The organism is Embleya sp. NPDC001921 (genome assembly GCF_053594475.1).
On the sequence record NZ_JBSFEO010000001.1, the window covers coordinates 173,015 to 229,841 of the forward strand.

The window sequence follows — 56,827 nt, forward strand, 5'->3', positions numbered from 1 at the left end:
CAAGCAGAAGCCTACGAGAGTCCGGCGTGGGCGGCGCCAGGGTCCACCGCTTGATCGATCACAGAACGAAATCAGGCCGCGGCGGGGGAGTCCAGTGCGTCCCCGCCACGGCCGGTACAGAGGTCAACGACCGTACGCGGCAAAGGACACGAGCGATGGGCGCGGGGTGGCAAGGCGGGGCGACACGGAGCGGGAGAGCGGGGCGACACAGGGCGCTCCCCACCCGTCGCGGCACGTGCGTTGGCTGTGGCGCGCGTTGGCTGCGGCAGGTCGGCCGCGGCAGGTCCTCGGGGTGCTACAGCCATCCGCTCTTGCGGAACATCCGGTGCAGTACGAGGCATGAGGCCACCATCAGGGTGAGCGCGCCCGGATAGCCCCACACCGACTTGAGTTCCGGCATGTGATCGAAGTTCATGCCGTACACGCCGGCGATCATCGTCGGTACGGCGAAGATCGCCGCCCACGCGGAGATCTTGCGCATGTCCTCGTTCTGCCGGACGCCCACCTGCGCGAGGTGCGCGCCGAGTACGTCGGACAACAGGCGGTCGAAGGACTCGATCTGTTCGGTGACCCTGGTCACATGGTCGGCCACGTCCCGGAAGAACGGCCGGGTCTCGGGGGGTACGAAGGCGACCTCCACCGTGGCCAGTTTCCGTATCGGCTCGATCAACGGCAGCGCGGCGCGGCGGCACTCCAGGACCTCGCGCTTGAGCAGGTAGATGCGCTCGGCGTCGTTCTCGCGGCTGGGCGAGAAGACCCGCGCCTCCAGTTCCTCGAGGTCGGTCTCGAGTTCGCCGGCGATGGCGAGGTACGCGTCCACGACGGCGTCGGCAACCGCGTACATCACCGCACCCGGGCCGTGCTTGAGCAGTTCGGGCTGCTTCTCGACCCGGCGACGAACCGACTTCAGCTCGGCACCCGGCCCATGACGCACCGTCACCACGAACGAGTCGCCGACGAACATCATCAGTTCGCCGGTCTCCACCGAGGAGGTCTCGTCGTAGTAGTGCAGGGTCTTGAGCACGAGGAAGATCGAATCGTCGTACGTCTCCAGCTTGGGCCGCTGATGCGCGTGCAGCGCGTCCTCGACGGCGAGCGGGTGCAGCCCGAACTCGCTGGTCACCAGATCGAACTCGCTCGGCGTCGGCTCGTGCAACCCGATCCACAAGAACGAGTCACCGACCCGCCGAGCCTCGTCCAAGGCATCCGAGAAGTCGGCGGGGCCTTCGGTCCGGCGGCCGTTGGTGTAAATGGCGCAGTCGACGATCACTGGTGCATTTTAGTTGTGGCGGCCCCGGTGTCGGCTCACGAGGCCGGATTTTGTGGGGAGGGCTGGGTCGCGGGGGGTGGCGTGCCGAGAGGACGGGGTCGCGGGGGCGGCGTGCCGAGAGGGCCGGGTCGCGGAGAGCGGCCTCCCGCGAGAACCGGGTCGCGGAGAGAGCGGGCCGACGCGCCGGAGTCGTGTTCGGCGGCGTTGCTGCTTGTTGGGCGACTTCGTCGCCGGCTCGCGAGGGACCACCTTTTTTCTCTCCCCCGCAAGCTCCTCCGAGAAAAAAGGCGGCCCCTCGCTCGGGGCTTCGTGTCCCTCCGCTTCGCTCCGGGCCACGAAGCCCAAACCTGCGGCTCCGCCGCTCTCCGCGCTTCGCGCGTCGATCACGAGGTCTCGCCGGTGTCGTGGGCGCTGACGCGCCGAACCGCAGCCGGATTCGGCGGCCCGGGGGCGGCCCGCGGCGTGCTCGAAGCCGGTGTGCCCGGCGTCGGCCGGGCGTATCGGGGTGCTGTGTGGGCCTGCGGCGGCACGCGTCCCTCCTCCCCACTCGGTACACCCCACGCCCCCTCCGCACCTCGGGCCGCCCCGGACTCCGCCTCGCCGCTTCGACCCGACGCCCGGCCACGCCCGATCCGCCGCGTCGCGCATGAGCCCGCTCGCCCAACTCCGCCCCGCCGCTTCGACCCGACGCCGGCCATGCCCGCCCCCGCCTCGATCCATCCCGCCCTGCACCCGCGCCTCGGGCCGGCTCCCGCCACCCCGCCTCCCGCACCGGGCGCCCCCGCCCCCGATCCGCTCCTCGGCCCCGCTCCCGCGCCTCGGGGCCGTCGCCCCACTCCCGCGCCTCGGGGCCGCCGCCCCCGCACTCCCCGCCCCGCGCTCCCCGCCCGCGCGCCCGCCCCGAGCCCTCGCCACGCCCCCGGCCGGCGAAAGGGTGGGATTACGGGGGCGCATAGGGTTGGGGGTATGACGACGGTGCTCTTTGTTCGGCACGGGCGGACCACGGCGAACTCCTCTGGGGTGTTGGCCGGTTGGACGCCGGGGGTGTTCCTGGACGATCGGGGCGAGGAACAGGCCGCGGCGCTGGGGCTGCGGATTGCCGAGGTGCCGCTCGCGGCGGTGGTGACCAGTCCGTTGGAGCGGTGTCGGCAGACGTCCGAGGCGGTGTTGTCCGCCCGGGCCGGCACCAAGTTCGCGTTGGACGCCGGTGCGCAGGTGGACGAGCGGGTCGGCGAGTGTCGATACGGCGACTGGACCGGGCGGGAGCTGAGGAAGCTCGCCGAGGAACCGCTGTGGAAGACCGTGCAGATGCATCCGAGCGCGGTCACCTTCCCCGGCCCGGGCGGCGAGGCCCTGCGTACCACGCAGGCCCGGGCCGTGGACGCGGTCCGGGAGTGGAACGAGCGGGTCGCCGCCGAGCACGGGCCGGACGCGATGTACCTGGTCTGCTCGCACGGCGACGTGATCAAGGCCCTGGTCGCGGACGCGCTCGGGATGCACCTGGACCTGTTCCAGCGGATCCAGGTCGACCCGTGCTCGCTCACGGTGATCACGTACGGCGCACATCGACCGAGCGTCGGCCGGCTCAACGACACCGGCGGCTCGGTGGCCGGGCTGCTGCCGGCGCCCGACGGTCGGCACGCGCCCGCGTCGGGTGACGCGGTGGTGGGCGGCGGAGCCGGCGCGCCGTAGGGTGCTTGGGAGGGCGCACTCCCCCCGCGCGCCCTCGCCGACCCGGCCCCACCCCGCCGGGACGGGATCACCCGGGCAGGATCGAACCTGTGGGAACGGGCAAGATCATCCGGGAATACCACTTCGGATCCGACGGATATAACCGTGCGGGAGCCGGATCGGCCGGATGAACGGATACGACCGTGACGGATACGACCGTGTAGGGCCCCAGCCCGCGCCACACCGGCTCCACCGCTCGTCCCATCGACAGACCGCTATCGAGACAGAACACCACCGAGACAGACCGACCCCGAGACAGACCGCCCCCGAGACCGCCACCCACCCCGTCCCGCTCTCGACAGAAACACGGAGCAGCTCGTGCCCCGCCAGGTCTTCCTGTACGACCCCCCGGAGCGGTTCGTCGCCGGCACCGTAGGTGAGCCCGGCCAGCGAACCTTCTTCCTTCAGGCCTCCGCCGCCGGCCGCGTGACCAGCGTCGCCCTGGAGAAGACCCAGGTGTCCGTACTGGCCGAACGCGTCGACGAATTGCTCGACGAGCTGGTTCGCCGCACCGGCGGCGAGACCGCCGTGCCGGCCGTGACGCCGACCGAACTCGAGGACTCCGGACCGCTGTTGCCGCCGATCCTGGAGGAGTTCCGGGTCGGCACGATGGCGCTCGCGTGGGATGCCGACGACGAGCGTCTCGTGGTCGAGGCGCAGGCCCAGGTCCCCGACGACGACGCCCCCGAGGACACCCTGCTCGGCGATGACGACGACGAGGACGGCCCGCCGTTGTTGCGGGTCCGGCTCACCGGCGGTCAGGCCCGGGCGTTCGCCAAGCGCGCGCTGCTCGTGGTCGCGGCGGGCCGCCCGTCGTGCCCGTTCTGCGGGCTGCCGATGGATCCCGAAGGCCACATCTGCCCGCGCGCCAACGGATACCGGCGTTGACCACGGTCCTCGACGCCGCCGCCGTCCCGGAGTTGTTGCGCCGGGGCGAGTTGACGGTGCAGGCGCGCCTGGAGGACGCCTCCAACGCGACGCTGTACTGCGTGGCCACGCTCGAAGGAGTGTCGCTGCCCTGCGTGTGGAAGCCGGTCGCGGGCGAGCGGCCGCTGTGGGACTTCCCCGACGGCACGTTGGCGGGGCGCGAGATGGCCGCGTACGAGGTGTCCGAGGCGCTCGGCTGGAACATCGTGCCGACCACCGTGTTGCGCGAGGGTCCGTACGGCACGGGCATGTGCCAGATATGGATCGACCACAAGCCCGCCGACGACGAGCCGGAACCGGTGGCGATCCTGCCCGCGGTGGACCCGGGCCCGGCCTGGAAGCCGATCGCGCACGTGGTCGTCCCGGACGAACACGGCAAGGAGCAGCCCGCGCTGCTCGTGCACGCCGCCGCCGACGCGCTGCGCCGGATCGCCGTCTTCGACGCGGTGATCAACAACGCCGACCGCAAGGGCGGCCACCTGCTGCCCGGCCCCGACGGGCACGTGTACGGGATCGACCACGGCATCTGTTTCCACGTCGAGGACAAGCTGCGCACGCTGCTGTGGGGCTGGGCCGGCGAACCGCTGGCGGCCGACGCGCGCGCGGCGCTGACCTCGTTGTCGGCCGAGTTGGCGGGTCCGCTCGGTGCGCGCCTGGGTGAGTTGATTACGCCGGACGAGGTGGCCGCGACCCGCGAACGGGTGAGAGTTCTGCTCGCCGACGACCGCCTTCCGAAACCGGACGGTCGCCGGCACGTGATCCCGTGGCCGCCGATCTGAGCGTGATCGCCGATCCGACCGCAACCGGCTCAGGACTCGGTCTCGGACTCGGACTCGGCCCAGGCCCAGGCCCAGGCCCAGGCCTAGGCCTCGGACTCGGCTCCGGACTCGGACTCGGCCCAGGCCCCGGACTCGGATCCCGGTTCGGCGAAGACGTCCGAGGGGGCGACGGTCTCCGGGACGGCAACGAGGTCGCGGGGGCCGACAAGGTCCGAGGGCGCGGCGAGACGGCGTCCTCGACCCGAGCGTCGGCCGACGACGCGGTCCCCCGACCGATGCGTTGGGCGAAGACGCGGAAATTGGTCCGCCAACCCTGGAAGATCTTCCACCCCTACGGACGTTAGTCTCATACGTATGTATGCCTGGCCTGCACCCGAGCTCCCCGTTCTCCCTGGTCAGGGTGCGTCCCTGCGCGTGTACGACAGCTCCGTGCGCGATCATGTGACGATCACCCCGGGACCGGTCGCGCGGCTGTACGTGTGCGGCATCACCCCGTACGACGCGACCCACATGGGGCACGCCGCGACCTATGTCGCGTTCGACCTGCTCCAGCGCGTCTGGCGGGACGCCGGCCACGAGGTCGACTACGTGCAGAACGTCACCGACGTCGACGATCCGCTCCTGGAGCGGGCCGAGCGGGACGGGATCGACTGGGTCGAGCTGGCGCAGCGCGAGACCGCGCTGTTCCGTGAGGACATGACGTCGCTGCGGGTGCTCCCGCCCGCCAACTACATCGGCGTGGTCGAGGCGATCCCGCTGATCGTGCCGCTGATCGAGGATCTGGTCGCGAAGGACGCGGCCTACTCGGTGGACGGCGACATCTACTTCTCGATCGTGTCCGACCAACGCTTCGGCGGAGTGTCCGGCTACACCGCCGCCCGAATGCTGGAGATCTTCGGCGAGCGCGGCGGCGACCCGGAGCGGGCGGGCAAGAAGGACCCGCTCGACCCGCTGCTGTGGCGCGCCGCCCGGCCCGGCGAGCCGTCCTGGGACGCGTCGTTCGGCGCGGGCCGGCCCGGTTGGCACATCGAGTGTGTGGCGATCGCGCTCAAGTACCTCGGCATGGGCTTCGACGTGCAGGGGGGCGGCAGCGATTTGATCTTCCCGCACCACGAGATGGGCGCGTCGCACGCGCACGTGGTCACCGGCGAAGTGCCGTACGCGAAGGCCTACGTACACGCCGGCATGGTCGCGCTCGACGGCGAGAAGATGTCCAAGTCGCGCGGCAACCTGGTGTTCGTCTCCAAGCTGCGCCGCGAGGGCGTGGACCCGATGGCGATCCGCCTGGTCCTGCTGGCCCACCACTACCGCAGCGACTGGGAGTGGACCGACGAGGTCCTGGCGGACGCCACCACCCGGCTCGCCACGTGGCGCGCGGCGGTCGGCCGTCCGGACGGGCCGGACACCACCGAACTGCTCGCCGGCATCCGCGAACGCATGGCCGACGACCTGGACGCGCCCGGCGCGCTGGCCGCGATGGACGCGTGGGCGGCCCGGCAACTCGCCGAGGGCGGCGACGACATGTCCGCCCCGGGTGTGGCCGCCCGCGCCTTGGACGCGATCCTCGGCGTGGCCCTCTGACCTTCGGGCCACCGACCCTCGGGTCACCCGCCCGAAGGCGACACGATCGCCGGACCCCGACGCTCGACCCCGAGGCCACGCCTCGGCCGACCATCGCCACGATCGCCCGCCGCCGTCCCCGGGCCGGCCGCTCCCGGCCCGACCACCGCACAACCGAAGGCCCGACCACGACACCAGGAAGGCCCCGACCGGCAGTGCCCGGTCGGGGCCTTCGTGTGCGGCGAGCCGGGTGATCCCGGCCTCGTCGCGGCGGACGTCGAACAGGTACCGCTCCGGCCGGCCACACCCCCGCGACGGCCGACCGGAACGGCTCCTCGTCCACGACCCCAGCAGATCACGCGGGCCGGTCCCGGCACTTCAGGGGAAGCCCTCACATTCCGGGGAGCGGGTGAGGGGTACCCGAGGGAGTCCGGGGCGTCGGCCGCGGGCCGGGGTCGAACCGGCGGCGCCCGATCGGGCTTGGTGACGCCGTCGACGACAGACGACAGACGACAGAGACGGACAACGGACGGAGGACAGCGCACAACGCACCGATGACGGATGGCGGATGACGGACGGATGTGAGAGACGACAGGTGTTCACGCCTCCATCAGCAGGTATTGCCGCACGTCCAGGTACCCGGACCGGAAACCGGCCTCGGACCAGGACAGATACAGGTTCCACATGCGCCGGAACACGTGGTCGAAGCCCAACGAATCGACCTCGTCCGCGCGCCGGTTGAAGCGCTCGCGCCACAGCCGCAACGTCTCGGCGTAGTGCGGCCCGTACGACCTGCTGTCGGCGACCCGCAGCCGGGTGGCCGAAGTCGCCTTGCGGACCGCGTCGTCGGAGGGGATCAGGCCGCCGGGGAAGATGTACTTGTGGATCCAGGTGTACGTGTCGCGGCTGGCCACCATCCGGTCGTGCGGCATCGTGATCGACTGGAGCGCGACCCGTCCGCCCGGGGCCAGCCGTCGGTCGAGCACGCCGAAGTAGATCGGCCAGTACTCCTCCCCCACCGCCTCGATCATCTCCACGCTGACGATCGCGTCGTAGCTGCCGCTCACCTGACGGTAGTCGCACAGTTCCACCTCCACCCGGTCCGCGAAACCGGCCCGGGCGATCCGTTCGATCGCCAGGTCGCGCTGCTCGGCCGAGATCGTGATGGTGTGCACGTACGCGCCGCGTTCGGCCGCGCGCAGGGCCAACTCGCCCCAACCGGTACCGATTTCCAGGACTCGGGTGCCTTGGCCCACGTTCGCGAGGTCGAGCAGGCGGTCGATCTTGCGGTGCTGGGCCGCGGTCAGCGCGTCCTCCTCGGCCCTGGGTCCGCCGTCCGCGCCCTGCTCGAAGACCGCCGACGAATAGGCCATCGTCTCGTCCAGGAAGGTCGCGAACAACTCGTTCGACAGGTCGTAGTGCCGATGGATGTTGCGCTTCGCGCCCGAGACGGTGTTGCGCTGCGAGCGGGGCGGCCGGGGGACCGCCACCGGGCGAAGTCGCTGGAGCGCGGGCGGAATCAGCGTGCCCACCCGGGACGCGAACACGGTCAACACCGCGGTCAGGTCGTCCGCCTCCCAGTCCCCCGCCTGATACGCCTCGCCGAAGCCGATCAGTCCGCCCGCGCCGACCCGATGGAAGAACGCGTCCGGTCGCACGATCCGCATCCGGGGCGCCGTCGCGCCCCCGTTCCCGAACACCGCGCCGTCGATCCACACCCGCAGCGGCAGCCGCGCCACCGCCCGCTCGAACAGGAACCGGGCGGCCGCCGCACGCACCGGCCGCCTCGGCACCTCGGCCACGTCGGGCCAGCGCACCGGGTCGATCCGAGTCGGGGCAACCTCGATCACACTCAACGCAGACTCCCTCCAGTCCTGTGTCGCACCACGGGCACGCCGCGCGGCCACGACACCGGACAACCGGCGGTTCCGGGCCGCGCCGAGGTGCGGCGCCACCGGGTGACGCGGGGTCGGACCGAGCAGGGGTCGCACCGTGTATGGGCGCCGCTCCCCTCGCACCCGAGCCACAAACGGCCGCGCACCCGGATGGTGCAACGTGACCGTCGCGCCTGATCCGCACCCGACTCGGGCAGCACGGTGGGTGGTTGCCCGCGCCGGGGAGGAACGGCGAAACGTAGAACTCCTTTTCGGGCGCGGCTCTTCCCCGATCGTCGGCGGGGACCGGCGAAAGCGGATCGGCCCGAAGGCCGATCCGCTCGCCGTGCCCCACCCGTACGCCCGGTCCGCTCGACCGGTCCCGCTCCCCGTCGGGAGATCAGCCCCCGCAGCCCCCGCCGCCGCCACAACCGCCGCCACCGCCGCAACTGCTGCCGCCGCCACAGCTACTGCCGCCGCCGCCTCCGCCGCCACCGCCGCTGCCGCCATAGGCCACCAGCGCGGTCCGGGCCTCCGGGTCCGGGTGTGCGGCCATGCCCAGGCAGGCCACCGCGAACAGGCCCGCCAGCGCGCCGGAGCCGACCAGGACGCCCGAGGTGCGGTCCGCTCGCAACTGCGTGGTCAACTCGCGCAGTGCCCTGCGGCCCGCCCCGGTGGCCCGCAAGGGAGCGCTGGTCAAGCCCGCGAGGACGAAGGTGAGCACCAGCAGCGGGACCAGGAATACGATCGGCCTGCTGTGTGCCAGGCCGTTGACGAAGCGGGCGATGCCGACCAGCGCGAGCACGAGCATCAGCCGAGCCGGCATCTTGCCGATCCGACGGGCCAACGGGGAGTGCGCGAGCCCGCGCTCGACCAGGCTGCCCTCGATCCGCGCCATCATGTCGCTGCGCGACCAGGCCCGCAGCAGCGCGAGTCGGGTGCCCCGAGTGGTGCGCACGCAGTCCATCACGGCCGCCGCGACCGGCTCGGCCGGCCGTGATCCGCCGGCGGCGGTGATTTTACCGGCGCGCTGTACGTGTACGTAGCCCTCGGTGATCAGCGACGCCAGCGCGGTGTCGGCGACCCGCATCGGCCCGCCCGCGAGGAAGGCGGCGTCGTACGCGCCCAGCGGCGCCCGGCTCGCCTGGCCGCGGACCGCCCACGCCATCACGATCCGCAGCACGATCGCCAGAACGAACAGGCCGGCCAGGATCCCGCCGTAGAGCTTGAGGAATTCGGGACCGGTCAGGCCCCACGCGGTGCCGTTCATGTGACGTCCCTCCCGATGGTCCGACTCGCCGTTTTGGTCTGCTTGTTCATCCTGTTCCGGAAGGTAGCAGCGGCTCGATCCACCCGGTCAGAGGCATCTCCCTACGTTCCGCGGAGGTCCCCACCGCCGCCCCGCCGAAGCTCCTTCGCCGCCCCGTCGCGGCTCCTTCGCCGCCCTGTCACCGCCCTGCCGCCGGGCCGTGCGAGCCCCGCTCGGCCGCCCCGTTCAACTGACCGGTCGTCAAAACACCGCCCGGTCCATGCCGACCCCGCGTACGGGTGCAGGATGGTGGTACACCCGTACACACGTGCCGTTCCGCCTTTCCCGAGGAGCCCGTCATGACGGAGGCTGTCCGTCCCCAGCCCACCACCACCGCGGAGAACGAGGTCGTCGACCTGTGCCGCGATCTGATTCGGATCGACACGAGCAACTACGGTGACGGCTCGGGTCCGGGAGAACGCACCGCCGCGGAGTACGTCGCCGAGAAGCTCGCCGAGGTCGGCCTCGAACCGAAGATCTACGAATCCGAGCGCGGCCGGGCCAGCACCGTCGTACGGATCGAGGGCACCGACCGGTCCCGGCCGGGGCTGCTGATCCACGGTCACCTCGACGTGGTGCCCGCCAACGCCGCGGACTGGACCTACGACCCGTTCGCGGGCGAGGTCGAGGACGGCTGCGTGTGGGGCCGCGGCGCGGTCGACATGAAGGACATGGACGCGATGGTGCTCGCGGTGCTGCGCGACCGGGTACGCACCGGCCGGCTGCCCTCGCGCGACATCGTGCTCGCGTTCGTGGCCGACGAGGAGGCCGGCGGCGTGTTCGGCGCGCGGCACCTGGTGAACAACCACGCCGACCTGTTCGAGGGGGTCACCGAGGGCATCGGCGAGGTCGGCGGCTTCTCCTTCACCGTCAACGACGATCTGCGCCTGTATCTGGTCGAGACCGCCCAGAAGGGCATGGACTGGATGCGGCTGATCGTGGACGGCACCGCCGGCCACGGTTCGATGATCGCCAAGGACAACGCGATCACCGAACTGGCCGAGGCCGTCGCGCGAGTGGGTCGGCACAAGTTCCCGATCCGGGTCACCAAGACCGTGCGCGCGTTCCTGGACGAGATCTCGGACGCGCTGGGCATCGAACTCGACCCGGACGACATCGAGTCCACCATCGAGCGGCTGGGCCCGATCGCGAGCATCATCGGCGCGACCATCCGCAACACCGCGCAGCCGACCATGCTGAACGCGGGGTACAAGGTCAACGTGATCCCCGGACAGGCCACCGCGCACCTGGACGGCCGGTTCCTGCCGGGCTTCGAGGACGAGTTCCACGCCGAGTTGGACGCGGTGCTGGGCCCCCGGGTGCGCCGCGAGACGGTGCACACCGACCAGGCCCTGGAGACCGGCTTCGACGGCGCGCTCGTCGAGGCGATGTCGGCCGCGCTGCGCGCGCACGATCCGGCCGCGCGCGCGGTGCCGTACTGCCTGTCCGGCGGCACCGACGCCAAGTCCTTCGCCGATCTGGGCATCCGCTGCTTCGGGTTCGCGCCGCTGAAGCTGCCGGCCGACCTCGACTTCGCGGGCATGTTCCACGGCGTCGACGAGCGGGTCCCGGTGGACGGGCTCAAGTTCGGCGTGCGGGTGCTGGATCACTTCCTCGACAACGCGTGAGCGAACGACGTGCGGTCGGGTCCGGGACGGCTCCCGGCACCCCGGCCGCACGCCGGTCGGGCCCGGAGCCCGGGCGTCGACCGGGTTCGGGCCCGATCGAGTGAATACCTCGGCCCGCGCGTAGCCTCCGCCCGATCCTGTCGTTTCCCCTTGTGCGGCGCGCAAGCGCGTCGTGGTGTCGACAAGGAGGACGGAAGAATTATGAAGAAGATGGGCAAGGTCGCGTTCATCGTCGCGGCCGGCGGTGGTCTTGTGCTCGCCGGCGCCAGTGGCGCCATGGCGAACTCCGAGGCGGAGGGTGCGGCCGTCGGCTCCCCCGGTGTGCTGTCGGGCAACAACGTCCAGGTTCCGATCCACATTCCGATCAACCTGTGCGGCAACACCGTCAGCATCATCGGCGTGCTGAACCCCGCGTTCGGCAACACCTGCATCAACGCCTGATCCAGGCCCACACGCTCGTTGGCGTACGGACGGCCCCGAGACCCACGCGGTCTCGGGGCCGTCCCGCTGTGCGGTCGGCGCGGGCACGACCGGCCCCGGCCGGCGCGCCGTACGGGCCGTCCGCACCGGGATCACCCGGGTCCGCGCCGGGACCACCGGGCCGGACCGGGCGGTCCCCAGGAGGCCGCCCGCCGGCGGGCCCGCGACGGCGCTTCGCACCGCCGTTCCCGTACTTCGGAGCGCGGTCGTCATCGGTCGGCCAAGCGCCCACCTGGGGATCAGAGCGATCAAAAGCGGTCGGAATCCGGTTCCGGAGAATCCCAAAACTCAGCCGTACGAGCGAATCGACCCAACCCCGGTGACCTCCTGTGTCGGCCCTCGTTGACGTCCGTGCGGGGTCAACGTCCCCCGCCCCTCGCGAGAGAGACACAGGGGTACTTACATGCACCAGCTCGCCAAGAAGGGGTTGTTGGTCGTCGTCGCCACCACGGGCGCACTCGCGTCCGCGGCGGTCGGCGTGGCCGGCGCCAGCAGTGGAGCCCAGGGTGCGGCCGCCGGCTCGCCCGGCGTGGCGTCGGGCAACAACATTCAGGTCCCGATCCACGTCCCGGTGAACGTGTGCGGGAACACGGTGAACGTGGTCGGCGCGCTGAACCCGGCGTTCGGCAACCACTGCGCGAACGGGTCGCACACGCCGCCCACCACGCACCCGCCGACCACCAAGCCGCCCACCACGAAGCCCCCGACCACCAAGCCCCCCACCACGAAGCCGCCGACGACGAAGCCGCCGACCACCAAGCCGCCCACCACGAAGCCCCCGACCACCAAGCCGCCGACCACGAAGCCGCCGACCACCGGTGGCACCAGCGGCGGCACGACGGGCGGCACGACGGGTGGGACGACCGGCGGCACCACCGGCGGCGACACCACGGGCGGCACCAGCGGCGGCGGCACCGGCGGATCCACGAGCCACGGCGGCTCGCTCGCGCAGACCGGTTCGGACGCACTGGTGGTGGCCCCGATCGGCGCCGCGCTGCTGCTCGGCGGCTTCGTGCTCTACCGCCGTTCGCGCCCCGCGCAGGACTGAGCACGGCGTACACGACGCACGACCCGAGGACCGCTCGCCCCTGGGAGGACAGGGGCGGGCAGTCCTCTTTTTTGTGACGATCCGTCACATAGTGCGCACCTGCCGGATGATGCGGCGCCGCAGCACCACCCGGCGACTGCCGTCGCCGCGCAGGAGCAGGCGATCCAGCTCCCAATACCCGTACTCCGCATGCTCGGTCAGGATCCGGCACGCGTCGGTGCGGGACGTGCCGCGCGGAATGTCCAGTTGCCGAAACTCGTAGTCCGCCATGTTTCCATTCCCCGGCGGCCGCGCCGAGGCGCGGTGACCGGCCTTTTGGTGACTCTCCGACTCCGCCATCAGTGAACCATTGTGCGCGCGTGGGGCTCTTGCGGATAACGTCAGCCCATGACCGGTGTCGCACAGCCCACGCCAGAGCAGGTCCGTGCCGCCGCGGACGTTCTCAAATCGGCGATCGACGACCATTTGGCCGCCGTCGAAGCCCGCCAGGGCGAGAGCGACCCGGCCGTGTTCGCCGCGTACGACGCGCTCGCCGCCGCCGCCGAGGCGTACGACGAGCTGTTGTACGACGCCTTTGACGAGGTCACCCCGTTCGAGGTGCCCGGCAGCAGCGAGGAAGCCGAGTACGAGGGTCCGACCAACCCGGAGGCGGTCACCGTGCTGATCCGCCGGGACTATGTGATCAAGGACCTGATCACGCTCGTCGACCACGCCCGCCGGGCCGACGCGGAGGCCGGCGACGCCGAACCGCCGACGTCCCCGCGCGACACCGGCACGGACAGCGCGTCGAGCGCGGTCGCGGTGTTGTTCGACGTCTACGACCCGGACGAGATCGCCCAGCGCGCCGAGGAACTCGGCCTCGAACCGGGCGATTCCACCCTGTGGGTGTCGGCGATCGAGCCGACCGAGCCGGGCGAGTGGCTGGACGCGCCGTTCGACGACGCGGATCCGCGCAGCATCATCTACCGATTCGAGACCAGCACCGCGTACGAGGACGACCTCGAGGCACTGGAACGCGATCTGCACTGATCCCCGGCCCACCGTCGCCATGACACGTGTCACACGAGTGCGGCGACGCCCCGGAGGGGGTGCCGCCGCACTCGTCGCGTTCCGGGCCGTGTTTCCCGGGCCCGTGCTCTCCCGGCCCGTGTCTTCCGGGCCCGCCCGTCGCCCGCCGGGTGGCGCGGCTCAGTAACGCAGCGCCAGCGCGATGCCGGCGGCCTCCTTCAACGTGTCGTCGGGTACGAAGACCACTTCGCCGTCCGCTTCCAACACCGCCTCGACCACGGTGTCCACGATGTCGTCCTCGGCTCGGCCGGCCAGCACCGCGTCCTCGGCGTGCGGCCCGGTCAGCACCTGGAGCGCGATCTCCCCGGTGCTGTCGACGGTGACCAGGCGCCCGGTCACCCGCAGCCCCTCCTCGACCACGAGCAGCGCGCCGCGGCCGGCCCGGGCCGGCGCCCACGTCTCCTGGATGCCACCGGCATACCGCTTGGCGCTGCGCGCGTCGTCCAGCTCGCGCAGCGCCGCCGCGGTCGCCTCGGCCGCCAGCGCGGTCCGGGCCGGCGCGAGGATCTCGGCGAATTGCGCGGGAGTGGCCTCCACGACGCCGCCGACCTCCAACTCGGCCCCGGCCAGGTGCGCGCCGTTGCGGGTGCCCTCACGGAACGCCTTGACCTGCGGCCGCAGGCCGACCACGACGACCTTGCCCGGGCGCCCGGCCAGCGCGCGCGCCAACTGCTCGTCGGCCTCGTTCAACAGCCGCCGGAAGTCCTCGCTCACCCCCATGCCGCCGCCTTCGCGGGTGGGCGGTCCGTCCCGCTCGGGGCCGCCCGAGGTGACCGGGAAGCCGCCGTCGCGGATCTCGTGCACCCCGTCGCCGCGGCCGTGCCACAGCCGCACCTCGTGCTCGCTGAGCACCAGCGCCCAGTACGGGGTGAGCCGCTCGGCCGCTGACACCAGGTTGCGGGTGAGGTAGGTGGTCGCCAGGACCACGCGCTCGCTCACCGGCGCCTCCACGGTGAACGCGTAGTGCTCCTCGGCCGACGCGTACAACACCAGGCCGTCCAGGAAGTGCTCGGGATCCAGTTCGGCCGCCGCGGCCTTGAGGCGGTCCACGGTCTTGATCCGCGCCTCCCGACCCACCTCCGGATCCGCCGAGAGCCGCTTCTCCGCCTCGGCCAGCACATTCCGCAGCCGAATGTGGTCCTGCTGGTTCTCCGGGCGGTGCCGGTGCGTGGGCAGCGTCAAGGACACCGCGGGGTACGCGCGCGGGCGGCGCAGCTCGGCGAGCAGTTCCGGCGACAGGGCGGCGGTCGTCATGCGGTCTCCTGGCGTGCGTTGCGTTCGGGGGTCTCGGCGGCTTGGACGCCGTGTCCGTCGAAGGCCGACAAACACAGCGTCCTATGCCCGATTTACCAGGAAAATCGCATGGATCACCCGACCGGCCCGCAGGCTCCGCGTCGATCACCCACCGCCTCGGGGCGATCACTCTGCATGGAACGGTTGTTGACGGTGAGTCAGGAGGGACCCTAGGTTGATCCCCATTGCTCGTCGAGACGCAGCACCCATGGAGACCCAGGGTCCGCCCGACCCGGGATGGGCCCGTGCGAGGAGCGACCACCGTGCGATCCGTGCTCCCCCGGCAGGCGGCCCTGTTCGCCGCGTTGACCGGGCTGACCCTGACCACCGCCGCCTGCGGCTCGGAATCATCGGGCAGCGGCGGCTCGTCGCGTGCCGCGATGACCGTCCTGGTCACCCAGGAGGCGCGCAGCCTGGACCCGACCGTGGCGAGCCTGTCCCAGATCACCGGCGGCACCCAGGCCGCGGCCGTGTTCGACGTACTGCTGTGGATCGATCCCAAGACCGGGCGGGCCCAACCCCAGCTCGCCGAGAGCGCGACCGCGGCGGAGGACGGCCGGGTCTGGACGCTGCGCCTGCGGCCGGATCTGAAGTTCTCCGACGGCACCGCGCTGGACGCCGAGGCGGTCCGGTTCAACTGGGAGCGGCACGCCGATCCGGCGAACAAGTCGATGCAGGCGCGCGTGGTCGCCGGGCTCGGCATATCCGTCACCGACAGCCGGACCCTCGAGGTCACGCTGCCGGCGCCGAACGCGCACTTCGACAAGGTGATCGCGCACAACCTCGCGTTCATCGGCTCGCCCACCGCGATCAAGGCCGACCCGAAGGGCTTCGGCGCCAAGCCGGTGGGCGCCGGGCCGTACCGCCTCAAGAGCTGGGTGCGCGACCAGCAGATGGTCCTGGAGCGCAATCCGAAGTACTGGCAGGTGGGCGGACGGCCGCCGCTGAAGGAGTTGACCCTCAAGCCGGTGGTCGACCAGACGCAGCGGCTGGCCATGCTGAGCGCCAACCAGGCCCAGGTGCTGACCACGGCCCAGGCCAAGCTGATGGGGGACGCCCGCAAGGCGGGCCTGCCGGTGCTGACCGAGGCCAAGAGCGGCGGGTTCATGACGCTGTTCAACACCAGTCGGCCGCCGTTCGACGATCCCCGCGCACGGCGCGCGTTCGCGCTGATCATGGATCCGACCCAGCGCGCGAAGGTGGTCACCGACAACGCCGGGAAGCCGCTGAGCACGTTCCTGCGCCCGGGTTCGGACTTCGCCGCGCCGGACGCGCCGATGCCCGCGAACAACCGGGCCGAGGCGCAGCGGCTCCTGGACGCGCTCGCGGCCGAGGGCAAGCCGCTGTCCTTCACCTACAGCACGTACAACAGTCCCGGCTCGCACGTGACCGCCGAGTACTGGCTGGCGCAACTCGCCGAGATGAAGAACATCTCCATGAAGACCGAGTTCCTGGAGGGCACCCAATACCTGCAGAAGGTGCAGATCCAGCGGCAGTTCGACGCGGGCGAGTTCGTGTTGTCCTTCGACGACCCGGAGCCGGTGTTGTACAACTTCCTGCACTCCAAGGGCCAGGACAACCACATGCAGTGGAAGAACCCGGCGGTGGACCAGGCGCTGGACCGGGCCCGGGCCGGCACCGACGTGCCGACCCGGCGCGCCGCGTACGCGCTGGTGCAGCAGGAACTGGCAAAGGACGTACCGATGTTCGCCTACGAGCAGGCGTTCACCGCGGCGATCCAGGCGAAGGACGCGAAGGTGGTCGACCTGACCGTGTTCGAGGACGGGCTGATCATGTTCGACCGGTTGGGTCTGGGCTAGCCGCAGCCGACCGGGGCTCGCTCTCCCGGGCGGGGCTCGACGGCTGCGGCGGGATGGCCGCGGCCGTCGGGCCGGTGGGCTCGGGGATGCACAGGCACGCGACGAGCGCGCAGCAGGCCACCACGCCGGCGATCACGAAGACGACCATGTAGGCGTGCAGGGCGGGCAGCACGAGGCCGCCGGCGTCGATCGTGTACGACGTGAGCACCGCCGCCACCACCGCGCTGCACACGGCCTGGCCGATGGTGCGCATCAGCGCGTTGATGCCGTTGGCGGCGGCGGTCTGCGCGGCGGGGATGGCTTGGATGACCAGCATCGGCAGCGCCGAATAGCACATCGCGGTGCCGGAGGCGACCACGGTCGCGCCCAGGATGATGGTCCACAACTCGTGGCTGGTGAAGATGCGCACCACGTAGCCCAGGCCGAGCAGGATGGCGCCGACGCCGAGGCAGAACCTGGGTCCCCGGGTGGCGGTGAGCCGGGTGGAGATCGGCGAGAGCACGACCATCATCACCCCGCCGGGCAGCAGGCACAGGCCGCCGACCGCGACCGAAACACCCAGCCCGTAGCCGCTGTCCTTGGGCGTCTGCACGAGTTGGGCCGTGGACAGGCTGTTGGCGTAGAACGAGAAGCCGATGAACAGCGCGGCGATGTTGGGCAGCAGTACGGCCGGCCGCGCGGTCACCCGCAGGTCCACCAGCGGGGTGCTCGCCCGCCACTGGTGCGCGCCCCACGCGAGCAGGATCAGTACGGCCGCGCCGAGCAGGCCCAGCGTGCGGGTGCTCGTCCAGCCCCACGCGGTGCCCTTGGAGACCGCGAGCAGCAGGCAGACCAGGAACGCGGCCAGGCCGAGCGAGCCGATCACGTCGAATCGGCCGGGGTTGCGCACCGGCGACTCGCGCACGACCAGCACGATCGACGCCAGGACCAGCAGGGCCAGCGCGGTGGCCCCCCAGAACATCGCGTGCCAGTCGGCGTGGTCGACGACCAGGCCGGCCAGCGGGAGTCCGACGGCCGCGCCGATGCCCAGCGTCGAGCTCATCATCGCGACGCCGCCGCCCACCTTGGCCGGCGGCAGCTCGTCGCGCAGGATGCTGATCCCCAGCGGGACGACCGCGGTGGCCATGCCCTGGAGGGTGCGGCCGACGATCAGCACGCCGATGTCGGAGGTGAGCGCGCACATCAGCGAGCCGATCGAGAGCACGCTCATCGCCACGACGAGCATGCGCTTCTTGCCGAACATGTCGCCGGCCCGGCCCAGCAGCGGCGTGCACACCGCGCCGCTGAGCAGGGTCGCGGTCAGCGTCCAACTGACCGTCGACGCCGAACTGCCGGTCAGCGCGGGCAGATCCGGGAGCAGTGGTACCACCACGGTCTGCATGAGCGCGGCGACGATGCCGCACGCGCCCAGGACCGGCACCAGGAAGCGTTGTCGTGGGTCCTGCGGAGTGGGGGCGGGACCGGCCACGGGACGCGCTCCTGGGTGGGGAAGGGGATGTCGGCCCCACCCTAGGGATAGATGTACAACACATCAATCGTTTCCGCGCGCCGTTTCCACGCACCTTGCCGCCCGTTTCGCCCGCGGCGTCCCGCCGCGGGCGGGCGGGCCTAGCGGGCGCGCTCGGCGCGCAGCGACGCGCCCACGCCGTGCATGTGACCCAGCGCCTGCCGATAGGACCGCACCAGGCTCGTCTCCAGGTACGGCACCCCGAGCCGGTCGCAGTGCGCGCGCACGATCGGCTGCGCTTGGCGCAGGTTCACGCGCGGCATGTTCGGCACCAGGTGGTGCTCGATCTGGTAGTTCAGGCCGCCGAGCATCCAGTCGGTGATCGGACCGCCCGTGACGTTGCGCGAGGTCAGCACCTGGCGCCGCAGGTGGTCCCACTTCACGCCCGGACCGGGCGTCGGCATGCCCTTGTGGTTGGGCGCGAACGCCATGCCCAGGTGCAGACCGAGCAGCGCGTGCGTGACGAGCACGAAGACCAGCGCCTTCACCGGCGACATCGCGATCAGCAGTACGGAGAAGTACAGGGCGTAGTGCACGGCCAGGACCGAACCCTCGACCAGGCGCTCGCGCGGGGTCCGCTCCTTGAGCGCCATCAGGCCGGTGACCTTGAGGCTGAGCCCTTCGAGCAGCAGCAGCGGGAAGAACAGCCGGGCCTGGTGCCGGGTCAGCCAGCCCATCAGTCCGGTACGCCCGGCGGTCTGGTCGGCGTCCCAGACCAGCACGCCGACCGAGACGTCGGGGTCCTTCTCCAGGTGGTTCGGGTTGGCGTGGTGCTTGTTGTGCTTGGCGTTCCACCAGCCGCAGCTCATCCCCATCAGCAGGTTGCCGTGCAGCAGCGAGAGCGCGCGGTGGGTGCGCGCCTTGCGGGCGATCTGCTGGTGCCCGGCGTCGTGGCCGACGAAGGACGCGCGGGTGGTGAACAGCGCGACCGGGATCGCCAGGGCGAGCTGCCACCAGGAGTCGCCGACCCGAAGCACCGCGACCCAGGAGCCGAGCAGCAGGAGCAGGTTCAGGCCGATCGTCCGGGCGTACCAGGCGGTGCGCCGCTCCAGCAGTCCGGCCGCCTTCAGTTCGGCGAGCAGCGGTGCGAAGTCACTGCCCCTACGCTCGGGCGATATATCCGGACTATCCAGGATTGGTGCGGTCAAGGTCATGGGGCGTCCCGGTTCTGGGTGAAGGGTGGTCGGGTGAGCGCGGTGGCTTGGCGCCATCTCGACGCTATTGATCAACCGCCCGAGGGACGATCCGACAAGCCCCCCGATCGTGGGGGGAGGCTGCTTACCCCGCGAGGGGGTCGAGCACCATGGACACGCGCGGCGCGATCCGGTAAGTGGCCGGCACGGGGTGTGGAAAACCCTTGACGCGTTCCAGGCACTGTCGCATCCGGATCGGGGTGCCGGCTACCCGTTGCGGCGGGGAATATCAGAGAAACGACCGACCCGCACCGAAATGCACCGGTTTGCAGCCCGACATACGCCCGCCGTCTCGACCGGTGCGGCAGCGCCCGGTGCGGCAGCGTGAGCGGCATCAGCACCGGCCCGCGCCGGCGATCGCGGGTCGCGGCGGCGGCGTCCGCGTCCCGCACCCGCCACGCGGCCGGCGCGCGGTGGTCGCCCGCGCGGGCGTCCACGTCCGCCCAGCCGTCGGCACCGCGCCCGTCGGCACCGCGCCCCTCGGCCTCCCGCGCGGGCGTGCCGACCGACTCGGGGTCGAACACGACCGCGTCCCGCAGCAGGCGGGCGAGTGCGGCGGCGACCGCGCTCTTGCCGACCCCGCGCGGTCCGTTGAGCACGAGCAACGGGTGTCGGTGCGGAGCGCGGCTGATCGGGTCGTTCCACACGGTGGGCCCCCAGTGCGCGGTACGCGCGGTCGTCGAGGTGGCAGGGTGCTCCCGGGCGAAACCGCTTGACCAGGGCGTGCGGAAGTGCGCTCCGGGCGTGCTCAGTCCGGGTCGAGCGCAGCCTCGTCGCCGAGCGCGGCCCCCAGATCGGCGGCCTGTTCACCGACGCAGGCCAGGAACGCGCCCACCGCCGGCGTCGGCGTGCGGTCCGCGATCAGCGTGGTGCCCACCGTGCGGCGCACCGATTCCAGCGGCACCGGCAACACCGCGAGCCGCTCGTCGCCGGTGACCACGAGTTCGGGCAGCGCGGCGATCATGTCGGTGGCCAGCAGCAGTGCCCGGATGGTCAGGATCGAGGTGCACTCCACCCGGTCGGCCGGCAGCGGCAGTCCGCTGCGCACGAACAGTTGGGCCAACTCGCTGCGCAGCGCGGTCTGTTCGAGCGGCAGGATCCACGGATGCGCGATCGTGTCGGCGAGGGCGCTCGCGCTGTCCAGGAGCGGGTGGCCCTGACGCACCACCAGCCGGATCGGCTCGCGATACAGCGCGGTCTGCCGTACCCGACCGGCGTCCGCGGCTCGGCCGAGCCGACCGATCACGACGTCGATCTCGCCCGCGAGCAGTTGCGGGTACAGCACGTCGTAGGTGGCCTCGCGGACGATCACGGTGATCCCGGGCCGGTCCCGCTTGAGCGCGGAGACCGCGCGCGGCAGCAGCACGCTGGTGCCCGCGAGCAGCGTGCCGACGGTGACCGTGCCGGTCTGCCCCTCGCGCAGGCTCGCGATGTGGTCGCCCGCCCGACGCACCTCGGCCAGGATCACCCGCGCGTGGGCCACCAGCGCGTCGCCGTACAGCGTGGGGCTCATCCCGTGCGGTCCGCGCTCGAACAGCGGGACGCCGACCATCGTCTCCAACTCGCGCAGGGTGCGGGTCGCGGCGGGTTGGGTCAGGTGCAGTGCCTCGGCGGCCCGGCTGACTCCCCCGTGCTCGGCGATCGCCGTGATCAGGGTCAGGTGCCGGAACTTCAGGCGTCCGTCGAGCAGGTCCACGCAGGCTCCCGTACCGGTCCGATGGTGCGAACCCGACGGGGACGCATACCTGTTTGGTGATGTTGTGGCGCCGGATCGGCATTGGATGGACATGCGCCAACGCAGCCATCATGCACGTGGCGACAGCTTCTTGACGAGCCGTTCGCCCGGATACGGGCGATCGGTTCGGGTCGGACGCGCCGTTGTCGTTCGGCCACGACGCCGACTCGTTCCGCGCCGCGGAGCATGCCGGTTCGTCGGCACCGCGGTCCTCGACCGACGCGCGGTGGCACCGGAGCTTCCGGGGTCACCGGGTCGGGTTGCTTCGCGGGATGTGGCATTCGCCCGCGAAGAGGTGACGGGGAGCGGTGCGGCCGGCCGGCACGGCGCGTTCGGGGGCTGCCGCCGGCTGGAACGCGAGCCGGACCCGCCGGCGACCTCGGCGCCGTCCCCGCGTGGCACCCCGTCCCACCGCAAGCGCACTTCCCCGTCATTGTCCCGTGTCGGAAGGTTCGTCAGATGCGCCGCAAGCCCGCCCCCGGCCACAGATCCGGCGGATCCCGCAGATATCGCAGATCCGGCGCCCTCGCGGTGGCCGCCCTGGTGGCGGCCACCACCGCCGGCTACCCGGACGGCCCCGACCGCGACGCCGCCGCCGGTGCCCCGCCGCACACCGCGAACGCCGCGGCCGGCAAGCAGGATCCCAACATCCCGTTCGTATGCCAGGAGCGCCGTCCGCAACCGGCCGACCCGAACGCCTACGGCATGCAGCTCGACGGCTCGTTCCTGGCGCCCGCGTCGACCCCGCTCGACGAGGAGAACCCGCACCCGTTCCCGGGCCGCCGCGCCGAGTACGACGGCAGGCAGTACGTGAAGAACATGAACGTCGAAGCCGCCTACGAGGGCTACGACTTCACCCCGGACTTCTTCCACACCTGGCAGAACATCGTCGACTTCGGCGGGCGCCGGTACATGTTCCAGTACGACCGCTCCGAGGGTCGCGTCTACGACATCACCGACGTCAAACACGTCACGGTGGTGGAGCGGATGACCCGCGAGGACGTCGGCGGCGACGAACTCGAGGCCAACGGCACCTGGGCGGCGGGCGATTACTGGGGCGCGTCCACGATCCAGTGGAACAAGCGACTGAACGCCTACGTGATGGTGCAGTCCTTCGAGGACAAGCGGCAGATCAGCGAGTTGACCGACGAGCCGGGCCACGACAAGTACGGCAACCCCGCGGGCGTCGAGAAGTTGCGCGCAAAGCCCGGGCTCAAGGGCTTCAAGGTCTACCGCCTGGACGGGCCCCGAAAGGCCGATTGGCGGCTGCTCTCGACCGTCAGCACCGACTCGACCCAACCGGACCCGCTGAACAGCGACCCGACCAGGGCCCAGCAGGGCTCCGGCTCACTGGACGTGCCGTATTGGGACGGCGGCAAGTACATGTTCATCGCCGTCGCGCCGAACGACACCTTCGCCAACACCGAGTACCCGACCAACCTGCACTCGGCCGGCTACCAGTCCTACGACATGTCCGACCCGACCAGGCCCCGACTCCTGGACACCTGGCACCTGCCGGGTCAGGTCACCGGCGAGGACGACGCGTACGCGAAGAACCCGCGCTGCGGCAACCGGACCAGTTGGCTGGGTGCGCGGATGTCGTTGTTCGTGCCCAAGCCGGTCGAGCAGGGCGGTCGGTACGGCTTCGCGGTGCAGGGCGGCCTGGGCATGACCATCCTGGACATCTCGGACCCGGCACGGATGCGTCAGGTGGGCCACGTGGACCTGCCGCCGTCGGTGGCGGGCACCGAGGGCGACAACATCGACGTGTCGCAGTACGAGAAGACCGGGATGATCTACCTCTCCGGGTACCCGCTCACCGAGGACTGCTACGAGCCGTACAAGCCGATCTACCAGATCGACGCGCGGGACGTGGCCAACCCCCGGATCGTCGGCCAACTGCCCCGGCCCACGCCGCCGAGGTCGGCCGGGATCACCGACTACTGCCAGCGTCGGGGCAGCTTCGGCCCCAAGCGCACCGGCTACTACACCAACCCGGGGCGCCACGACGACGGCACGCTCGTGTACGGCTTCTACAACGCGGGCGCCCAGGTCTTCGACGTCGCGAACCCGGCCCGGCCGGAGATCGAGGCGTACTTCGTACCGAAGGCGTTCGGCACCAGGACCAGGGACTGGCCCACCGAGGACGGCACCTTCCCGGAGTGGGCGATGGGCAACCAGACGCACGGCGTCTACGTCGAGTGGGACCGCAACGTGGTGTGGGTGCTGACCAACCACGGCATCTACGCGCTGTCGTCCAAGGACGTGCTGGGCAAGCCGAACCTGGGCAAGCCCAAGGAGCCGTTCCGCAACAGTCAGTCCTGACCTCGTCGCGATCGGGTCGTTGCGATCGCCCGGGCCCGGGGTGCCCCGTCGTGGGTGCTCCGGGCCTCGGCGCGTCGTGACGGCGGGTCAGCCGTCCCTGCCGTCCTCTTCCCCGTCCCCGTCCTCCTCTTCGCCGCAGACCGCGTCGAAGAACCGCTCCAGGTGCTCCTCCGTGCGGGCACGGACCAGGATCATCCCGCCGTCGTAGCGGGCCAGCAGGTCGGGACCGGCGAACCAGCGCACCCGGTTGCCCGGGTCCTCGCACTCGGGATATCCGGGAAACGCCAACTCGGTCAGGTCCTCCGGGAGTTGCTCCACCTCCTCGGGCGCGAACTCGATCGCCTCGACGAGTTCGTCGTCGAACAGCAGCACTTCGGACAACACCGTCTCGATCGCCGCGAGCGAGAGCCGGGGCAGCCAGGCCGACCACCGTTCCACGGCAGGCTCGGCCAGGCTGTAGCTCGCGATCACCGCGGGATCGTCGCCGTCCGGCCGTATGCCCCACCACGCGACGCCCTGGTTCTCCTCGCGGAACACCAGCACGCCGTCCTCGACGTAGAGCTTGTCCGGCGGCAGCAGCACGTCGTGATTGCTCGTGAGGTCCTCCCGCCGTCCCACCAGTTCGTACAGTTCCCGGAGCGCGGACGGCAGCGGGACGCCCAGTCGCGCCGCGCACGCGTCCAGTTCCGTCGGGTCGTAGCCGTCCGAGGCGCCGATCGCCCGGGACCGGTCGGCGGCGAACGCGCGGATGAACTCCCAGGCTCCGGCCCGATCCGCGAGCGCGGAGGGCAGTGCCGCGTGGATGTCGAAGGTCATGCCCGGACGCTACCGGGTCACCCGGGTGTCCCCCCGGCCCGCCGCTCGGCGGGGCTCCGGAATGCGTTCCTTGCGCAGATCCAGGAACGCGACCACGAACGCGGCGAGCACGAACCCGACCGAGACCATCAGTCCGTGGCGCAGCGGCCCGGCCCAGTCCTGCCCGTGGACGGCCGCCAGTTGGGAGAAGAAGACCGCCCCGACCGCCGCGATGCCCATCGCCGAGCCGATCCGCTGGCCGGTCTGCAGCACCCCGCCCGCCGCGCCGCCCTGCACGGGCGGCACCTCGGCCAGGGTCAGCGTCTGGTTGGGCGAGATCACCATTCCGCTGCCCAGCCCCGCACACACCAGCGGCGCCACCAGCGCCCAGCCGGCCCCCTCCCCGGGCACCTCGTACACCGCCAGGATCGCGCCGCCCAGGCCGACCGCGACCAGCACCAGGCCGCCGGTCACCAGCGCGTGTCCGAAGCGGTTCACCAGGCGTCCGCCGATCGAGGCGCCCACCGCCGAGGCGAGCGCGAACGGGGTGATCGCCACGCCCGCGAGCAGCGCGCTGTAGCCCAGCCCGGACTGGAAGTAGAGGGTGAAGACGAAGAAGATCGAGGTGAATCCGGCGAAGTAGAACAACATCACCAGCAGTCCCAGCGTGTACGAGCGCACCTTGAACAGCGCCAGGTCGACCACCGGCTTGCGACCGTGTCGGCCCTGGCGGATCTCCCACAGCACGAAGGCACCGAAGAACACCGCCGCGGCCGGTACCAGCAGCCACTTCAGCGGCCCCTTCCACTGGCGTTCCTCGACCAGCGGCAGGAGCAGCAGGACCACGCCGGAGCCGAGCAGGAGCACACCGATCGGGTCGAGTTCGCGCAGACAGGCCCGATGCTCGTGGTCGGGCCCCGGCAGCAGGCGCCAGGCCAGCGCGAACGCGACGATGCCGATCGGGAGGTTGACGTAGAACACCCATCGCCAGCCCTCTTCGGCGCCGAACGCCTTGATGATCAGGCCGCCGAGCAGCGGGCCGACGGCGGTGGAGATGCCGATCACCGTGCCGAACATGCCGAACGCGCGGCCCCGTTCGCGGCCGGAGAACATCTGCTGGATCAGCGCGGACACCTGTGGTGTGAGGATGCCGCCGGCGATGCCCTGGAGCAGTCGGGACAGCACGAGCCACTGTGAGGTCTGCGCCGCGCCGCACAGCGCGCTGGCGCCGGTGAACAGCGCCAGGCCGGTCATGAACATCATCCGGCGACCGCGCGCGTCGCCGATCCGGCCGGCCGGTACCAGGGCGAGTCCGAAGGTCAGCGCGTAGCCGGACAGCACCCACTGGATCTCGCTCTCGCTCGCGCCGAGGCCCTCGCGGATGGACGGCAGCGCGACGTTGACGATCGACACGTCCAGCAGGGTGATGAACCCCGCGATCAGACAGACCGCGAGCGCCTGCCACCGATGCGGGTCGGGCTCGTCGCGCTCGGTCACCGTCCCACACCCCTCCTCCACGGCCACCGCGATGGTGGCCATCCGAAGGACGGTGCCCACATTCCCCACCACCAAGGCCGCCGCCCGGGTGACCCGTCGAACCCGGTCGGGCCCGCTCGCCCGCCACCGCCCGGCCGTCGACCGTGCGGCCGGGCGGCTCCGCCGCGCCCGGTCCGGGTCAGTACACGAGCGTCACCGCGACCGGAAGGTGATCGGACGCCGTCGACGGCGGCGCGTCCACGGCCGCGACCCGCAACCGCGTGTCCACCAGGACCTGGTCGATCTCCTTCTTCGGCTTGTCCGCCGGATAGGTCCGCAACGGCCGCACCCGGCCCAGGCCGTCCACGAGTCCGCGCCCGGTGAACGCCCGCATCTGCGGGCTGTCGATGGTCGCGTTCATGTCGCCGAGCACCACCACCGGCGCCGACGCCCCCAGCCGCACGGCGAACGCCGCGGCCCGCTCCGCCTGCTCCTGCGGGACTTTGTCGTCGGCGTCCTGAAGGTGGGTGGACACGACGCCGACGAGCTTGCCGGGCGCCGCCTCGATCACCACGCCCAGCGCCTGCGCGCCGGTCGGCGCACCGCCGGCGGGCAGCTTGATCGACTCCAGGTGCCGGATCGGCTTGCGGGTCAGCACCGCGTCACCCCACTGCGGGTCCGCCGCCGGCGCGAACCGGTAGGGCAGGTCGAGCCGGCGCGCGAGCAGGGTCAGCACGTCGTGGCCGCCGTTGAGGAACCAGGCCCGGTCCACCTCGTTGAGCACCAGCACGTCCGGCTTCAGCGCCCGGATCGTGTCCGCCGTGCGATCCGGGTCGAACCGCCCGTCGACGCCGTAGCCCATGCGGATGTTGTACGTGACCACCCGCATCGTGCCCGCCGCCACGTCCGGCACCGGCGCCGACCCGGCACCCGGGCGCAGCCCGAACGCGGCGAGGGCGATCAGTACGGGGAACACGGTCGCCAGTGCGAGCGGCGCGTGCACGCGCTCGGCCAGGGACGGCGGCGGCGGGAGGTCCCGGCGCCGCTCCGCCTTGCGTCCGGCGGGGCCGGCGGCGGGCGCTCCCGGTCGGCTGCCCGCGCGAACCGTGGCGGGCTTGGCGCCGGGACGCGCGCCGGGCCGGTGGCCGGGCCGCTGCGCGGGCCGGCCGGCGCGGGTCCGGCCGCCGAGCGGGACGTCGGACCGGGCGCCGCCGTGCCCGCCGCTGTGCGCCACGGTCCGGCCCCGACCACGCACCGGCGCCCGGGCCGGCACGCGCGCGGCCTCCGGCTCGGGCTCGGGGGCGGCGGGCGTGCGCCGGTCCCGTACCGCCGCGAGGCCGGCGGGCACCGCGAGCGCGAGCACTCCCAGGAGCAGCACCCGCCCGCGAGCCAGTACGCCGATCTCGATGTCGTAGCGGGCGTAGTGCAGGAAGGTCAGCGCGAAGAAGCCGACCATGCTCCAGGCCGGCGCCCAGCGCACCGCGGTCCGCGTCCGCGCGGCGGCGTCGCCCAGGACCAGGCCCAGGCCGAGCACCCCCAGTGCCTGCCAACCGGCCGCGCCGGTGGGGGCCAGGCCGACGACGCCATCGTGCGCGCTCGTCTCCAGGTGGCCCGCGCCGACCACGCCGGCGATCAGCAGCACCAGGCCCAGCGGCAGCACCCACACCCCGCGCAGCCGGGACACCGGCACCGCGAGCGCCCATGCGGCCACCAACACCGGTACGCCCCAGCGTGGTTCGCCGGCGGCGGCGTGTGCGACGCCGACGTTGCCGAACAACACGCCGGTAAGGAACAGCGCGGGGCCGAACACAGCCCACAGGACCGGCCCGGGCGCGGGTCCGGCCGGGGCCTGGATCCACACCTGCGCGGCCACGAACAGCACGGCGAGCGTGCCCAGTACGGCCCAGCCGCGCCACGCCTCCAGCCACATCGGGTCGAGGGTGCCGAGCCCGGCGTGCAGCGCGACCGCCGCCGCCAGGCCGGCCGGCACGCCCACGCTCGCGTCCCAGCCGGTGTGCGCGACCGCGATCAGCCAGCACAGCGCGGCGACCAGTGCCAGGCACGCGAGGTAGAGCTGCGCGTCGCCGCCGTCGGTGAACTGCAGCCACAGTCGCAGCATCACCATCGCCACGCCGGCCGAGACCGCGACCGGTCGCCCACCGACCCGACGGCACAGCGGGACCACCGCGAAGGCGACCGCGAACCACGCGACCGCGAACAGGCCCAGTTGTTCGGCGGGAGTGGCCCCGGCGTCGCCGTACACGGTGATCAGCGAGGGCAACCACACCCGCAGGATGTCGACCAGAAAGACGATCCCCAGAGCGATCACGATCACAGGCACGCGTAACCCCCGTCTCGATGGCGGGGTCAGCATAGAGCGGCGAAACACCCTTCGGGAGGCCACTTTTGACGATAGATCAGCCGATCCTCACCCGGGCGCGAACGGCCCGGGCGACCGCGCCGGGGCCGACGACCTTCAGGCGCGCGCGAGAGCCGCTCGCGTGAGTGTGGTCAAGGCCGCGGTGATGCCGGCGCGTACGCCGGGGTCGGCGATCAGGCCGTCCGGGCCCACCGCGTCGCGGGCCACGCCGACGCGTACGCAGGCCGATTCGACGACGTCGGCTCCGGTGTAGCCGAGCACGGTGCGCAGCGACTCGTGCGCCATGGCCGCGCCGTTCGGGTGGGTGGACGCGTTGATCCAGGCGACCGGCTTGTCGCTGGTCTCGACGCCGCCGACGGTCCAGTCCAGCAGGTTCTTGAACGAGCCGGGCAGCGCGCCGGCGTATTCGGGCGTGGAGAACAACACCGCGTCGGCGGCGTCGATCGCGGCCCGCAACTCCACCACGGCGGCCGGCAGCGGTTCGTGGTCCTCGTCCGGGTTGAAGTGCGGCAGCGCGTGCAATCCGTCGAAGACGACCGCGTCGACCCCCGCGGGCGCGACCGCCCGCGCGGTCCGCACCAGCGCGGAGTTGGTGGACTGCGCCCGCAGCGAGCCACTGATCAAGAGCACCCGACGATTGACTGTCATGGCCGGTCAAGGTAGCACCGCACGGGTACCAGGGCGTGTCTTCAATCCCCCGTCGGGCTCCGCGGCGTGAGCGCGGCGAGGAGCCCGACGGGCGGATGCCGTGCATCGGCGTGCCGGAGAAGCGCCCGCACAGTGGTTCTCTTCGGGTGGTTCTCCGGGGCGGCGAGCGCAGCGAGGGAGCCCGAAGGGCGGATGCGGTGCCGGGCGTCGTGGAGCTCGGCGGGGGATTGAAGACACGCCCTAGTCTCACCTCATGCATACGCCGGTCGAGACGGTCGCCGAGGCGCTGCGCGCGCTCGGGGCCGCGGGAGAGATTCGGGAATTCGCCGAGACGGTGCCCACCGCGGCGGCCGCCGCCGAGGTACTGGGCTGCGACGTGGGCGCGATCGCGAACAGCCTGGTGTTCTCCGCCGACGGCCAACCGCTGCTGGTGATCACGAGTGGGGCGCACCGGGTGGACACCCGGGTCGTCTCCCGCCTCCTCGGCATCCGCAAGCTGCGCCGGGCCGACCCGGAGTTCGTGCTCTCCGCGACCGGCCAGGAGGTCGGCGGCGTGGCCCCGGTCGGCCACCCGTACCGGATCCGCACCCTGGTCGACACCTGGCTGGACAAGCACGAGGTGGTCTGGGCCGGGGCCGGCGACCACAACCACATGTACCCGACCACGTACGCCGAATTGTTGCGGATGACCGGCGGTACGGCTGCGGACGTGGAGGCGTAGCGGTTCGGCGGCCGATCCACTCGGGTGCGCGAGGAACCGCCGCGGCGCGGTCACGCCGGCCTTCGCACGATCGTCTCCCAGTGGGCCCAGGTGCCCGCCGGCGGGTCGCGGCGCTCGGTGTGTTCCGCGCGCAGCGGCAGTACCGGCTCGAAGTCGCGGAGCAGGGACTCCAGTTCGAGTCGGCCGTAGTAGTGCACGACGAGGCCGGCCTTGAATCCCTCCAGGTAGCGGAAGGTTCGGCCGCCGTCCTCGGTGACGTCCAGCACCTCGTGTGCCTCGACCGCCTGGGTGTCGGCGGAGGCGGTCCGCAGCGCGAACAGGCCGCCGGGGGCGACCCGGGCCAGCGAGCCGCGCAGCAGCGCGCGGGCGGCGTCGCGGGTGCCGTGCTGGTGCACCTGGATGCCGATCACCAGGTCGTAGCGTCGACCGGGCGGCAGATCGTCCTGGGTGCCGTGCACCAGGGTCGACTCCGGGGCACGAGCGGCCAGTTGCTCCAGCGCCCGGCGGGAGGGGTCGACGCCGACCAGGTCCAGGCCGGCCTCGGTCAACGGGATCAGGTTGCGGCCGTTGCCGCAGCCGATCTCGACGCCGCGGGTGCCCGGCGCGGCCACCGCGAGAATGCGGTGCACAAACGCGTCGGGCCCGGCGTCCGCGTACATTCCGTCCGCGTAGGCGTTGTCCCAGAAGTCCACGGCGAGTCGATTCGCGTCCATGGGGTCGAGCCTGGCAGATCGCACCCGGCGATCGGGCGGCGACAAACCGGCCACGTTCGCACCGACCGGGTGGATGCACGGCCTCCTCGAAGGCCGTTCGCGCACACCCGCTTTCCGCCCCACCCGCATCCGCACACCCACCCGTCTCCTCGGCCCCACGCCCACGAGATCGTGCGGCCGGCCGAATTTCCCGCTCGACACGACTCGCGGCGGGTCCTCGGGTGCCGCGCCTCTTGCCGGGGGGTATCCCCATGCAGTAGAGCTCGATATGTCGGTCGTGCGTTGGCTTTCTGCCACCTCGCCAGACGCGAGATGGCCGACCGGAAAGCCGATGGGTGATCTTTTCGACCACCACGGGGAGGGCATGGATGCCGACGAGCCAGGATCCGATGATTTTGCGTCGGCGCTTACGCGACAAGCTGCGGCGACTTCGCGAAGCGGCCGGAATGACCCAACGCGATGTCGCGACCCGCCTGGAATGGTCGCTTTCGAAAGTGATCCGCATCGAATCCGGCGGCGTGGGGGTGACCGTCACCGACCTGCGGGCGCTGATCCAGCAGTACGGCATCAACGACCGCACCCGGGTGGACGAGCTCCTGGCCCTGGCCAGGGGCGCTCGGCGACGCACCCCGTGGAGCGCGTACCGCACGATCGTCTCCCCGGCCCTGCTCACCTTCCTGGGCTACGAGTCCTCGGCCACGCTGATCCGCAACTTCGAACCGCTGCGCATCCCCGGCCTGCTGCAGACCGAGGCGTACGCGCGGGCGATCCTGGAACACCTCAGCCCGGGCCGGCACGTCGACGAGCAGGTACGGCTGCGCCTGGACCGGCAGCGGATCCTGACGAACGGTGAGGACCGACCGCTGTTGAACTTCGTGATCGACGAAGGTGTGCTGTATCGCCCGGTCGGCGGGGTATCCGCGATGTGCGAGCAGTTGCGGCATCTGCTGACGGTCCGGGAATACCCTCGGGTCTTCGTGCGGATCGCGCCGCTGAGCGCCGGACTGAATTCGATCGTGAATCTCGGCTACACGATCTTCGAGTTCCGCGATCCGGAGGACGGTCTGGTGCTCTCCGTCGAGGGTCCCGAGGAAAAGCACCTGACCATCCGGGAGAATTCGGAGGTCGAGGCGCCGTTGAATTACCTGGAGGATTTCTGGCGACTCGAACAGATCGCCCATCTCGATCAGGCGGAGGAGTTGATTCGACGAGCGCTCGACCATCTCTCCGCGGGTTCTACCGGGATACCCGGGCCGCACCCGTCAGCGTCGTGAACAGCCGCCACTGGGCTCCGGCGAATCGCAGCCGAGGACCGATCGCCGACTGCTTCGAGTCACGCACGAGGACACCGTCGAGGATCGCGACCTCGAGGCAGTTGCCTCCGCCGCTCTTCGAACTCTTGCGCCATGCGGGAGCGTCGGCCTGAGCTCGCATTTGTCACCCATCCTCAAAAGCCGGCGGCGACCGTCGAGGCATCTCTCCCGCCCGCCTCGCGGAGCAGGGGCATCGACGTGTGCCGTGATCACGGCACGTACCCTCGCGGCTCGCCGAGAGGTAGTCAAGTCGGCACGTCAAGGCACTCCCCCGAATGGCCAAGGCCCTCCCCCGAATGTACGAACGCATTCGATCGAGCCCTTCGGCCGGCCTTTCGCAGTCATCGCCCGAGCCCCGGTCGATCGCTCGCAATCAGGCCAACTCACCGATGAATGAGCCCAGTTGGGTCAGATTGCGACACTCGATCATGGAGATCCGCCGGCCGTACACGCTCGCGATCGAGTCGCCGGTGTCCCAGTCGCGCTCCGGTTCCGGGTTGAGCCACCACGCGTGCCGGGCCGGCGCCACCATGGCCTCTACGGCGGCCAGGGCCGGGTCCTGATAGTTGTTCCGCGCGTCGCCCAGGATCAGCAGCGAGGTCTTCGGTCCGATCACGTCGCCGTAGCGCTCCACGAAGACTCGGAACGCGTGTCCGTAGTCGCTGTGTCCGCTCAGCCGCACCAGATCGGCCTCCGCGGTCAGTCGGCGCATCGCCTCGGTGACGTCCCCGCCCGGCCGCTCGAAGAACCGGGTCACCTCGTCCACCGTGTCGATGAACGCGAACGCCCGTACCCGGGCGAACTGTTCGCGCAGCGCGTAGGCGAGCATCAGGGTGAAGTGGGCGAACGAGGCGACCGACTCGCTCGCGTCGCACAGCACCACCAGTTCGGGTTTGTGCGGGCGGCGCGGCCGGTGGTGGGTGGTCAGCGGCACGCCGCCCGTGGACAACGACGCGCGCACCGTGCGGCGGAAGTCCAGACGGCCGTGCCGGCCCGCCCGTTGACGGATCGTCAGCCGGGTGGCCAGGCGCCGCGCGAGCGGTTGGATCTCCCGGCGCAGCGCGATCAGGTCGGTCCGGCTCGCGCGCAGGATGTCGAGGTTCTCCACCGCCGGCTCGACCGCGGTCTCGGCGACCCGCTCGATACCGCGCTCCTCGGCGAGTCGACGGCGTACGTCGGCGAGGACGTGCCCGTTCAGCCGGTCCATCCGGGTCTGGATCATCCGTCGCGCGTTGCGTTCGGCCACCCCGCCCGGGAGTCGGCCGCCGAGCACCGCGCGCAGCAGGCCCGCCATCAGCGTTCGCGGGTCCAGTGCGCGGCCGACCATGCTCGCGGACCACGAGGGTCCCGAGGGCCCGTCGAAGGCGCCGAACCGCCCGACCGCCTCGCGGGCCAACCGGCGCAGCGCGATGTCGTCCTCGCCGAGCAGGAGTTCGCGCAACCGGTCGCGGAAGGCCTCGGCGTCGGCGGCGTCCGGATCTCCCCCGCCCCGCGCCGCGCCGGCCGGTTCCTCGGGCGCCGCGTCCGTGCGATCGACCCCGGTCGCCGCCGCGCCCACCGGGAACCACAGCTCGAACAGCGTGTCGAAGACCCCCCGGTGGGTGTGCCGCTTGACCAGCGACGCGGCGTAGGCGGCCCGCAGCGTCTCCCGATCCGCGAGGTCGAGCACGGTCAACGCGCGGGCGGCGTCCAGCCCTTCGGCGAGCGACACCGGCAATCCGCCGTGGCGCAACGCCCGGACGAATCCGGTGTGACGGTCCAGGAGGGTCATCGGCGATCAGCCGCCGATGCCGGGCAGGCCGAGTTCCTTCGCGGCCCGCGTGTGGTCCGAGGAGTGCTTGAGCACGACGCCGAGCGTGCGCGCGATCGCGTCCTCGTCCAGCGCGTCGGCCTCCAGCGCGATCAACGTCCTTGCCCAGTCCAGGGTTTCGGCGATGGACGGCGCCTTCTTGAGCTCCAACGCACGCAGCGACGCGACGGTGCGCACCACCTGTTCGGCGAGTTGTTCGCGGATCCCGGGCACCCGGGTGAGCACGATGTCCCGCTCGCGCTCCGGCGTCGGGTAGTCGATGTACAGGTACAGGCAGCGCCGCTTGAGCGCCTCGCTCAGCTCGCGCGTCGCGTTCGAGGTGAGCACCACGAACGGGCGCCGCGAGGCGGTGATCGTGCCCAGCTCGGGAATGGTGACCTGGAAGTCGGAGAGCACCTCCAGCAGCAGCCCCTCGACCTCGACGTCCGCCTTGTCCGTCTCGTCGATCAGCAGCACGGTCGGCTCGTCCCGACGGATCGCCGTCAGCAGCGGCCGGGCCAGCAGGAACTCCTCGGCGAAGATCCCCGCGCGGGCCTCGTCCCATCCGTCCACGCCCGCCTGGATGCGCAGCAGTTGTTTGCGGTAGTCCCATTCGTACAGCGCCCGGGACTCGTCCAGGCCCTCGTAGCACTGCAACCGGATCAGCTCGGCGGACGTGGCCGCGGCGACCGCCTTGGCCAACTCGGTCTTGCCGACCCCCGCAGGCCCCTCGATCAGCAGCGGCTTGCCGAGCGCGTCGGCCAGGAAGACGGCGGTCGCGATGCCGGGGTCGGTCAGGTAGTCGACGGCACCGAGCCGGGTGCGGGCGTCCTCGGGCGAGGCGAACATCGTCATGGTGGTGCACTCCTCGCGGTCCGCGGCCTGGGCACGCGCCGGATCCGGCCGGCTGCCCCCTCAAGCTACAAGAGGCCCTCGGCGCCGGCGCAACGGCGTCCCGGCGGCACCACCGCTCCTCCCGCCCCTGCGGTCCGCCGCCGCCCGCCGCCGCGCCGCTGGTAAAACCCCGGCAAGATGAGGGGTTTCCACCCTCCGACAACCGGTAGCCCGCTGCTAGCTTCCGGACCGTGGCGACCTTTGTGATGCATGGCACGCGAGTTCTCGCGGTGGGCATGAGCGGAGAGGCGGTCAAGGCCCGGAACGGGACGATGATCGCCTATGACGGACGGATGTCCTTCAAGCGACTGTCCGGTGGGGGTGAGGGCCTGCGCGGCATGGTGACCCGTCGACTCACCGGTGAGGGCATGACCCTCATGGAGGTGAGCGGTGAGGGCACCTGTTGGTTCGCCGACCGGGCCACCGAGATCAACCTCGTCCGGTTGACCGGCGAGACGCTGCACGTCGAGTCGAGCAATCTGCTCGCCGTCGACCAGAGTCTGCGCACCGGCACCGAGTTCACCGGCTTGAGCGGCGCGAGCAGCGGGCAGGGCCTGTTCACCACGACCGTCTCCGGTCAGGGCACGGTCGCGGTCACCTCCGACGGGCCGGCCATCGTGCTGCGGGTGTCGCAGAGCGAACCGCTGTCGGTGGACCCGGGGGCGTATGTCGCGCACACCGGGCAGCTCCGCAAGGAGTTCGTCAAGGACGTCAACTGGCGCACCTTCATCGGCGAGGGATCCGGCGAGAGCGTGCAGTTGCGCTTCCAGGGCGAGGGGCTGGTCTACGTACAGCCCACCGAGCGACAGACCATCGGGGGCCAGACGTGACGTTCGACCAGGTCAACTCCAAGATGATCGAGGCCACCGTACGTCCGGGGCAGACGCTGTACTGCCTGCGCGGTGCGATGTTGGCCTACCGGGGCGAGATCTCCTTCACCCCGACCACCACCGGGGCCCAAGGCGTGGGCGGGATGATCGGGCGGCGGCTGGCCGGCGAGTCGGTGCCGCTGATGAAGGCCGAGGGCGACGGCACGGTGATGTTCGGCCACGCGGGCCGACACGTGCATCTGATCCAGATCACCGGCGACACCCTGCACGTGGAGGCGGACCGGCTGCTCGTGTTCGAGGACTCGTTGCGGCAGGGGACGATGTTCATGGGCTCGCAGGGCGGCGTGCGCGGCATGATCCGCGGCCAGGTGACCGGCCAGGGCCTGTTCACCACGACGCTGACCGGCCACGGGTGGTGCGGGGTGCTCGCGCACGGCGGCGTGATCGAGTTGCCGGTCCAGCCGGGCCGCTCGATCCACGTCGACCCGCAGGCGTATGTGGCACACCGAGGACAGATCGACAACCGAATCGGTGCCAACGTGGGTTGGCGCGACGTGATCGGGCGCGGTTCCGGCGAGGCGTTCCAGTTGGAACTGTCCGGCACGGGCACGGTCTACGTCCAGGCGAGCGAGGAGAAGTTGTGACCGCCCTCGGTTCCGGCCCCGCGGTGTTCGACGCGCGAACGCTGCCGCAGGACGACAATGTCAATCCGTACGCCTTCTGCGTGGCGCTCGACGGCGAGTGGTTCGTGCAGAAGGGCAAGATGATCGCCTACTACGGGCGGATCAAGTTCGAGGCGCTGGGCGTGGGCGCGCTCGACCGGTTGGTCACCGCGAACTTCAACTCGCCGCTGTACATCCAGGACTGGATCGTCGCGCAGGGCAACGGCCGGTTGTTGCTCGCCGACCGCGGCTTCGACGTCAACTCGTACGACCTGGAAGTGGGCAATCTGACCATCCGGGCGGCCAACCTGCTCGCGTTCCAGCCCGGCCTGGACCTCAAGCAGTCGATCGTGCCGGGGTTCGTCACCCTGATCGGCACCGGCAAGTTCGTGGCCGCCTCCAACGGCGCGGTGCACTTCGTCGAGCCGCCGATCCGGGTGGACCCCGAGGCACTGCTCGGCTGGGCGGACTGCCCGACGCCGTGTCATCACTTCGACACCAAGTACATGCGCGGCGCGCTGGGCATGGCCCGGCGGTTGACCGGTCTGGGCGGCGCGTCCGGCGAGGAGCACCAGTACGACTTCGTCGGTACCGGCACGGTGCTGATGCAGTCCTCGGAGATCTCCATCGACCCGAATCTGATCCCGGCCCAGGGCGCGGCGGCCAATCAGCCCGCCGGGCAGCAGGGCACGCCGGGCATTCCCGGGCTGCCGAACCTCCCGGGACGGCTGGGACGCCTGTTGCAGTGAGACAGGCTCGGCGGGAACCGGCGACGGGCCCGCACCGTTGAGCGGGGGAGGCCCTTTACTGGGGACGGTGAAGGGCCTCGCCAACGCTTCGGGCGCGATCGCGCGCCATCGGGGCCGCGCGCCGGGACGCGGGGTGCGGCCCTGCCCGGAGCACGCTCGCACCGCCCGGGGCCGCACGGGCGGACGCGCCGCACGGCCCGCTCAGAGCTGGTCGGCAAGGTCGCTGGCCGCCGCCACCTCGCGCAGGAGCTGGACCAGCACGCCGACCCCCTCGTGGTCCGCGTCGGCCCGCCAGAAGGCGGTCACCGCGACGTCCGGCGCCCCCGTCAGCGGGACCTGGACGACCCCGCGCACGGGACGCTGCCGGGCCCACCCGCGCGGCGACAGGCCCACTCCCTGGCGATCCACCACGCGCGCGATCACATCGTCCACGCTGCCGTACGCCTCGACGATCTCGGTCGCCCCCGACCGCCGCAGCGCCTCGGTGACGCGGGTGAACAGCCGGGGATGCGGTTGCCGCGGCCACACCACGACCGGCTCGCCGCTGCCGACCAACTCGGTCAGGTTCACCGACGACCGCCCGGCGAGCGCGTGTTCCTGCGGGAGCAGCGCGACGAAGGCGAACGTACCGACCCGCGCGGACTCGAAGCCCGGGCCCAGGTCCGGCAGCCAGCCCAGCCCCGCGTCCAGCACGCCCTCGCGTACGTCGGCCACCTGACGGGCGGTCGGCTCGCTGGTCCACTGCACGCGCAGCGCCGGGTGGCGGATGTGCAGCGCGGAGATCGCGGCGGACACGAGCGAGGGACCCAGGCCAGAGGTATATCCCACGCGCACCTGATCGGCGTCCCAGGTGGCCCGCCGACGCACCTCGGCGCACGCGTCGTCGAGCACCCGCAGCGACTCGTCGAGCCGACTGCGGAACACCTCGCCCAGCGGCGTGAGCGCCACCGGCAGCGAGGACCGGTCCACCAGCCGGGTGCCCAGTTGCTGCTCCAGGCGGCGCACCGCCTTGCTGACCATCGGTTGGGACAGGTAAAGCCGTGCCGCGGCCCGGCCGAAGTGCCGTTCCTCGGCGACGGCCAGGAAACATCTCAGGTCGCGCAGTTCCATGGATACCCACCTATGCCGTGTCGGCATAACGTTAGCAACAACAGGGGCTTGGCTGACGACCCGTCAGCAGGTTTCCTGGAGAGCGCAGGGTCCACGCGTCGCAAGCGGGGCCACCGCCGCCACCGAGGCCCATCGCACGTGCAATCAGGAGCAGCCATGACGCTTGAGATCCCGCGCATCATCTCCGTGGACGACCACGTGGTCGAGCCCCCGGACCTGTGGACCTCGCGACTGCCCGCCAAGTACAAGGACCGGGGCCCGCGCGTGGTGCGCGACAAGGCGAAGTTCAACTTCATCGGCGGCGTGTTCTCCTACGAGCGCGGCGTCGAGGACGGCGAGTGGTGCGACTGGTGGCTGTACGACGACCTGGTCTACCCGTTCCCCAAGCTCTCGGCCGCGGTCGGCTTCGACACCCTGGACGTGACGCCGGTCACCTTCGACGACATCCGGCCGGGCGCGTGGATCCAGTCCGAGCGGCTCAAGGACATGGACGCGAACCACGTGGACGCGTCGCTGTGCTTCCCGAACATCCTGCCGCGCTTTTGCGGCCAGGCGTTCTACGAGCGTGAGGACAAGGAACTCGCGCTGCTGTGCGTGCAGGCGTACAACGACTGGATGATCGACGAGTGGTGCGCGGGTGACGGCAAGGGCCGCCTGCTGCCGATGACGATCATCCCGCTGTGGGACGCGAACCTGGCCGCCGCGGAGGTGCGGCGGTGCGCGGCGAAGGGCTCGTTCGCGGTCGCCTTCTCGGAGAACCCGGTTCCGCTGGGACTGCCGTCGGTGCACGACAAGGACCGCTTCTGGGACCCGTTCTTCCGGGCGTGCGAGGAGACGAACACCATCGTCTGCATGCACATCGGGTCGTCCTCGAAGATGCCGTCCACGTCCCCGGACGCGCCGTTCATCGTCTCCTCGGTGCTGACCTTCCAGAACGCCATGGGCTCGATGGTCGACTACATCTTCTCCGGCGTCTTCGACCGCTTCCCGAAGATGAAGATCGCCTACGCCGAGGGCCAGGTCGGCTGGATGCCGTACGTGATGGAGCGCGCGGACAAGCTGTGGGAGGAGCGCGACGACAACGCGTTCGGCTCGTCGCTGACGCAGAAGCCCAGCTCGTACATCCAGGACCGGATCTACGGCTGCATCTTCGACGACGAGATCGGCCTGCGGAACCGCGACGTGATCGGCATCGACCAGATCTGCTTCGAGGTCGACTACCCGCACGCCGACTCGACCTTCCCGAACACCCACAAGGTCGCCCTCGACATCGCCACGAAGGCGGGCCTGACCCAGGCCGAGTGCGACAAGCTCTTCCGCACCAACGCGATCAAGGCCTTCGGCCTGGAGCGCTTCGGCATCACCAAGTAGCCCACCGCCCAACCCCCGCCGGCCGCACCCCACTCCCCCGGGGCGCGGCCGGCGGCGTCGTTCGTGCGGCGGGGCGGGTCGGGCCCCGGGGTGTCCGCGCGGCGTCGAACACCTCGACCTCGCGGCCTTCGCGAGGGCTACTTGCGGGTGCCGCTCATGTCGGCGTTGCCGGCGGCCTTGGCGACCAGGTCCGGGATCACCTCGGTGAGTTCGGCGGGCGTCCAGCGGGCGCCCTTGTCGATCGTGGGGCCGTTGGACCAGCCCTCGGCAACGCTGATCGAGCTGCCGGTGACGGAGAAGACCCGGCCGGTGACGCCGGCCGAGGCGGGGCTGCCGAGCCAGACCACGAGCGGGGCGATGTGCTCGGGGGCGAGTTGTTCGGCGAGCTTCGCGGCGGCGTCCTCGTCGGCGAAGCCGGCCAGGTCCTCGGTCAGCCGGGTCAGCGCGGTGGGGGCGATCGCGTTGACCGTGACGCCGTAACGGCCCAGTTCCTGCGCCGCGATGATGGTGAAGCCCGCGATACCGGCCTTGGCGGCGCCGTAGTTGGTCTGGCCGACGTTGCCGAAGATGCCGGACGGCGAACTGGTGTTGATGATCCGGGCGTCGACGGGCTCGCCCGCCTTGGCCAGCCCCCGCCAGTACGCCGCCGCGTGGTGCGCGGGCGCGAAGGTGCCCTTGAGGTGGACCCGGATCACCGCGTCCCACTCGGCCTCGGACATATTGGTCAGCATCCGGTCGCGCAGGATGCCCGCGTTGTTGACCAGGACGTCGAGCCGGCCGTACGTCCCGATCGCCTGCCCGATCAGCGCCTCGGCGCCGGCGAAGTCGGAGATGTCGTCGGTGTTGGCCACCGCCTCGCCGCCCGCCGCGACGATCTCCGCCACCACGGCCTGCGCCGGACCCGCCGACGCGCCCGTGCCGTCGCGCGCGCCGCCGAGGTCGTTCACCACGACCTTGGCACCCTCGGCCGCGAACGCCAGCGCGTGCGCCCGCCCGATGCCGTTGCCCGCACCCGTCACGACGACGACGCGTCCCTCGCAGATCCCGCTCATATGGCCCCTCCGATGCTTGTCGACCGCTTCCGACGACCGCTACGGAGGTCACAGTATGTTGAGACCGTTGCCGCGTACATCCTTTGCCGAGCACGCGGTCGAACGACGTGCGCACGGCGCGCGGGTCGCGAAAGGAGTCGCCCCATGGGGAACCTGCCGACCGGACCGGACGAGGTTCCGCCCGACCTCGCGGAGCTCTACCGGGACCTGCACGCGCACCCCGAACTCTCCTTCCACGAACACCGCACCGCGAACGTGATCGCCGAGCGGCTCGACGCGGCCTGGACGGTCACCCGGGGCGTCGGCCGCACCGGTGTGGTCGCGGTGCTGCGCAACGGGGACGGACCCACGGTGTGGATGCGCGCGGACATGGACGCGCTGCCGGTCCGCGAGGCCACCGGACTCGACTACGCGTCGACGGTCACCACCGCGGACGGCGTACCGGTGATGCACGCGTGCGGGCACGACGTCCACGTGACCTGCCTGCTGGGTGCGTGCCACGTGCTCGCGACCCACCTCGACGCGTGGCACGGGACGGTGGTCGCGCTGTTCCAGCCGGCCGAGGAGATCGGCCGGGGCGCGCGGGCGATGCTCGACGACGGGCTGCTGGAGCGCTTCCCCCGTCCGGACGTGGTGCTCGGCCAGCACGTGGCCCCCGGGCCGACCGGGACGCTCGCGCACTGCCCGGGCACGGTGCTGGCCGCCGCCGACTCGCTCACCATCCGGCTGCACGGCCGAGGCGGACACGGGTCGCAGCCCGAACACGCGGTGGATCCGGTGGTGATGGCCGCGTCGTTGGTGATGCGCTTGCAGACGGTGGTCTCCCGGACGGTGGGTCCGATGGAGCAGGCCGTGGTCACGGTGGGCCGGTTGCAGGCCGGCACGAAGGACAACATCATCCCGGCCGAGGCCGAACTGGGTGTCAGCGTACGCAGCTTCGACGAGGGTGTGCGGGCCCGGGTGTTGGCCGCCATCGAACGGTTGACGGTTGCCGAGGCGCGGGGTGCGGGCGCGCCGAGGGACCCGGAGATCGAGACGATCCACAACTTCCCGGTCACCGTCAACGACGCGGCCGAGACCGAGCGGGTCCGGGCCGCGCACGCGGCGGCGTTGGGCGAGGAGCGGGTCCGGATCATGAGCCCGGCGTCCGCGAGCGAGGACTTCGGCCTGTTCGCGACCGAGGCCGGCGTGCCGTCGGTGTTCTGGATGTTCGGCGGCGACGACCCGGCCGGCTTCGGACCGGACGGTCCGACCCGACCGGTGGTGGCCAACCACTCACCGTACTTCGCGCCGGTGATCGAGCCGACCATCGAGACCGGCGTACGCGCGCTGCTGATCGCGGCGGGCGCGTGGCTCGGGTAGCGGCCCTCGGCCACGACCGCCGACGTGGGACCGGCCGCCGATGCGGAGGCGAGCGCCGAGGGTAGGACCGACCACCGAAGGTGGGAACGGCCACCGAAGGTGGGCACGACCGGCGGATGTGGGAACGGCCCCCGATCTCCGAGGAGATCGAGGGCCGTTCGGGGTCGGATGGGTACTACGCGCGGCTACGACCACGCGAGCGGTAGAGGAACATCAGGGCCGCACCGATGCCGATGGCGATCGCGCTGCCACCGAGCAGTACCGCGGCGCTGCCGGGCAGGCCGCTGTGCGCGAGGTGCGATCCACCGGATCCGCCGATCCCGCCACCACCGTTACCGCCGTGGCCGCCGCCCGGACCGCCGCCGTGGCCGCCACCGCCGTGCGGCTTGGTGTGCGTACCGGAGGGCACCGCCGACCGACTGGCGGAGGGCGAGGCCGAGGAGGAGGCGGACGGCGACACCGACGGGGAGGCCGACGGACTGGCGGACGGGCTCGCCGAAGGCGAAGCGGACGGCGAGGCCGACGGAGACGCGGACGGGGAAGCCGACGGACTGGCCGAAGGCGAAGCCGAGGGGCTCGCGCTCGGGCTGGCCGAAGGACTCGCCGACGGGGAGGCCGACGGGCTCGCCGAAGGCGAAGCGGACGGGGATGTGGACGGAGACGCCGACGGGCTGGTCGACGGCGACACGGACGGCGACGCCGACGTGGGCCCGCCGCAGTCCGGCAGGTCACCGTCGAACGGGTACCGGTGGAACTCGGAACCCGACGTCGACTCGTGGACCAGCGAACCGGCGGTGAAGAACCGCCCGTTCATTCCCGGCACCGACACGGTCGTGGTGCTCGCCGGGTTGCCCACCAGCACGCTGCCCTGGAACTGGGCGGAGCCCTTGATGGTCACCGACGTGGCCTCGGGGAAGTTCCACAACAGCCGCTCGCGCAGCCCGGCGGGGATGCTCGCGCTGCCGATGAAGGAGCTGATCACCCGGGTCGTCCCGGTCAGGTTGACCAGGACCGTGGCGTTCGCGGGGATGCCCACGAACGAGACGCCCTGGTCCCCGCTCGCGGTATTGGGGTTGATCATGTCGAAGCCGACGTTGAACACCTGGGGCGAGGACGTACCGTCACCGGTGAACAGCGTCTCGAAGCCCACGTTCGTGGCGGTGCCGGTGGCCGCGCGCGGCCTCCCGTCCGGGAACGCGTAGCAGCTCGAGGAGTCGGTCAACTGAGGCCGCAGACCGGCGTACTGCGCCGCCGCGGAGCCGTCCTTGACCGCGGGGGGCGACACGGTGCCGCCGGTGAAGGTACCGGCGTAGCGCACCACGCCGTTCACCGTGCCCTCCTCGGCGAGCACGCTCTGGCCGGTCGCGACCGTGAGGTTGCCGCCGACGGTGAGGAAGTCCGTACCGTTGTCGGGGGGCACCCGGGTGCCGGCTCCCACGACGCCCACGTTGTAGACGGTGGACGCCGTGGCCGCCTTGTTCATGTCGAAGTTGCCGAGGGCGACCAGCTTGCCCTCGGCCTCCGCGGCGGATCCGCGCACGGACCAGTCACCGCCGACGAACATGTTGATGCCGTTGTCTCGACCCAGGATCGGACCGGAGTTGGGTTCGACATTCGAGGTGTCCGGACAGGTCCCTGGAATACAGGGGCCGAGGCCGCCGGGCAGCGGCTTGGCGAAGCCCATGACAGCGAACACGCAGACGAGGATCACACCGCCGAGGGTGACGACTCCGGACAGCGCGAGGCCCGTCGCGCGGATCCGGGCGTTCGGTTTCCTGTGCATTCATGAAAGATCGGACATAAGTCTACAAATCGTCACAAGGCGCGCAGGAGATTCCCCCGAATGCCTCTTCCGAGGCGGCGCGTCGCTCGTCGTCAACCGAGATGCGTACGGTCCGCCTACGCCGCAGGTATGGGATGTGATCCGCCGGTCCGAATCGGAAACCGGGTACGGAACACGATCGTTGGCGTGGCGAGACGAGGCGGGGAGGGCGTCGCGCGGGGGTCGGAATCGAGCCGCGCGCGGACGGGCCGCCGCGAGGGTCGTGCGTCGCACCCTCGCGTGGCCGGCAGGGTGTCCGTAGCCGTCCTCGCGGTACATCCGAAATCTTGGTGCATGGGAGTCTTCTGTGATCGTCGGACTGGTCACCGCTGTCGCGGCCTCCGCGTGTTACGGCGTCGGGTCGGTGCTGCAAGCGGTCGGGTCGCGGCGATCCGCGCGTGAGGAGGAGGCCAAGCGGGCCGAGCGGGGCGGCGGCACCGCCCAGGTCACCGGGTACGGCGGCCCGAGCCTGTCCTCGACCGCCAAGGCCGCGGTCACGTGGGAGTTCATCGTCGGGACCCTGCTCGACTTCGTCGGCTTCGCGCTGGGCGCGTTGGCCGCTCGGCTGCTCCCACTGTTCCTGTCCCAGACCATCATCAGCGCGAACCTGGTGATCACCGCCGTACTCGGGATCAAGCTGCTGGGGATCAAGCTGTACCGGGCCGACTGGACCTCGATCGGGGTGGTCTGCGGGGCGCTGGTCCTGCTCGGCATCGCGGCCGGGCCCGAGGGCGACGGGCACAGTCCGCGCGCCACGCACTGGTGGGTGCTGATCGTCACGTTCGTGGTGATCGTCGGCGGCACGGTGCTGGTCCGCTTCCTCGGCGCCAACGGCGCGATCGTCGCGGGCCTGCTCTCCGGACTCGGCTTCGGCGGACTCGGCATCGGTGTACGGATCCTGGACGGCGTCGACCCGTTCGACCTGGGCAAGCTGGCCGCCGACCCGGCGCTGTACGCGGTGCTGATCGGCGGCATCGGCGGGATGTACCTGCACACCATCGCGTTGCAGATCGGCTCGGTGAACGGCGCGACGGCGGCACTCGTGGTCGGCGAGACGGTGGTGCCGGGCGCGGTGGGCGTGCTGTGGCTCGGCGACACCTCGCGGGACGGACTGGCCTGGATGGCCGTGATGGGCTTCGTGCTCGCGGTGTCCGGCGCGGTGGCCGTCGCGTACTTCGGCAAGCACGAAGCGCAGGAACCCGCCGACACGCCGGACCCGGATCCCGCCGAGACACCCGAGGCCGCCGCGCGGGGGTGACCGGGGGCGACCGGGCCCTCAGGGCCGGCCGGCCCCCGCTCGGTCCCGGGCCGCGAGCTCCGCGCCGACCGCCCGCAGCGTGCTCAGCAGCGGCGAGGGGCCGTACCCCCGACGGACCGCCGCCATCAGATGCCGGCGCGGCGCGGGCGCGGCGATCGGCCGCAGCCGTACGCCGGGCGGCAGCGCCGGCTGGGCCAGCCGGGGGATGATCGTCACCCCCAGACCGGCGGCCACCAGGGCCAGTTGGGCACCGAAGTCGGTCGAGGTGTGCACCAGGCGGGGCTGGAACCCGGCCTGGTGACAGGCCGTCAGGAGCAGCCCGTGGCACGCGGTCCCGGGCGCGGTGATGATCCAGTCGGCGTCGGCGAGGTCGGCTGCCAAGGACACCTCGGCCCGTTCGGCCAGCGGGTGCCCGCTCGGCAGGGCGATCTCGAACGGCTCGTCCAACAACGGGTGCAGTTCGATCCGCGGATGGTCGGGCGCGGGCATGTCCGGGTGCGTCATCACGACCGCCACGTCCAGTTCCCGGGCGGGCAGCAGCGGGAGCGCCTCCTCGGTCTCGTACTGGACCACCTCGAACCGCCAGCCCGGATGGCTCACCTTGAGCCGGGCCAGCGCCGGCCCGACCAGGCCGGAGATGCCGGACGGGAAGGCGGAGATCCGGGCCCGGCCGATCCGCCCGTCGCGCTGCGCCGCGAGGTCGGCGCGGGCCTGCTCCAGGCGGGTCGCGATCGCGTCGGCGTGGCCGAGCAGCACGTGCGCCGAGGCGGTCAGGCGGACACCGCGACCGTGCTTCTCCAGCAGCACCGCGTCCGCCTCGCGGGCGAGCACGGCCAACTGCTGCGAGACGGCGGACGGGGTCAGGTGCAGCGACTGCGCGGCGGCGACGACGGTGCCGTGTTCGTCGAGCGCGCGCAGGATGTTCAGCCGCTTGAGTTCCATGAAGGGAAACTACCGAATGAAGTCCGGAAAATGTAGATGGACCTGATGGATGGTCGGGCCACACACTTCTGATCATGACCCGTACCGATTCCCTGTGGGCCGCGCTCGTCAGCGTGATCTGGGGAGTGAACTTCGTCGCGATCGACGCGAGCCTCGACGACTTCCCGCCCTTTCTGCTGGCCGCGCTGCGGTTCACCCTCGTCGCGTTTCCCGCGGTGTTGTTCATCAAGCGGCCGAAGACGAGTTGGTGGCTGATCATCGGGGTCGGACTCACGGTCAACGTGGGCCAGTTCGCGTTCCTGTTCAGCGCGATGCACGCGGGGATGCCGGCCGGGTTGTCCTCGGTGGTGATCCAGTGCCAGGCGATGTTCACCGTGCTGTTCGCGGTGGTGATGCTGCGCGAGATCCCGGGCCGGACCCGGCTGGTCTCGCTCGCGGTGGCCGCGCTCGGGATGGGCGTGATCGCGTTCGGGCGGGGTCAGGGCGCGTCGTTGTGGCCCTTCGTCCTGGTGATCGGCGCGGGGGCGTCCTGGGGCTTCGGCAACATGCTCACCCGGAAGGCGGGCATCCCGGGCGGCACCGGCCTGGTGGTGTGGTCCGCGCTCGCCGCACCGCTTCCGCTGCTGGCGCTGTCGCTGACGGTGGAGGGCCCCGGCCGGGACCTGGACGCGCTCACCTCCGCCTCCTGGAGCGGCGTCGGCGGTCTGGCCTTCACCGTCGTACTGTCCTCCTGGCTCGGCTACGGCCTGTGGTTCGCCCTCCTGGGCCGCCGCTCCGCCTCCGCCGTGGCCCCGTACGGCCTCCTCGTCCCGATCGTCGGCATCCTCACCGCCTGGGCCGTCCTCGGCGAACGCCCCGGCCGGCTCGAATCCCTCGGCGCCACGATCGTCCTCATCGGCATCGGCCTGGCAACCTTCACCGGCACCCCCAAGCCGCTCCCGACCACCCCCACCGCGACGCCCACCAGCCTGCCGCTCCCCCCGCTCCCCCTCGAAGCCACCGGCGGCACCCGAACCTGTCCCGACCTCGCGGGCGGATGACCGGCCTCGAGCCACCCTGGATTTCGGAACATATTCAACGAATGGCGGCTGCGCTCCACCACCAACGAGGCCGCCGAGGTCCCGGGTGCGGACCCGCGACCGGCACTGGCCAGCACCCGGATTACGGATCGGATATCATTGGCGCAATAAATGATATCAACGGAGGTGCATCGATGGCTCGAACCGTGATCGACCTCGACGACGATCTGGTCGCCGCCGTGGCCCAGGCCTTGGGAACCGGCACGAAGCGGGAGACGGTCAACACCGCCCTCCGCGAAGTCCTGGACAATCGGCGGCGTGCACTCGCGCTCACTCGGTTGCGTGCGGCGGCCGACACCGATGCCTTCGACCTCGATGTCCTCGAGGACAAGCGAAACTACCGTCGGTGAGCGCCGCGCAATTCCTGATCGACACCAGCGCGCTCGCGCGATTCATGCGGAGTGACGCCGAGCAATTCGGCTGGGACCAAGCCGCCGGGGCCGGCCTCATCGCGACCTGCCCCATCACCGAACTCGAATTCTTCCACAGCGCCCGTACGGCGGCGGACCGGGCCCGGGGCATCGAGGACATGCGGCTGCTGTTCGGCTGGGTTCCGGTGGACGACCGGGCCTACGACCGCGCCTGGCAGGTCCAGGGCGAACTCACCGATCGGGGGCATCATCGCAGCGCCGGAGCCGTGGATCTGGTCGTCGCGGCCACGGCGGAACTCCAGGGCCTGACACTCCTCCACCGCGATCGAGACTTCGACTGCATCGCGGCCGTTACCGGGCAGGCACTCCAGTGGTACGGCCCGGTGGCCGGCAAGTAGCGTCCGGTGGCGGGGACTCGCCGCCGCCCGTGCCGGCCCGGCGGGAATGGATCGACCCCGCCACCGGTCGTCCCGGTGCGGGGTCGTCACGCGCGCGAAGGGGCCTGGAAGGCGCCCCCGTGCGCTACTTGCGCTTGTTGATCTCCGCTTCGAGCTGCGGCATCACCTTGAACAGGTCGCCGACCACGCCGTAGTCGACCAGGTCGAAGATCGGCGCGTCCTCGTCCTTGTTGATCGCCACGATGGTCTTCGAGGTCTGCATGCCCGCGCGGTGCTGGATCGCGCCGGAGATGCCCACCGCGATGTAGAGCTGCGGCGAGACCTGGGTGCCGGTCTGGCCGACCTGGTGGCTGTGCGGGTACCAACCGGCGTCCACCGCCGCGCGCGAGGCGCCCACGGCCGCGCCGAGCGCGTCCGCGACCGACTCGATCACGTGGAAGTTCTCCGCGCCGTTGACGCCGCGGCCACCCGAGACGACGATGTCGGCCTCGGTCAGCTCCGGGCGGTCGGACTTCTCGCGCGGGGCGCGCGAGACGACCTTGGTGCCGGTGGCGGCGGTGGTGAAGTCCACCGTCACGGCCTCCACCGCGGGGGTGGCCGGGGCCTCCTCCGGAGTGGCGGCGTTGGGCTTGACGGTGATGATCGGGGTGCCCTTGGTGACGTGCGCCTTGACCTGGTAGGTCGCGGCGAACACCGACTGCTCGGTGACCGGGCCGTCGGCGCCGGCCTCGACGTCGACGGCGTCGGTGATCAGGCCCGACTCCAGGCGCACCGCGACGCGCGCCGCGATCTCGCGGCCGTCGGCGGAGGAGGCGACCAGGATCGCGCCCGGCTCGCCGCCCTGGGCGATCTGGGTGAGCGCGTCGACGGCGGGGGCGACGAGGAAGTCGTCGACCTCGGGGGCGTCCACGACGTAGACCTTCTGCGCGCCGTACTTGCCCAGCGTCTCGGTGGCGCCCTCGGCGCCCTTGCCCAGGAAGACCGCGGCGGGCTCACCGAGGCGGCGGGCCAGGGTCAGCAGTTCCAGCGTGGGCTTGCGGACCGCGCCGTCGGCGTGGTCGACGAGAACGAGAATCTCGGCCATGTGGGGTTCTCTCCTTGTCCGGTACAGCCCGGATTTCTCCGGCCGGGTTGCGATGCTTGGCCGCTCCTGGAGCGACCGCCACAAACGTGTCGAAACAGTCCGGTGCTGCTGACCGACTCAGATGAACTTCTTGGCGGCGAGGAACGCGGCGAGCTGCACGCCGCCCTCGCCCTCGTCCTCGACGACCTCGCCCTTGGCGCGCGGCGGGCGCTTGGTCGCGGTGTCCACGATCGACCACGCGGCGGACAGGCCGACCTGGTCCGACTCGATGCCCAGGTCGTCCAGGTCGAGCGATTCCAGCGGCTTCTTCTTGGCCGCCATGATGCCCTTGAAGGACGGGTAACGGGCTTCGCCGGTGCGGTCGGTGACCGACGCGACGGCGGGCAGCGCGGCCTCGATGCGCTCGGTGGCGACATCGCCCTCGCGGCGGCCGGTGACGGTGCCGCCGCCCTTGCCGCCCTCGACCGCGATCTCGTCCAGGTAGGTGACCTGCGGGACGCCCAGGCGCTCGGCCAGCATGGCCGGCACGACGCCCATCGAGGCGTCGGTGGAGGCCATGCCGCACAGGACCAGGTCGAAGCCGGCGTGCTCGATCGCCTTCGCCAGGATCAGCGAGGTGCCCAGCGCGTCCGTGCCCGCGATGTCGTCGTCGTTGACGTGGATGGCCTTGTCGCCGCCCATCGCCAGCGCCTTGCGCAGCGCGTCCTTGGCATCGTCCGGACCGACCGTCAGGTACGTGATCTCGGCCTCGACACCGGACTCCACGATCTTGAGAGCCTGCTCGATCGCGTATTCGTCCAGCTCCGACAGCAGGGAGTCGACCGACTCGCGATCGGTGGTGCCATCGTCGTTGAAGCCCCGGTCCCCGGTCGCGTCGGGTACGTACTTCACGCAGACAACGATTTTCACAACAGTTCTCCTGTGGTCGTCCGGTCACCCAGGTGCCGGTCCGAGGGTGTCATGCCCGTCGACCGGGTCGGCGACAGGCCCACGGTTCCGGCCCCAAGATCCATCGATCTTCGCGTCACGATGCCACGCCCGCGCGGGGGCACACGCGTGACACAGGGCACATTCAGTTCTGACGGTCCGTCAACTTCTGCTTCGAGAGTACGCGGTTCCGGTAAAGCCGCTGACCACCGACCCGAACTCGACCTCCCGCGAACCTCCCCGAGAGCTATGTTACCGGAGAGTAATAGGAGCCTAGTACCGGCTCCTCGCGCTTGTCACCGGTACGCGGTCCGAACGAGAGCAAGGTCACCGGGGCACCCAGTTCGGCGGCGACGAATTCCGGCCACGCCGCGGGCCCCGGCCCCGGCTCCACGATTGGTCGCGCGGCGAACATGTGCCCGGTCAGCCGCTCGGCATGCGCGAGGTCGCCCGCCGGACCCACTCGGGGCTCGACGCCGCGGTACGACCGGGCCACGCCCACCGCCGCGCGCCCGGGTACGTCCGCGTGGGTGAGCGCGAGCCCGTGCACGCCCCCGCACACCGCGACCGCGTACCGATGCGCGACCGCGTCGAAGTGGCCGACCCGGAACGCGCCCTGCCAGCGCCCGGTCCCGTTGTGCGCGTCCGGCAGCGCGGCGGTCAGCGCCGCGTCCTCGGTGGGCAGCGGCCCCGCGCCGTGCCGGGTGGTGTAGGTGCGCAGCACGCCGAGCCGGTACAGCGGCTCGCCCGCCTCGGCGGCCAGCGCCTCGGCGTTCGCGAACGTCGTGGTCGACCACGTCGTGTACGGGTGGAACCCGTGCCACTCGTCGAGCAGGACGCCCTGCGCCCCCTCGAAGACCACCGGACCGCCGCGCAGCAGCTCGCGCGCGTACGCGCGATCCACCATGCGCACCGCCCGCCCGAAGCCCAGGAACGCCTCCGCGCAGGCCGCCACGTCCGGCCCCGGCGGTGTCCCGAATTCGGCGCTCAGCGCGTCCCGTACAGCGGTCAGCCGGCGGTGCAGCAGCCGCGGCGAGCCGCAGTCCCCCACCCGCGGCGCCGCCTCGGGATGGGCCAGCGCGAAGGCCGCGGTCTCCCCCACGCCCATCCCGCACGACCCGTGCCGGCCGGCCCCGCGGGCCAGCTCCCGGGCCCGGTTGGCCGCCGCGTGGTACGGCGTGGTCAGCAGCGCCTCCCGGTCCGCGGTGAGCAGCGCGAACGGGTCGGGCACGCCGAGCCCGCGCAGGTGTTCGGCCTCGGCCGCCAGCGCGAGCGGGTCCACCAGCATGAACCGGGACAGGTGGGTGCGCGTGCCCGGGGTGAAGGTGCCCGAGCCGAACTGGGCGAACGTGTGGTGCCGCCCGTCGTCGGTGACCACGTTGTGCGCGGCCTGCGCGCCCCCGTTGAAGCGCACCACGGCGTGGACCGGCCGCCCCTCCTCCCACGCTCGCGCGCACAGCCGGTCCACCGTGGTGCCCTTGCCCGCGTCACCGAACCCCAGGTCGACGACCGCGACATGACGTGGTGTCACAGACGCGGGGTGCCGGTGCCGTCGCCGTCCAGGCCCGGCAGCGAGCCGGAGACGGCCACGCCGCCGCCGGCGCGGGCGTAGGACGCCAGCGCCTTGGAGACGTTGGCGACCTGGGCCGTGGCGCCCACCTCGCGCAGGTGGTCCAGGCCCTCGTCCAGGTCGATCGCGTCCTCGGCGAGTCCGATGGTCAGCGCGATCGTCTCGCACACGCCGTCCGGGTCGTCGAGTTCGATCACGTTCTGCCGCAGCAGGCCCTTCCACTCGCCCAACACCTCGGCGTCGCCCACGTAGGACGATCCGGCCGGGAGGATGTAGTAGACCTCGTACATCCGCTGCAGCTCGGCCAGGATGCGCTCGATCGGGATGTCCTCGGCGAGGTCGTCGCCGATGAACTCCCGGACCTCGGACCGACGCACCTTGCGGTAGGGCATCTCGTCGCCGATCACGAACAGGTAGCCGCGCTTGCCGCGCTTGTCGTGACAGTCGATCGAGGTGTGCCGGGCCATGAAGTACAGCGCCAGCTCGTAGGATTCGCGCTTCTGCCCGCCGCCGCCACCCTCGAGGAGGATGTTGCCGAGCTGGTCGTCCATCCGGTTGTCCGACTCGAACTGACCGATCTGCAACGGGACTCGGTCACACGTCGCGTCCCCTATCGCGCCGAACATGATCTGCGGGTCCTGCACGTAGCCCTTGCGCAGCAGCAGGCCGAACAGTTCGGGCAGCTTGGTCTGCAGGGTCTGCGGGACCTGGAGCATCGAGCCGGTCACGTCGAAGAGCACCGAGATGGCCAGCGACGTGGGGTGCTCGTCGCTGTCCCGGCTCTCCCGGGTGCTCGCCAGGGTCGGGTCCAGGTCCGCGTGCGCCTTCCAGGCGCTGCGCGGCGTGCTGTGCTTGGTGACGTGGTCGTAGTGGAACGCGCTGCGGCCGGCGGCCGCGTTGTAGCTCTGTGCCGCGTCGTAGACGTTGGTGGACCAGTTGCCACTGCCCATGGTGCTCACTCCCCGATCGGGACGAATGGGATCACTGTGCCGGGACGGCCGTCGGGGCCGCGCCGGCTCTATACGGAATCGACGGACCCGCCGCCGGCCGATGCGCCCGCGGCCGGCTTGCCGCCGGCCGGTTCGCCGCCGGCGCGCTCGGTCCGGTCGGCGCCCCCCGCGGCTCGCGGCTCGCGCCGCGTGGGCATCGCGAACGGCCGGAAGCGACGCGGGCCGTAGAGCTTGCCGAGCAGTTCGTCCAACTCGCCGAGCAGCTTCCACGCGTCGTGCGGGCGGCGCGCGGGAGCGGGCAGCGAGCAGCCCCGGGCGAAGCGCAGCAGCGGCTTGGGCGCGTCCGGGGCGAGCAGGCCGGTGACGCACTTGGTCGCCATGTACACGTCGGCGGCGGTCTCCGGCGGCTGCTTGCCGGGGATCTCCGGCGGATACAGGTCCGCGTGCCGGTCGATCATCGCGGGCACGTGCTCGACCGCCTTGGCGCGCAGGATCGCCTCCGGTCGGGCGGCGTCGCCCGGGCCGTCGAGCAGCACCGAATAGCACCAGTCGACCAGGACCAGGCCGTGCTCGCGCGGGTGGATCAGCACGTGGTCGGGGGTGATCGCGCCGTGCACGACGCCGGCGCGGTGCGCGTACCCGATCGCCACCAGCAGGCGGCGCCACATCCAGGCCACGTCGCGCGCGTCCAGGCCGTCCGGGTACGCCTCGCGCACCTCGGCCAACGAGCGGAAGCCGCGCACCCGTTCGATCACGTTGGCGCGCCGCTCGACGCCCGACTCGGCGTCCCGGTGCCGGAAGGTCTCGATCAGCCGGGGCACGTAGTTCGCGTACTCGGGGTCGCCCTCGCGGGCGATCCGTTCCAGCGCGGTGGCCTCGCGCTCCATCAGGTCGTTGTCGGCGACCGAGCGCGGCAGCTTGAGCAGCGCGCGTGCCTCGCCGTCGTCCTCGGCCCGATAGCCGACCTTGTACAGCGTGGCGATGTCGCCGCTCGCGCGCTCCTCGCCGACCGAGTAGACCCGGCGCTTGGTGGTGATCACCACCTGGCGGCCGGTCACGCCGGTGATGTCCTGCTGATAGCGGTTCCACAGCTCGCCCAGCTCGGTGAAGGCCGCGGCGGCCTCGGCCCGGCGGGCGACCGGCGCGGTGTCCGGGTGGAGCAGGCGGGCCAACTGCCGGTAGGTGCGGTTGCCCGCGCGCAGACAGGCCTCCGGTGTGCCGTCGTAGGGCCCGAAGACGCCCTGCGGGTCCGGTGCGCCGCCCAGCAGGTCCAGCGCGGCGTCGAAGGTGGTGGGCGTGGTCGAGGTGGTGCCGGGCGTCCTGGTCATCGGGAGTCCTCCTCCGGGGACGGGCGCAGCAGCGCCGGGTGCAGCAGACGTGCGGGGCCCGCGCGGTACAGCCGGGCGCGGCGACCGCCGCGAGCCCCGCCGCGCGCGGTGGTGGCGCCGGTGTCGCGGACGAAGCCGGGCACGGACAGCACTTTGCGATGGAAGTTGCCGGCGTGCATGGGCTGTCCCCATACCGCCTGGTAGACCTCGCGCAGTTCGGTGACGGTGAACTCCTCACCCGCGAACGCGGTGGCCAGTGGCGAGTATTCGAGTTTGGCGCGGGCGCGCTCCAGACCGTCGGCCAGGATGCGCGCGTGGTCGAAGGCCAGCGCGCCGGGATCGACGTCGGCCACCGGCACCCACTGGGCGTGCGCGGCGTCGCCGCCCGCGGTCGGGTCGGGCAGGTCCGGCGCGAAGGCGAGGTGCGCGACCGAGACGATCCGCATCCTCGGATCGCGCCCGGGCGCACCGTAGGTGCCGAGTTGTTCGAGGTGCACCCGGTCCAGCCGGGCGCCGGCGGCGAGCCCGGTCTCCTCGGCCAGTTCGCGCTCGGCGGCCTCGTCGAGGTCCTCCTCGCGCCGCGTGCCGTCCGGGTCGACCACGGGCCGCACGAAGCCGCCGGGCAGCGCGAGCCGGCCCGCGAAGGGCATCTCGCCGCGCCGCACGAGCAGTACGTGCAGGGCCTTGGCCGGCCCCTCGGCCGTGCCGTCGGAATCGACCCCGGCCGCGCCGGTGAGCCGGCGGATCGTCAGCGCCACGATGTCGACGGTCACCGCGATCGGTTCCCAGGCTCTGGGGTCGTAGGACGCGAGCCAGTCGCGTTCGGTGATGGCGGTGTCGGCCATGTCGCACTTCCCTCCGATGTGCCCACTGCGCTGCACGTCCGACGCGGCCCCGGCGGTTCACGTTCCCGACACCGACGCGACGGTTGTTCTCCGAATGAGATCTTCTTAGGTTGAGAACAACATACACGGTGACCCGGACACCGGCGAGGGGGTTATCCCTCGAAGAGTCGCCTCCCTCTGGTAGGCATGGGCGATCCATTCGCCGCCCGCGTGCGGGCCACCGGCGGCGGCCCGGAACACCCGAGCAGAAGCGGAGAAGGTGGCATGTCCGATATGACCGGTCCCGACATGAACGCCGTCGTCGGCGAGCAGGACCTACTGCTCGTCACGCTCGACGCGCTGCGGTACGACGTGGCCGTCGAACTCGCCGCGGCCGGCCGGCTGCCCAACCTCTCCCGGGTCCTGCCCGAGGGCGGCTGGCAGCGCCGATTCACCCCGGCCAGCCTGGCCTTCGCCGCGCACACCGCGTTCCTCGCGGGCTACCTGCCCACCCCGGCGGGCCCCGGCCCGCACCCGCGCCTGTTCGCCGCCCGGCTCGGCGACACCGAGTCCACGAACGCGCACACGTGGCAGTTCGACACCCCGGACCTGCCCAGCGCGCTGACCAAGGCGGGCTATCACACCGCGTGCATCGGCGGCGTCGGCTGCTTCGACAAGCAGGGCGCGCTCGACTCCGTGCTGCCGGGCATGTTCGCCGAGAGCCACTGGGACCCCGAACTCGGCGTCACCTCACCGATCTCGTTCGAGGCCCAGGTCGCCCGCGCCGAACTGGTGGTCGGCGGCCTGGACCCGGACCGCCGGCTGTTCCTGCTCGTCGACGTCGCGGCCATCCACCACCCGAACTGGTTCCACACCCCCGGCGCCACCGCCGCCGACGGCGACAACCGCGACACCCACGCGGCCGCGCTGGAGTACGTCGACCGACACATCGGCCGGCTGTTTCGCGCGATGAGCTGCCGCAGGCCCTGCTTCGCGATCGTCACCAGCGACCACGGGACCGCCTACGCCGAGGGCGGCGAACCGGACACGGCGGGCGCGCGCGACGTGGTCTGGACGGTCCCCTACGCGCACTTCACGATGAGCCCCGGCGAGTGGTGAACGCGGTCCGCCGAACCGCCCCGGGAGCCGCTCGTGGATCAAGTTGGCGAACCGAACGCGGATCCGGTAAGTTTTCGCCGCGCAGGCCCCAATAGCTCAGTCGGTAGAGCGTCTCCATGGTAAGGAGAAGGTCTACGGTTCGATTCCGTATTGGGGCTCCAGGCAAGCGAGAGGCCCCCCGGTCCGCCGGGGGGCCTCTCGTGTTTCGCGCGTTCGTCGTCTCGCCCGACCGCGGTGTCACCCGACCGCTGTTCCCGTGCGTCGTCTCGCCCGAGCGCCGTCCGGGCCGACCGTGGTTCCGCCCGTCCCGGGCGCCGCCCGCGCGTCGCGAGGGACGACTCGGGGGGCGGTCTTTCGCCGACCTTTCACCGGCCCGCACGGCCCCGGAAAACGGTCGGCCGGTCCCACGGGCGCCACTCAGCCGAACCGGGCCGTCAACCGGGCGTCCAGGCCCGCGAGATGGTCCCGCCCGTACGGGCCGTTCTCCAGGCCCGCCAGCAGCGCCGGCGGCAGGTCCTGGGCGTACTCCGCGGAGCAACTCGCCGCCGCGAGCGCGATCGTGGCCACCGTGTCCACGTCGCCGGTGTACGCCACGCACGCCTTCAGCAGCGCGGCCGTGCCGGTGTTCGCGGCCAGCGCGGTGATCGCCGCGCGGGTGCTGTCCATCCCGGGCGAACCGACCTTGCCGCGCCACGGCGTGGTCCACACCGCCGGGCCGGTGGAGGCCGGCAGCGTCGCGGCCAGCCAGGTCGGCAGCTCCGCGACCGGGCCCAGGCCGTACCGGCAGTAGTGCACCGCGAGCGCCGCGGCGCTCGCCGAGGTCATCCCGCCGAGCGTGCGGTGGGTGATCCGGGCCTGGAGCGCCGCCGTGCGGCGGACCTCGGCGAGGTCGGGCAGCAGGCCCAGCACGCCCGCGCGCATCGCCGCGCCGCTCTTGTCGCTCTCCGGCCGCAGCACCGCCAGGAGCTGCGCCCCGTCCGCGACTTCCTCCAGAACACCTCGAAAGCCCCGCGCGTATCCGGCGCGCGCGTCGCGCTTGTACGCCCGCACGAACAGGTCCGCGAGCACCGGGATTCCGTGATCGTCGCCGAGTATCCATTCCGCGACCGCGATACTCATCTGCGTGTCGTCGGTGTATCGGCCGGGCAGCACGTCACGATGACGAGGATGCTGCACATAACCGGCGAGTGTGTTGCCTCGCGCCACGAACGACCGATCCGCGTACTCGAAACCGGCCCCGTACGCGTCACCGACCGCGAGTTCCACCAACATCGAGACCACAACCCCCACTCGGGTGGTGTGTCGTTCGCCCGCGGCGGCTGCGCCCCACCTCGCCGACGCAAGCCGGTAGAGCGTACCGTGGCCCGGGGGCGGCAACCTGATGGTCCGTCAGTCGTCGCGTCGGGAGCCCTGCGTGCGCCGGAGTACGGGGGCGTACGCCACAATTCGGTACGGACCCGCGCGCACCACCTGTCCCTCTCCGGAGTGATGCTCCTCGCGCCGTGTCCAACTGCAAGACGTTTCCGCGCCGCGGCGGATACCGTCAACGATGATCACGCGATCGTCGGGGCGCACCGGACGTACCAACCGGCTCGTCCGAACGGGTGATAACGGGTGATAGGGCTCGTTCACACGGCCGCCGGGGATTGCGGCCGGCTCGTCCGAGCGGCGACCGCACCGACATTGCGCGGTGGCGGATCGCCCCCGAGGAGGAAAGGTGGGGCGGTGGATCGACCATCGTGG

General features: G+C 71.5%; 49 protein-coding genes and 1 tRNA gene. 23 read left to right on the top strand and 27 right to left on the bottom strand.

The genetic code is table 11. The features are described from left to right. Positions 1 to 295 precede the first annotated feature (295 nt). Positions 296 to 1,270: a magnesium/cobalt transporter CorA gene (gene corA / locus ACWCPW_RS00720; RefSeq protein ID WP_449759405.1), complete on the bottom strand. Its 975-nt coding sequence runs from the start codon at positions 1,268 to 1,270 to the stop codon at positions 296 to 298. 966 nt (positions 1,271 to 2,236) lie between these two features. Between corA and ACWCPW_RS00725 the strand changes: the two genes are divergently transcribed. From ACWCPW_RS00725 to mshC, 4 genes are all read left to right on the top strand, one after another. After that, positions 2,237 to 2,962, top strand: coding sequence for a histidine phosphatase family protein (locus tag ACWCPW_RS00725; protein WP_449759406.1), 726 nt, complete (start codon positions 2,237 to 2,239; stop codon positions 2,960 to 2,962). A 357-nt stretch (positions 2,963 to 3,319) separates the two neighbouring features. Then, positions 3,320 to 3,889 (top strand): DUF3090 domain-containing protein, encoded by a 570-nt coding sequence (locus tag ACWCPW_RS00730; RefSeq protein ID WP_395863494.1) that lies wholly within the window; start codon positions 3,320 to 3,322, stop codon positions 3,887 to 3,889. Then, positions 3,886 to 4,707 (top strand): SCO1664 family protein, encoded by an 822-nt coding sequence (locus ACWCPW_RS00735; protein WP_449759407.1) that lies wholly within the window; start codon positions 3,886 to 3,888, stop codon positions 4,705 to 4,707. Before ACWCPW_RS00730 ends, ACWCPW_RS00735 begins: the two co-directional genes overlap by 4 nt. A gap of 354 nt (positions 4,708 to 5,061) precedes the next feature. Further along, entirely contained in the window at positions 5,062 to 6,288 is a 1,227-nt protein-coding gene (gene mshC / locus ACWCPW_RS00740) for a cysteine--1-D-myo-inosityl 2-amino-2-deoxy-alpha-D-glucopyranoside ligase (protein ID WP_449759408.1), read from the top strand. A 578-nt stretch (positions 6,289 to 6,866) separates the two neighbouring features. Here the strand turns inward: mshC and ACWCPW_RS00745 are convergent. Together ACWCPW_RS00745 and ACWCPW_RS00750 are read right to left on the bottom strand one after the other, a co-directional pair. Further along, entirely contained in the window at positions 6,867 to 8,123 is a 1,257-nt protein-coding gene (locus ACWCPW_RS00745; protein ID WP_449759409.1) for a class I SAM-dependent methyltransferase, read from the bottom strand. Between the two features lie 418 nt (positions 8,124 to 8,541). Continuing rightward, positions 8,542 to 9,411, bottom strand: a complete 870-nt coding sequence (locus ACWCPW_RS00750; RefSeq protein WP_449759410.1) for a TIGR04222 domain-containing membrane protein — start codon at positions 9,409 to 9,411, stop codon at positions 8,542 to 8,544. A 338-nt stretch (positions 9,412 to 9,749) separates the two neighbouring features. Between ACWCPW_RS00750 and ACWCPW_RS00755 the strand changes: the two genes are divergently transcribed. From ACWCPW_RS00755 to ACWCPW_RS00765, 3 genes are all read left to right on the top strand, one after another. Then, positions 9,750 to 11,078: a M20/M25/M40 family metallo-hydrolase gene (locus ACWCPW_RS00755; protein ID WP_449759411.1), complete on the top strand. Its 1,329-nt coding sequence runs from the start codon at positions 9,750 to 9,752 to the stop codon at positions 11,076 to 11,078. Positions 11,079 to 11,279: 201 nt separating this feature from the next. Continuing rightward, positions 11,280 to 11,519 carry a chaplin gene (locus ACWCPW_RS00760; protein WP_449759412.1) on the top strand — a complete coding sequence of 80 codons (240 nt, stop codon included), beginning with the start codon at positions 11,280 to 11,282 and terminating at the stop codon, positions 11,517 to 11,519. A 442-nt stretch (positions 11,520 to 11,961) separates the two neighbouring features. Further along, positions 11,962 to 12,606 (top strand): chaplin, encoded by a 645-nt coding sequence (locus ACWCPW_RS00765; RefSeq protein ID WP_449759413.1) that lies wholly within the window; start codon positions 11,962 to 11,964, stop codon positions 12,604 to 12,606. Positions 12,607 to 12,690: 84 nt separating this feature from the next. Here ACWCPW_RS00765 and ACWCPW_RS00770 read toward each other — a convergent pair whose 3' ends face one another. Then, positions 12,691 to 12,876: a DUF5703 family protein gene (locus ACWCPW_RS00770; RefSeq protein WP_395868893.1), complete on the bottom strand. Its 186-nt coding sequence runs from the start codon at positions 12,874 to 12,876 to the stop codon at positions 12,691 to 12,693. Positions 12,877 to 12,993: 117 nt separating this feature from the next. Between ACWCPW_RS00770 and ACWCPW_RS00775 the strand changes: the two genes are divergently transcribed. Beyond that, on the top strand, positions 12,994 to 13,635 hold the full coding sequence (locus ACWCPW_RS00775; protein WP_449759414.1) for a hypothetical protein: 642 nt from the start codon (positions 12,994 to 12,996) through the stop codon (positions 13,633 to 13,635). 159 nt (positions 13,636 to 13,794) lie between these two features. On the opposite strand, the gene ACWCPW_RS00780 is transcribed toward ACWCPW_RS00775, so the two are convergent. Continuing rightward, positions 13,795 to 14,928: a baeRF3 domain-containing protein gene (locus ACWCPW_RS00780; RefSeq protein ID WP_449759415.1), complete on the bottom strand. Its 1,134-nt coding sequence runs from the start codon at positions 14,926 to 14,928 to the stop codon at positions 13,795 to 13,797. A 302-nt stretch (positions 14,929 to 15,230) separates the two neighbouring features. Between ACWCPW_RS00780 and ACWCPW_RS00785 the strand changes: the two genes are divergently transcribed. Further along, entirely contained in the window at positions 15,231 to 16,787 is a 1,557-nt protein-coding gene (locus tag ACWCPW_RS00785) for an ABC transporter substrate-binding protein (protein WP_449759416.1), read from the top strand. Here ACWCPW_RS00785 and ACWCPW_RS00790 read toward each other — a convergent pair. The 3 genes from ACWCPW_RS00790 to ACWCPW_RS00800 form a co-directional block, all read right to left on the bottom strand. Beyond that, positions 16,759 to 18,255, bottom strand: a complete 1,497-nt coding sequence (locus tag ACWCPW_RS00790) for an MFS transporter (protein ID WP_449759417.1) — start codon at positions 18,253 to 18,255, stop codon at positions 16,759 to 16,761. The genes ACWCPW_RS00785 and ACWCPW_RS00790 overlap by 29 nt on opposite strands. 140 nt (positions 18,256 to 18,395) lie before the next feature. Beyond that, positions 18,396 to 19,448, bottom strand: coding sequence for a fatty acid desaturase family protein (locus ACWCPW_RS00795; protein ID WP_449759418.1), 1,053 nt, complete (start codon positions 19,446 to 19,448; stop codon positions 18,396 to 18,398). Positions 19,449 to 20,235: 787 nt separating this feature from the next. Next, a complete protein-coding gene (locus ACWCPW_RS00800) occupies positions 20,236 to 21,183 on the bottom strand; it encodes a LysR substrate-binding domain-containing protein (protein ID WP_449759419.1) in 948 nt (315 codons plus the stop codon). 498 nt (positions 21,184 to 21,681) lie between these two features. Between ACWCPW_RS00800 and ACWCPW_RS00805 the strand changes: the two genes are divergently transcribed. After that, positions 21,682 to 23,547, top strand: coding sequence for a hypothetical protein (locus tag ACWCPW_RS00805; protein ID WP_449759420.1), 1,866 nt, complete (start codon positions 21,682 to 21,684; stop codon positions 23,545 to 23,547). 87 nt (positions 23,548 to 23,634) lie between these two features. Here ACWCPW_RS00805 and ACWCPW_RS00810 read toward each other — a convergent pair whose 3' ends face one another. From ACWCPW_RS00810 to ACWCPW_RS00825, 4 genes are all read right to left on the bottom strand, one after another. Further along, entirely contained in the window at positions 23,635 to 24,363 is a 729-nt protein-coding gene (locus ACWCPW_RS00810) for an SMI1/KNR4 family protein (protein ID WP_449759421.1), read from the bottom strand. 9 nt (positions 24,364 to 24,372) lie between these two features. Then, entirely contained in the window at positions 24,373 to 25,881 is a 1,509-nt protein-coding gene (locus ACWCPW_RS00815; protein WP_449759422.1) for an MFS transporter, read from the bottom strand. 136 nt (positions 25,882 to 26,017) lie between these two features. Beyond that, on the bottom strand, positions 26,018 to 28,159 hold the full coding sequence (locus ACWCPW_RS00820) for an endonuclease/exonuclease/phosphatase family protein (RefSeq protein ID WP_449759423.1): 2,142 nt from the start codon (positions 28,157 to 28,159) through the stop codon (positions 26,018 to 26,020). Positions 28,160 to 28,294: 135 nt separating this feature from the next. After that, positions 28,295 to 28,846, bottom strand: a complete 552-nt coding sequence (locus ACWCPW_RS00825) for an NADPH-dependent FMN reductase (RefSeq protein ID WP_449759424.1) — start codon at positions 28,844 to 28,846, stop codon at positions 28,295 to 28,297. Positions 28,847 to 29,099: 253 nt separating this feature from the next. On the opposite strand from ACWCPW_RS00825, the gene ACWCPW_RS00830 reads away from it, so the two are divergent. Continuing rightward, entirely contained in the window at positions 29,100 to 29,567 is a 468-nt protein-coding gene (locus tag ACWCPW_RS00830) for a YbaK/EbsC family protein (protein WP_449759425.1), read from the top strand. A gap of 50 nt (positions 29,568 to 29,617) precedes the next feature. Here ACWCPW_RS00830 and ACWCPW_RS00835 read toward each other — a convergent pair whose 3' ends face one another. Continuing rightward, complete coding sequence (locus ACWCPW_RS00835; RefSeq protein ID WP_449759426.1) at positions 29,618 to 30,280, bottom strand: class I SAM-dependent methyltransferase; 663 nt, start codon at positions 30,278 to 30,280, stop codon at positions 29,618 to 29,620. Between the two features lie 389 nt (positions 30,281 to 30,669). On the opposite strand from ACWCPW_RS00835, the gene ACWCPW_RS00840 reads away from it, so the two are divergent. Next, positions 30,670 to 31,554, top strand: coding sequence for a helix-turn-helix domain-containing protein (locus ACWCPW_RS00840; RefSeq protein WP_449759583.1), 885 nt, complete (start codon positions 30,670 to 30,672; stop codon positions 31,552 to 31,554). Here ACWCPW_RS00840 and ACWCPW_RS00845 read toward each other — a convergent pair. The 3 genes from ACWCPW_RS00845 to ACWCPW_RS00855 all read right to left on the bottom strand — a co-directional run bounded on the left by ACWCPW_RS00845 (position 31,517) and on the right by ACWCPW_RS00855 (position 34,231). Further along, entirely contained in the window at positions 31,517 to 31,714 is a 198-nt protein-coding gene (locus tag ACWCPW_RS00845) for a DUF397 domain-containing protein (protein ID WP_449759427.1), read from the bottom strand. The genes ACWCPW_RS00840 and ACWCPW_RS00845 overlap by 38 nt on opposite strands. A gap of 252 nt (positions 31,715 to 31,966) precedes the next feature. Continuing rightward, positions 31,967 to 33,364, bottom strand: coding sequence for a vWA domain-containing protein (locus ACWCPW_RS00850; RefSeq protein WP_449759428.1), 1,398 nt, complete (start codon positions 33,362 to 33,364; stop codon positions 31,967 to 31,969). Between the two features lie 6 nt (positions 33,365 to 33,370). Beyond that, a complete protein-coding gene (locus ACWCPW_RS00855) occupies positions 33,371 to 34,231 on the bottom strand; it encodes an AAA family ATPase (RefSeq protein WP_449759584.1) in 861 nt (286 codons plus the stop codon). Between the two features lie 251 nt (positions 34,232 to 34,482). Here ACWCPW_RS00855 and ACWCPW_RS00860 point away from each other — a divergent pair, with 251 nt between their 5' ends. Genes ACWCPW_RS00860 through ACWCPW_RS00870 form a run of 3 tightly spaced genes read left to right on the top strand, consistent with a single transcriptional unit; the run spans position 34,483 to position 36,517 of the window. Further along, a complete protein-coding gene (locus tag ACWCPW_RS00860; protein WP_449759585.1) occupies positions 34,483 to 35,106 on the top strand; it encodes an AIM24 family protein in 624 nt (207 codons plus the stop codon). Positions 35,107 to 35,129: 23 nt separating this feature from the next. Next, positions 35,130 to 35,750: an AIM24 family protein gene (locus ACWCPW_RS00865; RefSeq protein ID WP_449759586.1), complete on the top strand. Its 621-nt coding sequence runs from the start codon at positions 35,130 to 35,132 to the stop codon at positions 35,748 to 35,750. Next, complete coding sequence (locus ACWCPW_RS00870) at positions 35,747 to 36,517, top strand: AIM24 family protein (protein ID WP_449759429.1); 771 nt, start codon at positions 35,747 to 35,749, stop codon at positions 36,515 to 36,517. Before ACWCPW_RS00865 ends, ACWCPW_RS00870 begins: the two co-directional genes overlap by 4 nt. A gap of 201 nt (positions 36,518 to 36,718) precedes the next feature. Here ACWCPW_RS00870 and ACWCPW_RS00875 read toward each other — a convergent pair whose 3' ends face one another. Continuing rightward, positions 36,719 to 37,627 (bottom strand): LysR family transcriptional regulator, encoded by a 909-nt coding sequence (locus ACWCPW_RS00875; RefSeq protein ID WP_449759430.1) that lies wholly within the window; start codon positions 37,625 to 37,627, stop codon positions 36,719 to 36,721. Positions 37,628 to 37,783: 156 nt separating this feature from the next. Here ACWCPW_RS00875 and ACWCPW_RS00880 point away from each other — a divergent pair, with 156 nt between their 5' ends. Beyond that, on the top strand, positions 37,784 to 38,998 hold the full coding sequence (locus ACWCPW_RS00880; RefSeq protein ID WP_449759431.1) for an amidohydrolase family protein: 1,215 nt from the start codon (positions 37,784 to 37,786) through the stop codon (positions 38,996 to 38,998). Between the two features lie 137 nt (positions 38,999 to 39,135). On the opposite strand, the gene ACWCPW_RS00885 is transcribed toward ACWCPW_RS00880, so the two are convergent. Beyond that, positions 39,136 to 40,050, bottom strand: a complete 915-nt coding sequence (locus ACWCPW_RS00885; protein ID WP_449759432.1) for an SDR family oxidoreductase — start codon at positions 40,048 to 40,050, stop codon at positions 39,136 to 39,138. A gap of 144 nt (positions 40,051 to 40,194) precedes the next feature. Between ACWCPW_RS00885 and ACWCPW_RS00890 the strand changes: the two genes are divergently transcribed. Beyond that, positions 40,195 to 41,412 carry an amidohydrolase gene (locus ACWCPW_RS00890; RefSeq protein ID WP_449759433.1) on the top strand — a complete coding sequence of 406 codons (1,218 nt, stop codon included), beginning with the start codon at positions 40,195 to 40,197 and terminating at the stop codon, positions 41,410 to 41,412. A gap of 175 nt (positions 41,413 to 41,587) precedes the next feature. Here the strand turns inward: ACWCPW_RS00890 and ACWCPW_RS00895 are convergent, their stop codons facing one another. Then, positions 41,588 to 43,195, bottom strand: coding sequence for a choice-of-anchor A family protein (locus ACWCPW_RS00895; protein WP_449759434.1), 1,608 nt, complete (start codon positions 43,193 to 43,195; stop codon positions 41,588 to 41,590). A gap of 346 nt (positions 43,196 to 43,541) precedes the next feature. Here ACWCPW_RS00895 and ACWCPW_RS00900 point away from each other — a divergent pair, with 346 nt between their 5' ends. Further along, positions 43,542 to 44,492, top strand: coding sequence for a hypothetical protein (locus ACWCPW_RS00900; protein WP_449759435.1), 951 nt, complete (start codon positions 43,542 to 43,544; stop codon positions 44,490 to 44,492). An 18-nt stretch (positions 44,493 to 44,510) separates the two neighbouring features. Here the strand turns inward: ACWCPW_RS00900 and ACWCPW_RS00905 are convergent, their stop codons facing one another. Next, positions 44,511 to 45,434, bottom strand: a complete 924-nt coding sequence (locus ACWCPW_RS00905) for a LysR family transcriptional regulator (protein ID WP_449759436.1) — start codon at positions 45,432 to 45,434, stop codon at positions 44,511 to 44,513. 74 nt (positions 45,435 to 45,508) lie between these two features. On the opposite strand from ACWCPW_RS00905, the gene ACWCPW_RS00910 reads away from it, so the two are divergent. The 3 genes from ACWCPW_RS00910 to ACWCPW_RS00920 all read left to right on the top strand — a co-directional run bounded on the left by ACWCPW_RS00910 (position 45,509) and on the right by ACWCPW_RS00920 (position 47,282). After that, positions 45,509 to 46,474 carry an EamA family transporter gene (locus tag ACWCPW_RS00910; protein ID WP_449759437.1) on the top strand — a complete coding sequence of 322 codons (966 nt, stop codon included), beginning with the start codon at positions 45,509 to 45,511 and terminating at the stop codon, positions 46,472 to 46,474. 173 nt (positions 46,475 to 46,647) lie between these two features. Beyond that, the gene (locus ACWCPW_RS00915) at positions 46,648 to 46,863 is read left to right on the top strand and encodes a type II toxin-antitoxin system VapB family antitoxin (RefSeq protein WP_449759438.1); all 216 of its coding nucleotides are present in this window, start codon (positions 46,648 to 46,650) and stop codon (positions 46,861 to 46,863) included. Then, entirely contained in the window at positions 46,860 to 47,282 is a 423-nt protein-coding gene (locus ACWCPW_RS00920) for a PIN domain-containing protein (RefSeq protein WP_449759439.1), read from the top strand. The genes ACWCPW_RS00915 and ACWCPW_RS00920 overlap by 4 nt, the downstream gene beginning before the upstream one ends. A gap of 124 nt (positions 47,283 to 47,406) precedes the next feature. Here ACWCPW_RS00920 and ACWCPW_RS00925 read toward each other — a convergent pair whose 3' ends face one another. The 6 genes from ACWCPW_RS00925 to ACWCPW_RS00950 all read right to left on the bottom strand — a co-directional run bounded on the left by ACWCPW_RS00925 (position 47,407) and on the right by ACWCPW_RS00950 (position 53,986). Further along, a complete protein-coding gene (locus tag ACWCPW_RS00925; RefSeq protein WP_449759440.1) occupies positions 47,407 to 48,366 on the bottom strand; it encodes an electron transfer flavoprotein subunit alpha/FixB family protein in 960 nt (319 codons plus the stop codon). A gap of 117 nt (positions 48,367 to 48,483) precedes the next feature. Next, positions 48,484 to 49,257 (bottom strand): electron transfer flavoprotein subunit beta/FixA family protein, encoded by a 774-nt coding sequence (locus ACWCPW_RS00930; protein WP_449759441.1) that lies wholly within the window; start codon positions 49,255 to 49,257, stop codon positions 48,484 to 48,486. 283 nt (positions 49,258 to 49,540) lie between these two features. Further along, positions 49,541 to 50,824, bottom strand: coding sequence for an adenylosuccinate synthetase (locus tag ACWCPW_RS00935; protein ID WP_449759442.1), 1,284 nt, complete (start codon positions 50,822 to 50,824; stop codon positions 49,541 to 49,543). Next, a complete protein-coding gene (locus tag ACWCPW_RS00940) occupies positions 50,821 to 51,813 on the bottom strand; it encodes a hypothetical protein (RefSeq protein WP_449759443.1) in 993 nt (330 codons plus the stop codon). Before ACWCPW_RS00940 ends, ACWCPW_RS00935 begins: the two co-directional genes overlap by 4 nt. Before the next feature lie 68 nt (positions 51,814 to 51,881). Beyond that, positions 51,882 to 53,141 carry a lipopolysaccharide kinase InaA family protein gene (locus ACWCPW_RS00945; RefSeq protein ID WP_449759444.1) on the bottom strand — a complete coding sequence of 420 codons (1,260 nt, stop codon included), beginning with the start codon at positions 53,139 to 53,141 and terminating at the stop codon, positions 51,882 to 51,884. Then, positions 53,138 to 53,986 (bottom strand): NUDIX hydrolase, encoded by an 849-nt coding sequence (locus tag ACWCPW_RS00950; RefSeq protein WP_449759445.1) that lies wholly within the window; start codon positions 53,984 to 53,986, stop codon positions 53,138 to 53,140. The genes ACWCPW_RS00945 and ACWCPW_RS00950 overlap by 4 nt, the downstream gene beginning before the upstream one ends. 288 nt (positions 53,987 to 54,274) lie before the next feature. Here ACWCPW_RS00950 and ACWCPW_RS00955 point away from each other — a divergent pair, with 288 nt between their 5' ends. Beyond that, entirely contained in the window at positions 54,275 to 55,084 is an 810-nt protein-coding gene (locus ACWCPW_RS00955; RefSeq protein WP_449759587.1) for an STM4013/SEN3800 family hydrolase, read from the top strand. A gap of 85 nt (positions 55,085 to 55,169) precedes the next feature. Then, positions 55,170 to 55,245 (top strand) — tRNA-Thr (locus ACWCPW_RS00960). A gap of 256 nt (positions 55,246 to 55,501) precedes the next feature. On the opposite strand, the gene ACWCPW_RS00965 is transcribed toward ACWCPW_RS00960, so the two are convergent. Next, positions 55,502 to 56,374 (bottom strand): ADP-ribosylglycohydrolase family protein, encoded by an 873-nt coding sequence (locus ACWCPW_RS00965; protein WP_449759446.1) that lies wholly within the window; start codon positions 56,372 to 56,374, stop codon positions 55,502 to 55,504. Positions 56,375 to 56,827 lie beyond the last annotated feature (453 nt).

What these genes read in the sequence shown, in the direction of transcription:
- ACWCPW_RS00725 (WP_449759406.1), top strand. Translation starts at nt 2,237, where the DNA reads ATGACGACGGTGCTCTTTGTTCGGCACGGGCGGACCACGGCGAACTCC.
- mshC (WP_449759408.1), top strand. Translation starts at nt 5,062, where the DNA reads ATGTATGCCTGGCCTGCACCCGAGCTCCCCGTTCTCCCTGGTCAGGGT.
- ACWCPW_RS00750 (WP_449759410.1), bottom strand. Translation starts at nt 9,411, where the DNA reads ATGAACGGCACCGCGTGGGGCCTGACCGGTCCCGAATTCCTCAAGCTC.
- ACWCPW_RS00755 (WP_449759411.1), top strand. Translation starts at nt 9,750, where the DNA reads ATGACGGAGGCTGTCCGTCCCCAGCCCACCACCACCGCGGAGAACGAG.
- ACWCPW_RS00760 (WP_449759412.1), top strand. Translation starts at nt 11,280, where the DNA reads ATGAAGAAGATGGGCAAGGTCGCGTTCATCGTCGCGGCCGGCGGTGGT.
- ACWCPW_RS00765 (WP_449759413.1), top strand. Translation starts at nt 11,962, where the DNA reads ATGCACCAGCTCGCCAAGAAGGGGTTGTTGGTCGTCGTCGCCACCACG.
- ACWCPW_RS00770 (WP_395868893.1), bottom strand. Translation starts at nt 12,876, where the DNA reads ATGGCGGACTACGAGTTTCGGCAACTGGACATTCCGCGCGGCACGTCC.
- ACWCPW_RS00775 (WP_449759414.1), top strand. Translation starts at nt 12,994, where the DNA reads ATGACCGGTGTCGCACAGCCCACGCCAGAGCAGGTCCGTGCCGCCGCG.
- ACWCPW_RS00780 (WP_449759415.1), bottom strand. Translation starts at nt 14,928, where the DNA reads ATGACGACCGCCGCCCTGTCGCCGGAACTGCTCGCCGAGCTGCGCCGC.
- ACWCPW_RS00795 (WP_449759418.1), bottom strand. Translation starts at nt 19,448, where the DNA reads ATGACCTTGACCGCACCAATCCTGGATAGTCCGGATATATCGCCCGAG.
- ACWCPW_RS00805 (WP_449759420.1), top strand. Translation starts at nt 21,682, where the DNA reads ATGCGCCGCAAGCCCGCCCCCGGCCACAGATCCGGCGGATCCCGCAGA.
- ACWCPW_RS00810 (WP_449759421.1), bottom strand. Translation starts at nt 24,363, where the DNA reads ATGACCTTCGACATCCACGCGGCACTGCCCTCCGCGCTCGCGGATCGG.
- ACWCPW_RS00815 (WP_449759422.1), bottom strand. Translation starts at nt 25,881, where the DNA reads ATGGCCACCATCGCGGTGGCCGTGGAGGAGGGGTGTGGGACGGTGACC.
- ACWCPW_RS00825 (WP_449759424.1), bottom strand. Translation starts at nt 28,846, where the DNA reads ATGACAGTCAATCGTCGGGTGCTCTTGATCAGTGGCTCGCTGCGGGCG.
- ACWCPW_RS00830 (WP_449759425.1), top strand. Translation starts at nt 29,100, where the DNA reads ATGCATACGCCGGTCGAGACGGTCGCCGAGGCGCTGCGCGCGCTCGGG.
- ACWCPW_RS00835 (WP_449759426.1), bottom strand. Translation starts at nt 30,280, where the DNA reads ATGGACGCGAATCGACTCGCCGTGGACTTCTGGGACAACGCCTACGCG.
- ACWCPW_RS00840 (WP_449759583.1), top strand. Translation starts at nt 30,670, where the DNA reads ATGATTTTGCGTCGGCGCTTACGCGACAAGCTGCGGCGACTTCGCGAA.
- ACWCPW_RS00845 (WP_449759427.1), bottom strand. Translation starts at nt 31,714, where the DNA reads ATGCGAGCTCAGGCCGACGCTCCCGCATGGCGCAAGAGTTCGAAGAGC.
- ACWCPW_RS00850 (WP_449759428.1), bottom strand. Translation starts at nt 33,364, where the DNA reads ATGACCCTCCTGGACCGTCACACCGGATTCGTCCGGGCGTTGCGCCAC.
- ACWCPW_RS00855 (WP_449759584.1), bottom strand. Translation starts at nt 34,231, where the DNA reads ATGTTCGCCTCGCCCGAGGACGCCCGCACCCGGCTCGGTGCCGTCGAC.
- ACWCPW_RS00860 (WP_449759585.1), top strand. Translation starts at nt 34,483, where the DNA reads ATGCATGGCACGCGAGTTCTCGCGGTGGGCATGAGCGGAGAGGCGGTC.
- ACWCPW_RS00865 (WP_449759586.1), top strand. Translation starts at nt 35,130, where the DNA reads ATGATCGAGGCCACCGTACGTCCGGGGCAGACGCTGTACTGCCTGCGC.
- ACWCPW_RS00875 (WP_449759430.1), bottom strand. Translation starts at nt 37,627, where the DNA reads ATGGAACTGCGCGACCTGAGATGTTTCCTGGCCGTCGCCGAGGAACGG.
- ACWCPW_RS00880 (WP_449759431.1), top strand. Translation starts at nt 37,784, where the DNA reads ATGACGCTTGAGATCCCGCGCATCATCTCCGTGGACGACCACGTGGTC.
- ACWCPW_RS00885 (WP_449759432.1), bottom strand. Translation starts at nt 40,050, where the DNA reads ATGAGCGGGATCTGCGAGGGACGCGTCGTCGTCGTGACGGGTGCGGGC.
- ACWCPW_RS00890 (WP_449759433.1), top strand. Translation starts at nt 40,195, where the DNA reads ATGGGGAACCTGCCGACCGGACCGGACGAGGTTCCGCCCGACCTCGCG.
- ACWCPW_RS00895 (WP_449759434.1), bottom strand. Translation starts at nt 43,195, where the DNA reads ATGCACAGGAAACCGAACGCCCGGATCCGCGCGACGGGCCTCGCGCTG.
- ACWCPW_RS00905 (WP_449759436.1), bottom strand. Translation starts at nt 45,434, where the DNA reads ATGGAACTCAAGCGGCTGAACATCCTGCGCGCGCTCGACGAACACGGC.
- ACWCPW_RS00910 (WP_449759437.1), top strand. Translation starts at nt 45,509, where the DNA reads ATGACCCGTACCGATTCCCTGTGGGCCGCGCTCGTCAGCGTGATCTGG.
- ACWCPW_RS00915 (WP_449759438.1), top strand. Translation starts at nt 46,648, where the DNA reads ATGGCTCGAACCGTGATCGACCTCGACGACGATCTGGTCGCCGCCGTG.
- ACWCPW_RS00925 (WP_449759440.1), bottom strand. Translation starts at nt 48,366, where the DNA reads ATGGCCGAGATTCTCGTTCTCGTCGACCACGCCGACGGCGCGGTCCGC.
- ACWCPW_RS00940 (WP_449759443.1), bottom strand. Translation starts at nt 51,813, where the DNA reads ATGGGCAGTGGCAACTGGTCCACCAACGTCTACGACGCGGCACAGAGC.
- ACWCPW_RS00945 (WP_449759444.1), bottom strand. Translation starts at nt 53,141, where the DNA reads ATGACCAGGACGCCCGGCACCACCTCGACCACGCCCACCACCTTCGAC.
- ACWCPW_RS00950 (WP_449759445.1), bottom strand. Translation starts at nt 53,986, where the DNA reads ATGGCCGACACCGCCATCACCGAACGCGACTGGCTCGCGTCCTACGAC.
- ACWCPW_RS00955 (WP_449759587.1), top strand. Translation starts at nt 54,275, where the DNA reads ATGAACGCCGTCGTCGGCGAGCAGGACCTACTGCTCGTCACGCTCGAC.